Here is a 55,661-nt window from a genome sequence, read left to right on the forward strand (position 1 = left end):
TTCGACTTGGCGCCGTGCTCGGCGAGGACCTTGCGGGCCACCTCGTCCAGGTCCTTGGTGGAGGCACCCGGCACCGCGGCCTCGCGCGTGGCCGCGTGAATGGCGGCTACGACCAGGCCCGCCGCCCGCATCTTCGCGATCTGCTCGGGGGTCTTGATCTGCACCATGGGGGCCTGCGCTCTCCGTCACTCACGTCGGCTGGGTTACGTACACAACAGTACGGCCGCGACGCCCCGGGGGTCCCCCGGACGAGATCCGGGGGACAGGGCACCGCGGCCGAAGGGCCGGGACCTACTTGTCGGCCTTCTCGCGCTTGAGGGCCTCCATGGCCCGCTGCGTGATCTCGTCCACCGGACCCAGGGCGGAGATCGTCACGACCAGGCCCTGCGCCTTGTAGTAGTCGATGATCGGCTCGGTCTGCGTGTGGTAGACCTCCAGCCGCTTGCGGACGGTCTCCTCGGAGTCGTCGTCGCGCTGGTACAGCTCGCCGCCGCAGACGTCGCAGACGCCCTCCTGCTTCGCCGGGCTGTACGTCACGTGGAAGACGTGCGAGGAGTCGTTGCGGCAGATGCGCCGGCCGGCGATCCGCTTCACGACCTCGTCCTCGGGGACCTCCAGGTCCAGGACCGCGTCCAGCGTGATGCCCTCGGTGCGCAGCAGCTCGTCCAGCGCCTCGGCCTGCGAGACGTTGCGCGGGAAGCCGTCCAGCAGGAAGCCGTTCTCCGCGTCCGGCTGCTCCATGCGGTCCTTGGCCATGGCGATGGTCACCTCGTCGGGGACGAGGTTGCCGGCGTCCATGTAGGACTTCGCGAGCTTGCCCAGCTCGGTCTGCTGGCTGATGTTGGCCCGGAAGAGGTCGCCCGTGGAGATGTGCGGGATGGCCAGCTTCTCAGCGAGTCGGACGGCTTGCGTTCCCTTACCGGCACCCGGCGGCCCGACGAGGACGATACGCATCAGCGGAGGAACCCTTCGTAATTGCGCTGCTGGAGCTGGCTCTCGATCTGCTTCACCGTCTCAAGACCGACACCCACGATGATCAGGATGCTGGTCCCGCCGAACGGGAAGTTCCCGCTCGCATCGAAGCCCACCAACGCCATTGTCGGCACGAGAGCGATCAGACCCAGATACAGCGAACCCGGCCAGGTGATCCGGTTGAGCACGTAGCTGAGGTACTCAGCGGTCGGTCGGCCAGCCCGGATGCCCGGGATGAAGCCACCATACTTCTTCATGTTGTCGGCTACTTCCTCGGGGTTGAAGGAGATAGCCACGTAGAAGAACGCGAAGAAAACGATGAGCAAGAAGTACGAAACGATGTAAATCGGGTGGTCGCCCTTGGTGAGGTTCGCCTCGACCCACGACTTCCAGCCCGACTTGCTGCCCGAGAACTGCGCCACGAGCGCGGGAATGTAGAGCAGCGAGGAGGCGAAGATGACAGGGATCACACCTGCCTGGTTCACCTTGAGCGGGATGTACGTGGACGTACCACCGTAGGAACGACGGCCGATCATGCGCTTCGCGTACTGGACCGGGATGCGGCGCTGGGCCTGCTCGACGAAGACGACGAGCGCGACCATGACCAGGCCCACGGCGATGACGGTGCCGAACTCGATCCAGCCGCCGGCCAGGGAGCCCTGCTTCTTGATCGCCCACAGCGCGGACGGGAAGGTCGCGGCGATCGAGATGAACATCAGGATCGACATGCCGTTGCCGATGCCGCGGTCGGTGATCAGCTCACCGAGCCACATGACGACGGCCGTACCCGCGGTCATGCAGATGACCATCGTGATGGTCGTGAAGATCGCCTGGTCCGGGACGATGCTCCCGGCGACCGAGCAGCCACGGAAGAGGGCGCCGTTGCGGGCGGTGGCCACCAGACCGGTGCCCTGCAGGATGGCGAGCGCCACGGTCAGGTAACGCGTGTACTGCGTGATCTTCGCCGTGCCGGCCTGGCCCTCCTTCTTCAGGGCTTCCAGGCGCGGGATGACCACGGTCAGCAGCTGGAGAATGATGCTGGCCGTGATGTACGGCATGATGCCGAGCGCGAAGACCGTGATCTGCAGCAGTGCGCCACCGCTGAACATGTTCACGAGACCGAACAGGCCCTGGTTGCCCGACGCCTCGCTCACACACTTTTGGACGTTCTGGTAATTGACGCCGGGGATCGGGATGTGGGTACCGACCCGGTAGACCACGATGATGGCCAGCGTGAACAGCAGCTTCTTGCGCAGGTCGGGCGTCCTGAACGCCCGGGCGAACGCGGTGAGCACGGTGCCTCCTGCGACCCCCGCGCAACTGCGTCAAGGGTGACGGTCTTGAGGTTCGACGAATACGAAAAAGAACAGTGCAGGCCACCTTACCGGCGACACTGCCCCCCTAGGAACGACCAACCGGGGATACCCCATTGTGAGGTATCCCCGGTCGGGATCGTTTACGTCATCGACGCGTCGCCTGAGGGACTCAGACGAGCTCGGTGACCGTACCGCCGGCGGCGGTGATCTTCTCCTTGGCGGAGCCGGAGACGGCGTCGACCGTCACCTGCAGCGCCACGGAGATCTCGCCCTGGCCGAGGACCTTGACGAGGCTGTTCTTGCGAACGGCACCCTTGGCCACCAGACCCTCGACCGTGACCTCGCCACCCTCGGGGTAGAGCGCGGCCAGCTTGTCGAGGTTCACGACCTGGAACTCGGTCTTGAACGGGTTCTTGAAGCCCTTCAGCTTCGGGAGGCGCATGTGCAGCGGCATCTGGCCACCCTCGAAGCGCTCCGGAACCTGGTAGCGGGCCTTGGTGCCCTTGGTACCACGACCGGCCGTCTTACCCTTCGACGCCTCACCACGACCGACACGGGTCTTGGCGGTCTTGGCGCCCGGGGCGGGACGGAGGTTGTGGATCTTGAGCGGGTTCTGCTCCGCCATGATCAGTCGACCTCCTCGACCGTCACGAGGTGGCGGACGGTGTGCACCATGCCGCGGAACTCGGGGCGGTCCTCCTTGACGACCTGCGTGTTGATGCCCTTGAGGCCAAGGGAACGCAGGGTGTCACGGTGGTTCTGCTTGCTGCCGATGTAGGACTTGACCTGCGTAATCTTCAGCTGCGCCATGATTACGCACCCGCCCCGGCACGCGCACGGAGCAGAGCCGCGGGGGCGACGTCCTCGAGCGGCAGACCACGGCGGGCCGCGATCTCCTCGGGACGCTGCAGGCCCTTCAGGGCCTCCACGGTCGCGTGCACGATGTTGATGGCGTTGTCGGAGCCGAGCGACTTCGACAGCACGTCGTGGATACCGGCGCACTCGAGCACGGCGCGCACCGGACCACCGGCGATAACACCGGTACCCGGGGACGCGGGCTTGAGCAGCACGACGCCGGCAGCCTTCTCACCCTGGATCGGGTGCGGGATGGTGCCCTGGATACGGGGGACCTTGAAGAAGTGCTTCTTGGCCTCCTCAACGCCCTTGGCGATGGCGGCCGGCACCTCCTTGGCCTTGCCGTAACCGACACCCACGGTGCCGTCACCGTCGCCCACCACGACCAGCGCGGTGAAGCTGAAGCGACGACCACCCTTCACAACCTTGGCGACGCGGTTGATCGCGACAACGCGCTCAACGTACGCGGTCTTCTCGGCGGCAGCAGCGCCGCCGTCACGGCCCTTCCGGTCCCGCCGCTCGCCGCCACCGGCACCGCCACCGCGGCGCTGGGGTCCAGCCATTGGATTTACCTCTCTCTTTTCCGCTAGCTACGGCGGCTCAGAACCTGAGCCCGGCCTCGCGGGCGGCGTCCGCCAGGGCAGCGATGCGCCCGGCGTACTGGTTGCCACCACGGTCGAACACGACGGCCTCGACACCGGCGGCCTTGGCACGCTCGGCGACCAGGGCGCCGACCTGCTTGGCCTGCGCGGACTTGTCGGACTCGCCACCGCGGATCGATGCGTCCAGCGTGGACGCCGACGCCAGGGTGTGGCCCTTCAGGTCGTCGATCACCTGCGCCACGATGTGGCGGTTGGAGCGGGTCACGACCAGACGGGGGCGCTCCGCCGTACCGGCGATCCGCTTGCGGATCCGGATGTGACGGCGCTTGATCGCGGCGCGCTTGTAGGCGTCGCCCTTGAGGATCTTCTGCCCGTATGCCATGGCTTACTTACCCGCCTTTCCGACCTTGCGGCGGATGACTTCGCCCTCGTACTTGACGCCCTTGGCCTTGTACGGGTCGGGCTTGCGCAGCTTGCGGATGTTGGCCGCAACCTCGCCGACCTTCTGCTTGTCGATGCCCTCGACCGAGAAACGGGTCGGGGTCTCCACCTTGAAGGTGATGCCCTCGGGGGCCTCGACCAGGATCGGGTGGCTGTAACCGAGAGCGAACTCGAGGTTCGAACCCTTGGCGGTCACGCGGTAACCGACACCGCTGATCTCGAGCTTCTTCACGTAACCCTGGGTCACGCCGGTGATCATGTTCGCCACCAGCGTGCGGGACAGGCCGTGCAGGGCCTTGTTCTGACGCTCGTCGTTGGGGCGGGTCACCTGCAGGGTGCCGTCCTCGCCCTTGGCGATGTCGATCGGCGCCACGACGGTGTGGGTCAGCGAGCCCTTGGGGCCCTTGACCGAAACCGTACGGCCGTCGATGGTGACGTCCACGCCGGCGGGAACCGCGATGGGGAGCTTGCCGATGCGCGACATAGCTGTTTCCTCCGTTCCCTTCTGCTACCAGACGTAGGCGAGGACTTCCCCACCCACGCCCTTCTTGCCGGCCTGCTTGTCGGTGAGGAGCCCGTGCGACGTGGAGATGATCGCCACGCCCAGGCCGCCGAGCACCTTCGGCAGGTTGGTGGACTTCGCGTACACCCGGAGACCGGGCTTGGAGATCCGCTTGATGCCCGCGATGGAGCGCTCACGGTTCGGGCCGAACTTCAGCTCGAGAACGAGGTTCTTACCGACCTCGGCGTCCTCGATCTTCCAGCCCGTGATGAAGCCCTCCTGCTGGAGGATCTCCGCGATGTGCGACTTGATCTTGGACGCCGGCATCGTCACGGAGTCGTGGTACGCCGAGTTCGCGTTCCGCAGACGCGTAAGCATGTCTGCGATCGGATCAGTCATGGTCATGAATTGGCCTGTGGCCTTTCTCGCCGGGGTTTCCTATATGCGCCATCCCTCTCCCCGTACTCAGACGGGACGGGTGCGGCGCGGGGACCTACGGCGTAGTAAGTCGTTCAGGGCGGCAGAGGCCCAACCCTCCTAGCCTAAGCCATGAGGGCGGGAGCCCCTGCCGTCCCGGTTGCTTACCGAGAGGTCCAGGTATCCCTGAAAGCAGGGACTACCAGGAGCTCTTGGTCACGCCCGGCAGCTCGCCACGGTGAGCCATCTCACGAAGGCACACGCGGCAGAGGCCGAACTTGCGGTACACGGAGTGGGGACGGCCGCAGCGCTGGCAGCGCGTGTAGCCACGCACGCCGAACTTGGGCTTGCGAGCAGCCTTCGCGATCAGAGCCTTCTTCGCCATCTCGCTCACGCCTCCTTGAAGGGGAAGCCGAGGTGACGAAGGAGCGCGCGGCCCTCAGCGTCGTTGGTCGCCGTGGTCACCACGGTGATGTCCATACCCCGGACGCGGTCGATCTTGTCCTGGTCGATCTCGTGGAACATGACCTGCTCCGTGAGACCGAAGGTGTAGTTGCCACGGCCGTCGAACTGCTTGGGGGACAGGCCACGGAAGTCGCGGATGCGCGGCAGCGCGAGCGACAGGGTGCGGTCCAGGAACTCCCACATGCGGTCGCCACGGAGCGTGACGTGGGCACCGATCGGCTGACCCTCACGCAGCTTGAACTGCGCGATGGACTTGCGGGCCTTGGTGACGGCCGGCTTCTGACCGGTGATCGTGGTGAGGTCGCGGATGGCGCCCTCGATCAGCTTGGAGTCGCGGGCGGCGTCGCCCACACCCATGTTGACCACGATCTTGACGAGGCCGGGGACCTGCATGACGTTCTCGTACTTGAACTCGTCACGCAGCTTGCCCGCGATCTCCTCGCGGTACTTCTGCTTCAGACGCGGAGTGGTGGTGGTAGCCATCAGATGTCCTCACCCGTCCGCTTGGCAACGCGGATCTTGTTGCCTTCGTCGTCGAAGCGGTAACCGACACGCGTGACGACCTTCTGACCGTCCTTCTCCACGACCAGCTGGACGTTGGAGACGTGGATCGGGGCCTCGGTGGTCACGATGCCGCCGGCCTGCGAACCGCTAGCGGTCGGACCGGCCTTGGTGTGCTTCTTGACCCGGTTGACACCCTCGACCAGGACACGCTCCTCGCGCGGGTAAGCGGCAATGACCTTGCCCTGCTTGCCCTTGTCCTTACCGGTGATGACCTGGACCAGGTCGCCCTTCTTGATCTTCATGCTTACAGCACCTCCGGCGCGAGCGAGATGATCTTCATGAACTTCTTCTCGCGCAGCTCACGGCCGACCGGGCCGAAGATGCGGGTGCCGCGAGGGTCGCCGTCGTTCTTCAGAATGACGGCGGCGTTCTCGTCGAAGCGGATGTACGAGCCGTCCGGACGGCGGCGCTCCTTGACGGTGCGAACGATGACCGCCTTGACGACGTCACCCTTCTTCACGTTGCCACCGGGGATCGCGTCCTTGACGGTGGCGACGATGACGTCACCGATGCCCGCGTAGCGGCGACCGGAGCCACCGAGCACACGGATGCAAAGGATCTCCTTCGCACCAGTGTTGTCGGCGACGCGCAGTCGCGACTCCTGCTGGATCACGTCTATCTCCTGTTTGTCTGCCGGTTCCCGGGGCGGGTGAGTAAGTAAGTAAGTAACCCACTCACCCGCCCCGAGCCTGGCGGAACTGACCTGCGGGGTTAGCCCCGCAGGAAATTACTTGGCCTTCTCGAGGATCTCGACGACGCGCCAGCGCTTCGTCGCGGACAGCGGCCGGGTCTCCATGAGGAGGACGCGGTCGCCGACACCCGCGGCGTTCTGCTCGTCGTGCGCCTTGAGCTTGTTGGTACGGCGGATGACCTTGCCGTACAGCGCGTGCTTGACGCGGTCCTCGACGGCGACGACGACGGTCTTGTCCATCTTGTCGCTGACGACGAGACCCTCACGGGTCTTGCGGAAACCGCGCGCCTCGGTGTTCTCAGTCACGTTCTTCTCGCTCATCAGGCGTTCTCCACCGTCTCGATGCCGAGCTCACGCTCACGCATGAGGGTGTAGATCCGGGCGATGTCCTTGCGGACCGCCTTGAGACGGCCGTGGTTCTCGAGCTGACCCGTCGCCGCCTGGAAGCGGAGGTTGAACAGCTCTTCCTTGGCCTCGCGGAGCTTCGCCAGAAGCTCCTCGTTGCCCAGCTCGCGCAGCTCGGACGCCTTGGTACCGGCCGACATCACGCTTCACCTGCCTCGCGCTTGACGATCCGGCACTTCATCGGCAGCTTGTGGGCCGCACGCGTCAGCGCCTCACGGGCGATCTTCTCGTTGGGGTACGACAGCTCGAACATCACGCGTCCGGGCTTGACGTTCGCGATCCACCACTCCGGGGAACCCTTACCGGAACCCATGCGGGTCTCGGCAGGCTTCTTGGTGAGGGGACGGTCCGGGTAGATGTTGATCCAGACCTTGCCGCCACGCTTGATGTGACGGGTCATCGCGATACGGGCCGCCTCGATCTGGCGGTTCGTGACGTAGGCCGGGGTCAGCGCCTGGATGCCGTACTCGCCGAACGCAACCTGCGTCCCACCCTTGGACATACCGTTGCGCTTCGGGTGGTGCTGCTTGCGGTGCTTGACCCTACGGGGGATCAGCATTTCGGTCAGGCCTCCGTTCCGGTGCTCTCAGCCGGAGCGGACGCGGGAGCCTCGGCCTTGGGGGCCTCGGCGCCGGCAGCCTGCTGCGGCTTGCGACCGCGCCGCTCGCCACCACGGCCACCACGGGCCGGGCGGTCGGCACCGCCACGGGCCGGGCGGTTACCCGCACGGGCCGCAGCGTTCTCGGCGCGGACCTCGGCGATGTTCTTGACGTCGCCCTTGTAGATCCAGACCTTCACGCCGATGCGGCCGAAGGTCGTCTTGGCCTCGAAGAAGCCGTAGTCCACGTTCGCACGGAGCGTGTGCAGGGGCACGCGGCCCTCGCGGTAGAACTCCGAGCGGGACATCTCGGCGCCGCCGAGGCGGCCACCGCACTGGATCTTGATGCCCTTGGCGCCGGCCTTCATCGCCGACTGCATGCTCTTACGCATGGCGCGGCGGAAGGAGACGCGGGAGGAGAGCTGCTCGGCGACGGCCTGGGCAACCAGCTGAGCGTCGGTCTCGGGGTTCTTGACCTCGAGGATGTTCAGCTGGACCTGCTTGCCCGTGAGCTTCTCGAGGTCGCCGCGGATGCGGTCGGCCTCGGCGCCACGGCGGCCGATGACGATGCCCGGACGAGCGGTGTGGATGTCCACACGCACGCGGTCACGGGTGCGCTCGATCTCAACCTTCGAGATGCCGGCGCGCTCCATGCCGGACGTCATCATCCGACGGATGGCGACGTCTTCCTTGACGTAGTCCTTGTACAGCTTGTCGGCGTACCAACGCGACTTGAAGTCGGTCGTGACACCGAGCCGGAACCCGTGCGGGTTTACCTTCTGGCCCATTACCGGGTTCCTTCCTTGCTGCTGACGACCACGGTGATGTGGCTGGTCCGCTTGCGGATCCGGTAGGCACGGCCCTGGGCACGCGGACGGAACCGCTTCAGGGTCGGGCCCTCGTCGACGTAGGCCTCGGAGATGTAGAGGCTGTCGGCGTCGGTGTGGTCGTAGTTGTGCGCGGCGTTGGCGATGGCGCTGTCGAGCACCTTGCCGACCGGCACGGAGGCTGCCTGCGGAGCGAATCGCAGAACAGCCTGGGCCTCCGTGGCATCCATGCCACGGATGAGGTCCACCACACGGCGGGCCTTCATGGGCGTGACGCGGATGTACCGCGCCTGGGCCCTGGCTTCCATGGTTGTCCCTTCAGAGTTACTTACGTGTCTGAATGCGATCCGCTACTAGCGGCGCTTCGACTTCCGGTCTTCCTTGACGTGGCCCCGGAAGGTGCGGGTCGGCGAGAACTCGCCGAGCTTGTGGCCGACCATCGACTCGGTGACGAACACCGGGATGTGGGTCTTGCCGTTGTGCACCGCGAGAGTGTGACCCAGCATGGCCGGGACGATCATCGAGCGGCGGGACCAGGTCTTGATGACGTTCTTGGTGCCGGCTTCGTTCTGGGCGTCCACCTTCTTCATCAGGTGGTCGTCGACGAAGGGCCCCTTCTTCAAGCTACGAGGCATCTCAACCCGTCCTTAGCGCTTCTTGTTCGTCTTGCGGCGGCGGACGATGTACTTGTTCGACGCCTTCTTGGGCGAACGAGTACGGCCTTCCTTCTTGCCCCACGGGGACACAGGGTGGCGACCACCGGAGGTCCGGCCCTCACCACCACCGTGCGGGTGGTCAACCGGGTTCATGACGACACCACGGACGGTCGGGCGAACGCCCAGCCACCGCTTACGGCCGGCCTTACCCCAGTTGATGTTGCTCTGCTCGGCGTTGCCGACCTCACCGATGGTGGCGCGGCAGCGGACGTCGACCAGGCGGACCTCGCCGGACGGCATGCGCAGGTGGGCGTAGGAGCCCTCCTTCGCGAGCAGCTGCACGGAGGCACCGGCGGAGCGGGCGAACTTGGCACCGCCACCGGGACGGAGCTCGATCGCGTGGATCGTGGTACCGACCGGGATGTTGCGGAGGGCCAGGTTGTTGCCCGGCTTGATGTCGGCCCCGGGACCGTTCTCGACGCGGTCACCCTGCTGCAGGTTGCGCGGGGCGAGGATGTAGCGCTTCTCGCCGTCGGCGTAGTGCAGCAGCGCGATGCGCGCGGTGCGGTTGGGGTCGTACTCGATGTGCGCGACCTTCGCCGGCACGCCGTCCTTGTCGTGACGACGGAAGTCGATCACTCGGTAGGCGCGCTTGTGTCCGCCACCCTGGTGGCGAACGGTCACACGACCGGCGTTGTTACGGCCGCCCTTGCTGTGCAGGGGACGGACCAGCGACTTCTCCGGCGTGGACCGCGTGACCTCGACGAAGTCGGCGACGCTGGCGCCACGACGGCCCGGCGTAGTCGGCTTGTACTTGCGGATTCCCATTTCTCAGTCCTCGTCCGATATCGGACGATCCGACCCGCTTACGCGGTCGGACCGCCGAAGATGTCGATACGGTCGCCCTCGGCGAGGGTCACGATCGCGCGCTTGCTGCCGGCACGCTGACCGAAACCGGTCTTGGTGCGCTTGCGCTTGCCCTGGCGGTTGATCGTGTTGACCCCGGTGACCTTGACGTCGAAGACCGCCTGGACGGCCTGCTTGATCTGGGTCTTGTTGGCGTTCGGGTCGACGATGAACGTGTACTTGTTCTCGTCGAGGAGCGCGTAGCTCTTCTCGGAGACGACCGGCTTCAGCAGGACGTCACGGGGGTCCGTGTACGACTTGCTCAGCGGGGTCTCGACCGTGTTCTTGCCCTCGGTGGCGTGGCGACGCGCCTTGGCGACTCGCGCGGCCTTGGCGGCCTTGGCGGCCTTCGAGGCGATAGCGGGGTGACGGATGGCCATCAGACCTCGCTCCCTTCGGTGTCGTTAGTCCGCTCCGCAGAGGGGGCGCCGGCGACGAAGGACTCGAAAGCGGCCTGGGTGAAGACCACGTCGTCCGAGACGAGAACGTCGTACGTGTTCAGCTGGCCCGGCTCCAGGATGTGGACCTGGGGCAGGTTGCGGGCGGACAGCCACGCGGCCTCGTCGGAGCGGTCGACGATCAGGAGCAGGTTCTTGCGCTCGCTGATCTTGCCGAACAGGCTCTTGGCGGCCTTGGTGCTGGGGTTCTCGCCCTCGACCACGCCGGAGACGACGTGGATGCGGTTGTGACGCGCCCGGTCGGTGAGGGCACCGCGCAGGGCGGCGGCCTTCATCTTCTTGGGGGTGCGCTGCGAGTAGTCGCGCGGCACGGGACCGTGCACGACGCCACCACCGGCGAACTGCGGCGCGCGGGTCGAACCCTGACGGGCGCGACCGGTGCCCTTCTGGCGGTAAGGCTTCTTGCCACCACCACGGACTTCACCGCGGGTCTTGGTCTTGTGCGTGCCCTGACGGGCCGCGGCCAGCTGCGCGACGACGACCTGGTGGATCAGCGGAACGCTGACCTTGGCGTCGAAGATCTCCGCGGGGAGCTCGACGGAACCGGCCTTCTCGCCCGCCGGCGAAAGGATGTCAACAGTGCTCATCGGTTACCTCAGGCCCCCTTGGCCGCGGTGCGGACCAGGACGAGGCCGCCGTTCGGACCGGGAACCGCGCCCTTGATGAGCAGCAGACCCTTCTCCGCGTCAACGGCGTGGACGGTCAGGTTCTGGGTGGTGACCCGCTCGTTGCCCATGCGACCCGCCATGCGGAGGCCCTTGAACACACGGCCCGGGGTGGCGCAGCCACCGATGGAACCGGGAGAGCGGTGCTTGCGCTGGGTGCCGTGACCGGCGCCGAGGCCACCGAAGTTGTGGCGCTTCATGACACCGGCGAAGCCCTTGCCCTTGCTCTTGCCGGTGACGTCGACCTTCACGCCGGCCTCGAACACCTCAGCGGTGATCTCCTGGCCGAGCGTGTACTCGGAGGCGTCCGCGGTGCGGATCTCGACGAGGTGACGACGGGGGGTGACGTCGGCCTTGGCGAAGTGGCCCTTGAGGGGCTTGTTCACCTTGCGCGGGTCGATCTCGCCGAAGGCGATCTGAACGGACTCGTAGCCGTCCACGTCATTCGTACGGACCTGGGTGACGACGTTCGGGCCGGCCTTGACGACGGTGACCGGAACAACACGGTTGTTCTCGTCCCACACCTGCGTCATGCCGAGCTTCTCGCCCAGGATGCCCTTGATCTGCTTAGCCATTCTCAGCCCACCAGCCTCAGAGCTTGATCTCGATGTCGACACCGGCCGGGAGGTCGAGTCGCATCAGAGAGTCAACGGTCTTGGGGGTCGGGTCGAGGATGTCGATCAGGCGCTTGTGCGTGCGCATCTCGAAGTGCTCGCGCGAGTCCTTGTACTTGTGCGGCGACTTGATGACGCAGTACACGTTCTTCTCAGTGGGCAGCGGCACCGGGCCCGCGACCGACGCACCAGTGCGGGTCACCGTCTCGACGATCTTCTTCGCCGAGGAGTCGATGACCTCGTGGTCGTAGGCCTTGAGCCGGATGCGGATCTTCTGTCCCGCCATGGCTACTCAGTAGTCCTGTCTCTCTAACGCTCTGGAACCCGGTGGTTCCGTTCCCTTCGTTCTCCGACCCACGCGGTCGGGCGTGTCGCGCTCCCGCTGACATGGATGCCCCTTGTTCGAACATCCCTGCGGGGAATGCACACGGCCCTTCCGGAACCGCAAGCCGGGGGCGGAAGGCCCACCGGGCGCCTGGCCGGTGCCGCGCCCACACTTCCCGGAAGATTCCCGTACGTCCGCCCCAGTGCTGCCCGTGGGCAGTTAGGACGACGAGTACTGTGGGACTCGCTTCCGGTCCTCCCGGCGGGAGGCGCGCAGCATCAACACTCGACCGAGCAACTCCGACAGTCTGCCATATGGGGCAGGTCCTCCGCCAATCGAGCCGAAGAGATTACCCCGAAGGTGACGTAGCTCAAACCGCCCCCACCCCGCACCCCGCCACCCCCACACCCAGCGCCACCGCCCCCTCAGGAGCACCCGAGAGTCCCGACAGCAGCAGGGAAGTAGGCCCGCATGAACTTCTCGATGTCCCGACGCCGTCCGTGATCGACCGGATTGATCTGGGGCAGCCTCACCAGCAAAGTGAAGTGCTTGGCGCTCCTGGGTCCGCAGACCGTTGTCGACAGCGCTCCATCGTTGCCGATGTACGTCTTGTACTTGGATTCGATCCGTCGCGGTTCGGTCACATCCAGAAGCGATCTGCTCTGCATACGGCTCACATCGGGCTCGTCCGAGGTCCAGTAGAAGTTCATTGACAGGACAGCCTTGCGGCCCGAAATGATGCTGCACGGAGCAGACGTCGCCTCGGCGCGGCTCACGCGATTGAACTCGTGCAGGTGACGGGCGGGACCCACGATCCCACGGACTGCCTCGCCACTGACGCGCGTGCCGCAAATCGTCGCCGGAAGGCGCTGCTCGGCATCACCGCACGAAACTGCAGCGACCAACGACGAGGCGAGAAGGAACCCACTGAAGGCCGATCGAAGCGGCATCGTCATTCGGCTTCCTCCCCGGAGACGCCCCTTGCGTGACTCATGCCGCTCTGAGCCGACCGATTGATGAACTCCTGGGTTTCATAGAGATCTCCTCCGCGCCCGCGAACCTTGCCCCACTCACCGGCCAGGGCCATCAACTGGCCGTTCCTCGCCTTGTACGCCTCGGCATTGTCCTGCGCCTGCTTGTCATCGATCCGCTTCTGCTCGTCCTCCAGCCACTTGTCCGTGACGTAGTCGAACCCCTCCTGGACGTCCTCACCCGCCACCGGAATGAGGCTGATCGCCTTGTCGAAGAGTGGCTTCGCTTCGAATTCCGCCGTCTTGGGGGCGCCCTGCGCCTGCACACGTGCCTCCTCCAGGAAGCCGACCGTGCGGCCGGCGCGGAGCAGGGACTCGTTCGAGGACGAGTGGTCGCGGTGGATCCCGGAGACCAAGGCCTGATTGAGGCCCCCGTTCAGGGTTCCGTACGCGTCCTCGTCCCTGGAGATCTGCTTCGTCGCCTCGAAGAGCTGGTCCTGGGGCAGCGGGGAGTGGGCGATGTCGATCTCGCTCATGGACGCGTGGACGGTGGCGCCGTGGTTGACGAGGATGTTGGCCATCGGCTCCCGCAACGACGCCGGAAAGTCGTCGCCCTGCGCCGCCAGATGCCGCAGGGCCGACCGGAGGACCGCTTGGTTCTGCGCACCGTGCGCAACATAGTGGGCCTGGGTGCCGGACGGGTCGATCCCGGTCGCCGCCGCCTGCAGCGCCGCCCCGAACCCCGCCCGGTCGTCCGCGTCGGGTCCCGCGGTGTACCGGGGCGCCTTCGGCCCGTCCTGCTCGTGCAGGGTGACGTTCCAGTCCCTCTCCGTCATCAGGTACCGCATGTGCGCGTCCGAGGAGAGATAGTGCGCCGCCGCCCCCGGGTCGCGGCTCATGAGGCCCAGCGCGCCGTCGACCGGGTCGTTGGCGAACCATCCGTCGCGCCGGCCGGCGTACCCGCCCTTCGTCTGCCAGATCCCGGGATGCCGTTGCTCCGCCGCGATCATGTCGTCGGTAAGGTCCTCCAGCATCGCCGGCGCATACCCGTGTCCCGCCCGCATCAGGGTGACCAGCGACTGGTAGCCCACCGCCCGGTCCAGCCGCTCCCCCTGCGCGGCCGTGGTGTACCGCTCGACACCCGCGTCGCGCATCCCCGCCCGCCACTGCCGGTACCAGTCCGAGTCCGTGTGCCGGGTCGCCGTGGCCAGCGTGTCCGCCAGGCCTGACTCGATCACCGCGTATGACCGCAGGCCGGGTCCGGTCTGCCCGTCCCGCGGGTGGAGGAGGTCGTTCAGCCGGTTCGTGAGCCTGAGGGTGCCCTCCGGGCCGAGGTCGTCGAGCAGGGTGCGCGAGAAGGCCTCGTCGTCGGCGTTGTCACGGAACGCCCTCTCCAGTTCGGCGAGTTGCTTCGCTGACAGGTGACCGCCCCGGCCCAGTTTCTCCAGGGCCCGTTCCGCGGCCACCGCCTCGTACTTCTCGACGTCCCCCAGTGCCCTGCCGTTGAAGCCCCGGCCCCCGGACAGCGGATCGGAGTCGACGGCCACGGCCGACAGCGCGATCCTCACCCCGTCGTCCGCGTCCGTGACGTCCCGGACCGCTTTGTCGATCCGGTTCTGCCAGTCCTGCGCGGCGTGCTCACCGTCGGGCTTCCCGGCCGACACCACACCGCGGTCCGACACCTTCATCCCGGCCGCCAGTGCCTCGTGCCGCACAGCTTTCAGCCGGCCCCGCAGCTCCACGTACTGGGCGTGTGCGTCCCGCAGCAGCGAGGCGATCGCCTTCGCCTCCGTCTGCGCGGAGCCGAACTCCTTCAGCGTGACCGCGAACCGCCCGTGCGCCGCCTCCGCGCTCATCCCCGCCCAGGCGATGGGGAGGGCCGAGACGTCGTGGACGTCACGCCGGTACGCCTTCTCCTGCCGGGCGAACTCCCCCGCCATGCCGTCCCAGCGCTCCGCCGCGGTGGTGAGCGCGCCGAGGTCGGCGGTCATGATCTCGTGGTACGTCGGCATGTCCGGGCCGCCCCTCAGTACCGGTCCAGGGCGGACAGCTTCCGCAGGGCGGCGCCGGTACCGGTGTCCGTGCCGGTCAGGACGGTGTTCGCGGCGCGCAGCGCGTCCTTCTCGGCGCCCAGTCGGTCCAGGAGGTTCTTGACCTGGCCGGACCAGGTCTCATGGGCCGTGCGCAGCGCCCCGGCAGCGGCCCAGCCGTCCCCGTCCCGGGCGCCGAAGGCCTTCACGGCGGCACCGGTCTGGTCGTCCGCCCACGCGCCGGCCCTGCGGGTGCCCGGTTCGATACGGGCCTCCAGCGCCGCGGCCGCCGCTCGCTTGCGTTCCGGGGTGGACACCAGATTCCTCGGCCCGTGGCCGCCCGTCATGCCGCTGCCCATCACCGCTCCTCGCCGTACCGCTATCTCCGACGGAACTTCAACCGGGTGCGGCCGATCTTCGTCACGGTGTGTTCGCGGTCGTCGCGTTGACGCCCGGGCTCGGGGTCCGGTGGGGGAGAAGCCTTTCGAGAAGCCTGAGAGGCCTTGAGAAGCCTTGAGAAGTCGAAGTCTCCCCGGGTCCCGGAAAAGAAGTCTCCCCGACACCCGGAAACACGGAAGAGGCCCGTACGACCGAAGTCGTACGGGCCTCCTCTCAGGTCAGGTGATGACCTTCAAGCAAGCGGAACTTACTTGACGATCTTGGTGACCTGGCCGGCGCCCACGGTACGGCCACCCTCACGGATGGCGAACTTCAGGCCCTCTTCCATGGCGACGGGCTGGATGAGCGCAACGGTCATCTCGGTGTTGTCGCCCGGCATGACCATCTCGGTGCCCTCGGGGAGGGTCACGACGCCGGTCACGTCCGTGGTACGGAAGTAGAACTGCGGACGGTAGTTGTTGAAGAACGGCGTGTGGCGGCCGCCCTCGTCCTTCGAGAGGATGTAGGCCTGGGCCTCGAAGTCGGTGTGCGGGGTCACCGTGTTCGGCTTGATGATGACCTGGCCGCGCTCGACGTCCTCGCGCTTGATACCGCGGAGAAGCAGACCGACGTTCTCACCGGCCTGGCCCTCGTCCAGCAGCTTACGGAACATCTCGATGCCCGTAACCGTGGTCTTGGTCTTCTCTTCCTTGATGCCGATGATCTCGACTTCTTCGTTCACCTTGAGCAGACCACGCTCGATACGGCCGGTGACGACGGTGCCACGACCGGTGATGGTGAAGACGTCCTCGATCGGCATGAGGAACGGCTTGTCGACCTCGCGCTCCGGCTGCGGGATGGCCTCGTCGACAGCGCTCATCAGGCTGAGGACGGAGTCCACCCACTCCTTCTCGCCCTCGAGGGCCTTCAGGGCGGAGACCTTGACGACCGGAACGTCGTCGCCCGGGAACTCGTACTCGGAGAGGAGCTCACGGACCTCGAGCTCGACGAGCTCCAGGATCTCCTCGTCGTCCACCATGTCGGCCTTGTTCAGGGCGACGACGATGTACGGAACGCCGACCTGGCGGGCCAGGAGCACGTGCTCCTTGGTCTGCGGCATCGGGCCGTCGGTGGCGGCGACCACCAGGATCGCGCCGTCCATCTGCGCGGCACCGGTGATCATGTTCTTGATGTAGTCCGCGTGACCCGGGCAGTCGACGTGGGCGTAGTGACGCGCCTCGGTCTGGTACTCGACGTGCGCGATGGAGATGGTGATACCGCGCTGACGCTCCTCAGGAGCCTTGTCGATGTTGTCGAACGGGGTGGCCTCGTTCAGGTCCGGGTACGCGTCGTGCAGCACCTTGGTAATGGCGGCCGTGAGGGTCGTCTTACCGTGGTCGATGTGACCGATGGTGCCGATGTTGACGTGCGGCTTAGTCCGCTCGAACTTCGCCTTCGCCACTGGGGTCCTCCTGTGGAGTGGTTCTGTACGCCTTACTTCATCGGCGCCAGGTGATCTTTGCTGTTAAAGCCCGGAACCGGGGGCAAACAACCGTGTTTGCGGGTGTTTGCCCCACGAGGCTCCGGAGTCAAGCCTAAGGCGTTGAATCGCGGTGCGTTAAACGCGGTGCGTTACTCGCCCTTGGCCTTCGCGATGATCTCCTCGGCGACGTTCCGCGGAACCTCGGCGTAGGAGTCGAACTGCATGGAGTAGCTGGCGCGGCCGGACGTCTTGCTACGCAGGTCGCCGACGTAACCGAACATCTCCGAGAGGGGCACGAGGCCCTTCACGACGCGGGCACCGGCCCGCTCCTCCATGGCCTGGATCTGGCCACGGCGGGAGTTGATGTCGCCGATGACCTCACCCATGTAGTCCTCGGGCGTGGTGACCTCGACGGCCATCATCGGCTCGAGCAGCACGGGGCTGGCCTTGCGCGCGGCCTCCTTGAAGGCCTGCGAACCGGCGATCTTGAAGGCCAGCTCGGAGGAGTCGACCTCGTGGTAGGCACCGTCGTGCAGGATCACGCGGACACCGGTCATCTCGTAACCGGCGAGGATGCCGAACTGCATGGCCTCCTGCGCACCGGCGTCGACCGAAGGGATGTACTCCTTCGGGATACGACCACCGGTCACCTTGTTCACGAACTCGTACGAGGTGTCGCCACCCTCGAGCGGCTCGATGCCGATCTGCACCTTCGCGAACTGACCGGTACCACCGGTCTGCTTCTTGTGGGTGTAGTCGACGCGCTCGACGGCCTTGCGGATCGTCTCGCGGTAGGCCACCTGCGGCTTGCCGACGTTGGCCTCGACCTTGAACTCACGGCGCATACGGTCGACCAGCACCTCGAGGTGCAGCTCGCCCATGCCGCCGATGATGGTCTGGCCGGTCTCCTCGTCCGAGTGGACCTGGAAGGACGGGTCCTCCTCGGCCAGGCGCTGGATCGCGACGCCCAGCTTCTCCTGGTCACCCTTCGACTTGGGCTCGATGGCGACCTGGATGACCGGCGCCGGGAAGTCCATGGACTCCAGGATGACCGGGTTCTTGTCGTCGGACAGCGTCTCACCGGTGGTGGTCTGCTTCAGGCCCATGACGGCGACGATGTCGCCGGCGCCCACCGAGTCGATCTCCTCACGCTTGTTGGCGTGCATGCGGTAGATCTTGCCGATGCGCTCCTTCTTGCCCTTGACGGAGTTCAGCACCGAAGAGCCGGACTCCAGGCGGCCCGAGTAAACCCGGACGAAGGTGAGCTTGCCGAGGTGCGGGTCGCTCATGATCTTGAACGCCAGCGCGGACAGCGGCTCGTCGTCGGACGGCTTGCGCTTGATGACGACCTCGGCGTCCTTGACGTCGTGGCCCTCGATGGCCTCGATGTCGACCGGGGACGGCAGGTAGCGCACGACCGCGTCGAGCAGGGGCTGGACGCCCTTGTTCTTGAACGCGGTACCGCAGAACACCGGGGTCACGGTGGTGCCGGTGCCCTTGCCGGACGCGATGGTGATGCGACGGATCGCGGCGTACAGCTGCTCCTCGGAAGGCTCCTCGCCCTCCAGGTACAGCTCCATGATCTCTTCGTCGTTCTCGGCCACGGCCTCGAGCAGCTTGCCGCGGTACTCCTCGGCAGCCTCGGTGTGGGTGTCCGGGATGTCGACGACGTCGTACATCTCGCCCTTGGTCGCCTCGGCGGACCACACGAGCGCCTTCATGCGGACCAGGTCCACGACGCCCTTGAAGTCGGCCTCGGCGCCGATCGGGAGCTGCATGACGATCGGCTGAGCGCCCAGGCGGTCAGTGATCATGTCGACGCAGCGGTGGAACTCGGCACCGGTCCGGTCGAGCTTGTTGACGAAGCAGATACGCGGAACGCCGTAGCGGTCCGCCTGACGCCACACGGTCTCGGACTGCGGCTCAACGCCGGCGACGCCGTCGAACACCGTCACGGCACCGTCGAGCACGCGCAGGGAGCGCTCCACCTCGACGGTGAAGTCGACGTGACCCGGGGTGTCGATGATGTTGATGGTGTGGTCGACGTCTTCCAGCGGCCAGTGGCAGGTGGTGGCAGCAGAGGTGATCGTGATGCCACGCTCCTGCTCCTGCTCCATCCAGTCCATGGTGGCAGCGCCGTCGTGGACCTCACCGATCTTGTAAGACACACCGGTGTAGAACAGGATCCGCTCGGTGGTGGTCGTCTTGCCCGCGTCGATGTGGGCCATGATGCCGATGTTGCGCACCTTGGCCAGGTCAAGCGAAGTGGTAGCCATAAGGCTTCAGTCTTCTCTCGGTCTCGATGTGGACTGCGACTACCAGCGGTAGTGCGCGAAGGCCTTGTTGGACTCGGCCATCTTGTGCGTGTCCTCGCGCTTCTTCACAGCGGCACCCAGGCCGTTGCTGGCGTCGAGGAGCTCGTTCAGCAGACGCTCGGTCATGGTCTTCTCGCGACGGGCGCGGGAGTAACCGACGAGCCAGCGCAGCGCCAGGGTGTTGGCACGGCCGGGCTTGACCTCGACCGGGACCTGGTAGGTAGCGCCACCGACACGGCGGGACTTGACCTCGATGGTCGGCTTGATGTTCTCGAGAGCGCGCTTCAGCGTGATGACCGGGTCGTTGCCGGTCTTGTCGCGCAGGCCCTCCATGGCGCCGTAGACGATGCGCTCGGCGGTGGAGCGCTTGCCGTTCAGCAGCACCTTGTTGATCAGGGAGGTCACCAGAGGAGAGCCGTAGACCGGGTCGATGATGACCGGGCGCTTCGGGGCGGGGCCCTTACGAGGCATTCTTACTTCTCCTTCTTGGCGCCGTAACGGCTGCGAGCCTGCTTGCGGTTCTTGACACCCTGGGTGTCGAGGGAACCGCGGATGATCTTGTAGCGAACACCCGGCAGGTCCTTCACACGGCCGCCGCGCACGAGCACGATGGAGTGCTCCTGCAGGTTGTGTCCCTCACCCGGAATGTAAGCGGTGACCTCGATGCCGCTGGTCAGACGCACACGCGCGACCTTGCGGAGGGCCGAGTTCGGCTTCTTCGGGGTGGTCGTGAACACACGCGTGCAGACGCCACGACGCTGAGGGGAACCCTCGAGTGCGGGCGTCTTGTTCTTCTCGACCTTGTCCTGCCGGCCCTTGCGGACCAGCTGCTGGATCGTAGGCACTACTTCTCCGGTTTCTGTGTGCCGATGAGTACAGCTAACCTGGAACGTCGCCGACCCACGCGGTCGGGTGTGTCGAATCCGCCGGGCTTCCGCCGCGAGGCGAGAAGGGCGCAGATTACGGTGGCCGTTCACGGCTCGCCATGCGGTTTGAAGGCACGCACAGGAGCCAGGGCACACCCCAGGCACAAGGTCTGAGCGTACCTACCTCACGGACTTCGGTCAAAACAAATGGAGCCCGCACCCAGCCCGCACCCGGCCCGCACCCGGCCCGCACCGACACGCCGGACTTGTCCGGGTTCCCTGCCCCGGCTTCGAGCCGCTTACGTGTGAATCCCAGCCGTTCCGTCAGCGGGCCGCCCGTCACTTCTGTACGTTGAACGGTCGCTGTCCGGCTTGGGGGGACGAGGTTCGATGACGGGGGACATACCGTACGCGTTACCGCGGCGGGCACAGGACGAGGCTCCGGGGGACGACGCGCTCGAGGACCGGGTGCCGTTCCTGGCCCGGCTGGAGAAGGCGGACCGGGCCGCGCTGCTCGCGCTCGGGCACGAGCTGGACTTCGCGCCCCGCGGTGTGCTCCTGCGCCAGCGGGAGCCCTCCTCGCACGTGCTGATCGTCGTCGAGGGCTGGACCAAGGTCACGGCCGCCGCCGCCAACGGCTACGAGGCGCTGCTGGCGCTGCGCGGTCCCGGCGACATCATCGGCGAGTCGGCCGCGCTGACCGGCCGGACCCGGTCGGCCACCGTGACGGCGCTGGAGGAGGTCCGGGCCGTGGCCGTCCAGCGCGAGCGTTTCACGGACTTCCTGGCGGACTCCCCCGCCGTCTCCTTCGCCCTGCTCGGCCTCACCTCGGACCGCACCCGCGCCGCCGACCGGCGCCGCCTGGAGTTCGCCTCGATGACCGTCCGGGAGCGGTTCGCGACCCTGCTCCTCGACCTGGCCCGCACCCACGGCCGGCGCACCCCGGCGGGCGTCGAGCTGTCCGTGCCGCTGAGCAAGCAGGAGCTGGCCGGCTCGGTGGGCGCCTCGCGTGAGGCGGTGCAGCGGCTGCTGAAGGAACTGCGCGAGCGGGACGTGGTCCGTACCGGCCGGCGGGCGCTGGTGATCGTACGGCCGGACGTGCTGCGCAGGATCGCGCGCGCGGAGGCCGGCGGGTGAGCCGGGGAGCGGGCGGCGTGCGGGCCGGTCCCGCCCTCGTGTGCCCCCGGACGCCTGCCGTGGGCCGAGCGGTCTTCTGTGCACACGGTCACAGTCCGAGCGGGTCATCCGTCCTCACGCCCCTGCGGTCCCCCGCGCCACCCTTCTGACGGCGGCGCGGCCCGATTCCCGTACAACCACCGAAAGGTGATCATGAACGAACCCGTGAGCCGGACGATGCTCCTGCTCGACATCGAGAGGTACAGCGACCGGGACGATGTCGAGCAGACATATCTGCGGCGCGTTCTGTACAACATCGCCGACCGGGCCCTGGAGCGGGCCTGCATCGACGAGACGCGGCGGCTGCGGGCCGACCGGGGCGACAGCGTCATGGAGCTGATCGACGCGAACGCCTCCGTCCCCGCCCTGCTGCGGGCCCTGCTCACGGAGGTGCCGGCCGAGCTGCACGGGTACAACCGGCTGGCGTCGAGCACGGCCCAGATCCGGCTCAGGGGCGTGGTCGCCACCGGGTACGTCGCCGTCGACGAGCGCGGCGGCTGGGTCGGCTCCGACCTGAACCACGCCTGCCGGCTGCTCGACGCCCCGCTCCTGCGGGCCGCCCTGCGGGAGCGGGCCGACGGCTTCGCGCTGTGCGTGTCCGAGGGCGTGCACGCCGGGGTCGTACGACACGACCATCACGGCATCCGCGCGGCCGACTTCCACGAGGTCACCCTGACCAGCAAGAACGGCCCGCTGCGCGCCTGGCTCCACGGGCCGGTACCGCACGGCGGCACGAACCACGGTGAGACGGGGGCGGGGGAAGCCCCGGTGCCGGGGACGTCGGGGGACGTCCCGGCACCGGGGACGCCGGCACAGGGAGCGCCGGCGCACGAGGCTCCGGCACAGACGACTCCAGCGCACGAGGCGCCGGCGCACGAGGCTCCGGCACAGGGTGCTCCCGCACACGAGGCGCCGGCACACGAGGCTCCGGCACAGGGTGCTCCCGCACACGAGGCTCCGGCGCAGGGGGCGTCCGCGCCCGGCGCGGGGACCGGCCAGGCGCCCGGCGGCGGGGTCGTGTTCCACTTCGGCGCCGGCACGCCCCGCTTCGGGGGCAGCCTCGTGGCCGGTGACCAGCACGGCGTGTCGGGCGGCCAGGTCACCGGGAACGTGCACCTGGGCGGAACCGTGGGTGATCAGTCGTGACGGCGTCCGCCGCGGCCGCGGCCCGCGCCGAGGGCGGTCCGCCCGGCGCCGCTCCGCCGAAGCAGCCGCCGCCCGGACAGCCGTCCCCGGCACACGCGGCCCCGGGGCAGCCGTCGCCGGGACAGGCTGCCCCGAACCAGGCGTCGGGGCAGCCGGTGTCCGACGAGGACGCCCTGTCCCACGGCGACCTGGAGCCGGAGACGGAGGGTGCCCAGGAGGCCCGGGCGGCCCAGCGCGAGCTGGTCGCGCACGCCCCGGCGTTCTTCCTCGGCGACGACGCCCGCTTCGGCGGCAGCGCGGTCGGCGGCTCCCAGCACGGCGTGTCCGGCGGACAGGTCGGCGGCGACGTCTACATGGGCGGCCGTACCGAGATCCATCACCACGGCACCCCGGGCGCCGCTCCGGACGCCTCCGGCGAGGTACCCCGCCCGTACGTGGAGGAGCTGGCGGCCGTCTACGCCGAGGGCCCCGCCTTCGCCGCCGCGCTGGAACGGCTGCGCGAGGAACGCGTGCTGGTGCTCTCCGGCGCCCACGCCACCGGCCGCAACGCCGCCGCGCTGATGCTGGTCCACCGGCTGGGCGTGCCCGCCGTCCACGCGCTGAGCCCCGAGACCCCGCCCGCCGCCCTGAGCGGCCACCTCACCCGGCCCGCCGGATACGTCCTGCGGGACCTGCCCCTCAGCCGCAACCGGCCGTTGCGCGACACCCACCTCTTCGCGGCCCGCGACCAGCTCGTCAAGACCGGCGGCCACCTCGTCGTCACCGTCGAGAACTCGCCGCACCTGCCGGGCGTCACCCCGTACCCCTGGAGCCCGCCGCCCGCCGAGGACGTCGTACGGGCCCTGCTCGACCGGCACCGGCCCGGTGAGGCCGACGCGCTGCTCGCCCTGGGGCCGGTGCTGGACTTCCTCGCCGGCGCCGGCCGTCATCCGGCCGAGGCCGCCGCGTTCGCCCAGGCGCTGGCGGAGTACGACGGCACCGCGCAGGCACTGGCCCGGCTCGCGGACTTCGGGCAGGCCGCCGTGGAGAAGCAGTGCCGGGACTGGCTCGGCGACCCGGAGACCGGACTGCGCGACAAGGCCTTCCTCCTCGCACTCGCCGTCTTCGACCAGGCGCCCTACGTCCTCGCCGCCGAACTGGCCGACAAGCTGTTCGTACACTTCGAACGGTTGCAGCACCCCGAGAGACCGCCGGTCATCCCGGTGTTCGGACCGGCCGCCGAGGACCGGCTCACCCTGGCCCGGGCCGGCGGCGAGGTCCGGCAGGAACAGACCGACTGGGGGCCGGTTCCGCAGTTCATGGCCGCCTTCCACGACGAACGCACCCCCCGCGTCCTGCTCACCGAAGTGTGGACCAGCCATCCCTCGGCCCGCCCGGCACTGGTCGAGTGGCTCGGACAGCTCGCCCGCGACGGCCGCCCGCTGGTCCGCACCCGCGCCGCCGCGGCGGCCGCGCTGCTCGCCGCCGCCGACCTGCCCTCGACGATGGCGCTGCTCGTCGACCGCTGGGCGACCGCACGCGCCGTCGGCCCCCGCGTCACCGCCGCCAACACGCTGACCCTGGCCCAGCTGCTCGGGGCGCCGGTCGTCCTGCGGCTGCTCACCCAGTGGTGCAACGACGGCCAGTGGGGGCGGCGCTGGACCGCCATCCGGGCCCTCGGGCTGCTCGCCCCGCTCCGTCCCGACCTGGCCGGTCCCGCCCTCGACGCGCTGGCCTCCCGGGCCCGGGCCGACGCCAGCAACCAGGCCGAGCGGGACAACCTCACCGAGTCCGCCGCACTGCTGCTGTCCGCCGGCCAGCGCCGCGGGGAGGTGCTCGCCGAATTCGTCCGGCTGCTGTACCGGGACACCCCGGCCGTCCGCGGGCTCGCCCTCGCCGCCTTCGCCCGCGCCTGCGACAACGCCGGCGAGGGCGCACTCGTCGGCTGGTACGCCGAGACCGGCATGTACCAGCCGGACACGGCCCGCGACATGGCCACCCTGTGGCGCACCGCGCTGGGCGACCACATCCACACCAGGGCGGCGCTGCAGGCCCTGCAGACCTGGGTGCACGTCGCCACCCGCCGCACGGACGCCGCCACAGCCCTGGAACTGCTGCTGCCCGCGCTGATCGTGACCGCGGACGACCGCAAGCGCCTCGACCACGAACTGCGCACCATGCGCGCCGAGGACGGCGGCCCGCGCCCGCCGCTCGCCGAACGCCTGCTCGACGTGCTGCGTCCGGCGCCGGCCGCGCACTGAACCACCGCCTGTACAAGAGGAGTTGAGCGATGGCGGACTTCCGCCGACCCCCGGAGTGGACACAGCACGCGGACCGGCACACCGCGCTGATCGACCCGGTGCTGACCGTGCGCCCGATCTCACGGTTCGACTACACCGCCCGCCGCCAGGTCGGCGCCATCGACCACGCCCTGGTCTTCGTCACCGCGAGCGGCTCGTACGACGTCTACCTGCCGCCGCAGCGACCGAGCCGCACGGAGGCCGCCACCCGTCGGTACACCTCCGTCTACGAGGTGGACATGGGCAGCCACCCGGTCCAACTGGAACTCGAACTGCCCAGCGACGACGACGCGTTCTCCTTCGGCGCGACCGCCGACCTCACCTGGCGGGTCGCCGATCCGAAGGCCTTCGTGCAGAGCGGCGAACGGGACGTGCCGACCCGGCTGACCCGCGAACTGCAGCAGGTGGCCCGCCCGGTCACCCGGCGCTTCGCCATCGAGGACAGCCCGGCAGCCGAACGGGCCGTGCAGCGGGCGGTCGAGGAGGAGGGCGGCTTCGCCGCGGGCACCGGACTGACCGTGACGTGTGTGGTGCGGCTGCGCCTGGACGACGACGCGATCGCCCACCGCCGGCGCAAGCGGACCCTGCGCTACGAGTCGGAGATGCTCGACCCCGAGCACGAGTACCGGATGCGCCAGGCCCAGCTCGAACACCAGCTGGAGGCCCTGCGCCAGCAGCAGTCGCAGGAACTGGTGGCCCAGAAGATCGCCTTCTACTCGTACTGGCTGCAGCACGGTGGCGTGGCGGCCTGGGCCCTGCACCTCGCGGCGCACCCCAGGGACACCCGGATGGTCATCGGCACCCTGCAGAAGGACCAGCTCGGCGCGATCCGCCAGGAGCTGGAACTGATCGCCGGGGACGGCATGGAGGACTTCCAGAAGGCCGAGTCGGCGCGCTCCGTCCTGCGGTCCGTCGACGAACTCATGCGCGAGCAGGCGGCGGCGCCCCAGGCCCTGCCGCCGGGCGTGCCCCCGCAGCAACCGTACGTCCCGCCCCAGCCCTACGCCCCGGGCCCGCCACCGGCACCGTACGCCGCACCGGCCGGCGCCCCGGACCCGTACGCCCCGGCCGCACAGGGGACCGCCGGGCCGTACGGCCGGCCCGAGGGCGGCCGGCCCGGGAACGGGCAGCACGAGCAGTACGGGCAGCACGGGTACGCACAGCCGCCGCAGGGGCATGCGCCACACGGCCACGCCGTACCGGATCAGCCACCCGGCCACGCCGTACCGGATCAGCCCCCGTACGGCCAGGCGGCGCCGGAGCAGTCCCCGTACGGCCGGCCGGCGCCGGAACAGCCCCCGTACAGCGACGCGGTACCGGCCCAGCCCCCGTACGGCCACGCGGTGCCGGAACAGCCCCCGTACAGCCCGCCGCCCGCCGGGCCCGCGCCGGTCGTTCCTCCCCCGCCCGGCGCGCTCCGGGAGCAGCCCGCCGAGGGCGGGCCGGCATGACCTCGCCCGACACCGCCACACGCCCCGGCCCCGCCGCCCGTTCCACCCACCACACCGCGGAACGCCTGCTCACCGAGTTGCGCGAGGAGATCGGGCGGGCCGACACCAAGGCGTCCGTCCTGGTGGCGGCGCTGGGAATGACGGCCGGTGTGTTCACCGGGCTGATAGCCGGGCGGGACTGGTCGCCGGACCGGCTGTCCGCCCCCGGCGCCGTGCTGTGGTGGGCCGGGGCGGCGGCGCTGGCCCTGTCACTGCTCTCGCTGCTGCTCGCCGTGCTGCCCCGCTACCGTTCCGGGTCCTGGGCCGAGGGGCGCCCGCTGTGCTACTTCGGCGACATCCGCCAGGCGGCGCGGGAAGGCCGGCTGGCCGAGGCGCTCGCCGGCACCGACCGGGATCCCGCCGCCGCTCTGCTGGCCGCACTCGCCGAGAACAGCCGGATCGCCGCGTCCAAGCACCGGTGGATCCGTACCGGTCTGATCGCCTTCTGCGTCGGGGCCCTGCTGCTGCCCGCCGCCGCGCTCGCCGGCTGACGTCCCCGTACCCGCAGTACTTGTAAGGAGCCCGCTCATGTCGTTACCGCCGGACCCGTCGGTACCGCCCCGGTACCCGGAACCGTCCTATCCGGAGCCGTCGCATCCGGGGCCGTCCTGTCCGGAAGCGCCCCAGCCGCACGCCGCGGTCCCGCCGCCGCCCAGCTACCCGGAAGCCGCGACCCCGCCACCGTCCGTCTGCCCGACGCCCGGGACCCCCACTCCGCCGCCGTACCCGACGGCCCCCTCCCCTGCCGGCGCCACCCCACCGCCGTACCCGACGCCCGCCTCCCCTGCCGCGGCCCCACCGCCGTACCCCGGCGAGCCGCAGTACCCCGCGGCGGCCCCGCAGTACCCGGCCGGCGGCCCGGTCCACCCCGCGCCGCCGCCGTACCCGGCCGCGGGAGCCGACCGGCCCGGCCCCGGCCCGTCGCCGTACCCGACGCCCCCGTCCCCCATCGCTCCCCCGCCCGCGTACCCGGGCGCACTCCCGCACCCGCAGGCGTCAGCCGCGCCACCGGCGCAGGCGCCGTACGCCCCCGGCGCGCCCGCGCCCGGTCCGGTACCCCCGCACCCACCCGGAGCCGCACCCGGATACGCGCCCGCGCCCGACCCCGCACCCGGATACGCACCCGGGTACGCACCCCCGCACGTGTCAGGGCCCGCGCCCGTGCCGGTTCCGCAGCCCGCTCCGGACGACCTCGACTACCGTCACCGCGGTGCCCGTCTGCACGTGGCCGAGCGCCAGCGGGGGGCCGACGCGACGGCCATCGGGCGGCTCGCCGTGCAGGCGCCGGGCGCGCTGGTGAGCCTCGCGCTGGTCGGTTCCATCGCCGTGGGGGTCTTCGGGAGCGTCGTGGGCACGCTGGTGGTGCTGGCCTGGGTCGCCTCCGGCCTGCTGGTCTTCCACCGGCCGACCGAGCTGGCCTTCGCCCGGTACGTGCTCAAGCTCCGTCTGCCGACGGCTGAGGAGCGGGCCAGGCTGGAGCCGGTCTGGAACGAGGTGACCGCCCGGGCCGGCATCGAGCGGGGCACGTACGAGCTGATGGTCGAGAACAGCGACGAGCTGAACGCGGTGGCGGCGGCCGGCCACGTCGTCGGTGTCACGACCTACTCCCTCAACCGGATCCCGAGCAGCAACCTGGCCGCCGTCCTCGCGCACGAACTGGGGCACCACACCGGCGGTCACGCCTGGGCCGGTCTGCTCGGCTACTGGTACTCGCTGCCCGGCCGGATCGCCTGGGCCGTGACCCGGGGGCTGGCCCGCTTCGCGATCATGGTCGCCAGCGTCTTCTCCATGGCCGCGACCGGTTTCCTGATCCTCTTCATGGGGCTCGTGGCGGTCGCCGCGTTCCTCGCCGCCTGGTACATCACGATCCCGCTCGTGCTCGCCCCCTATCTGCTGGCCTACGCGGGCCGGCGCGGCGAGCTGCGGGCCGATCAGCAGGCCGCCGAGCTGGGCTTCGCCCGTCAGCTTGCCGAGGTCCTGTACCACTTCCAGACCGAGGAGGCCACGGCGAAGGCGGCCCTGGCCGCGCAGGGCCAGAAGCTCGACGAGCCCGGCGCCCTGGCCCGGCTGCTGTCCAGCCACCCGGACCACCAGACCCGCCTGAACGCCCTGCACCCCTACCTGGGCCTGCCCCGCTGACCCCAGCCTGACCCGCCGGGCTCCCGGCACGAGCCCGGACGCGCCGAAGGGCGGCCACCCCCCTGCGGGAGTGGCCGCCCTTCGGTTCAAGCGGCTCGCTTACTGGTTGTACGGACCGTAGTCGTAGTCCTCCAGCGGAACGGCCTGGCCGGAGCCGGTACCGAACGGCGAGTAGTCGATGTCGTCGTAGCCGACGGCCGAGTACATCGCGGCCTTGGCCTCCTCGGTCGGCTCCACCCGGATGTTGCGGTAGCGGGACAGACCCGTACCGGCCGGGATGAGCTTACCGATGATGACGTTCTCCTTGAGGCCGATGAGGCTGTCGGACTTGGCGTTGATCGCCGCGTCCGTCAGGACTCGGGTCGTCTCCTGGAAGGAGGCGGCCGACAGCCAGGATTCCGTCGCCAGCGAGGCCTTGGTGATACCCATCAGCTGCGGACGACCGGAGGCCGGGTGACCGCCCTCCTGGACCACACGACGGTTCTCGGTCTCGAACTTCGAGCGCTCGACCAGCTCGCCGGGCAGCAGCTCGGCGTCGCCGGACTCGATGATCGTCACGCGGCGCAGCATCTGCCGGATGATGATCTCGATGTGCTTGTCGTGGATCGACACACCCTGCGAGTTGTACACCTTCTGGACCTCGCCGACCAGGTGGACCTGGACGGCGCGCTGACCCAGGATGCGCAGCACGTCGTGCGGGTTGGTGGCACCCACGGTGAGCTGCTGGCCCACCTCGACGTGGTCGCCCTCGCGGACCAGGACCTTGGCACGCTTCGAGATCGGGTACGCCGTCTCGTCGCTGCCGTCGTCCGGGGTGACGACGAGCTTCTTGGTCTTCTCGGTCTCCTCGATCCGCACGCGGCCGGAGGCCTCGGAGATCGGGGCGACACCCTTCGGGGTACGGGCCTCGAAGAGCTCGACGACACGGGGCAGACCCTGGGTGATGTCGTCACCGGCCACACCACCGGTGTGGAAGGTACGCATCGTCAGCTGGGTACCGGGCTCACCGATGGACTGGGCGGCGATGATGCCGACCGCCTCACCGATGTCGACCAGCTTGCCGGTGGCCAGCGAGCGGCCGTAGCACATCGCGCAGGTGCCGACGGCGGACTCACAGGTCAGGACCGAGCGGGTCTTGACCTCCTCGACGCCCGCCTTGACCAGCTGGTCGATGAGGACGTCACCGAGGTCGACGCCCGCCGGGGCGAGCACCTTGCCGTCCACGACGATGTCCTCGGCGAGGCAGCGTGCGTACACGGACGTCTCGGCGTTGTCCGCCTTGCGCAGGACGCCGTCGGCGTCGCGCTCGGCGATGGCCAGCTTGAGGCCGCGCTCGGTACCGCAGTCCTCCTCGCGGATGATGACGTCCTGGGAGACGTCGACCAGACGACGGGTGAGGTAACCCGAGTCGGCGGTACGCAGGGCGGTGTCCGCCAGACCCTTACGGGCACCGTGCGTGGAGATGAAGTACTCCAGCACGGACAGACCCTCACGGAACGACGCCTTGATCGGACGCGGGATCGTCTCGTTCTTCGCGTTCGACACCAGACCACGCATACCGGCAATCTGACGCATCTGCATCATGTTGCCTCGTGCACCCGAGTTCACCATCATGAAGATCGGGTTGGTCTTCGGGAAGTTGTCGTTCATCGCCTCGGCGACCTCGTTGGTCGCCTGGGTCCAGATCTGGATGAGCTCCTGCGTGCGCTCTTCCTTGGTGATCAGACCGCGCTCGTACTGCTTCTGGACCTTCTCGTCCTTGGCCTCGTACCCGGCGACGATCTCCTTCTTCGCCTCGGGGACGACGACGTCGGAGATGGCGACGGTGACACCGGAACGGGTGGCCCAGAAGAAGCCGGACGCCTTCAGGTTGTCGAGCGTCGCCGCCACGATGACCTTCGGGTAGCGCTCGGCGAGGTCGTTGACGATCTCGGAGAGCTGCTTCTTGCCGACCTCGTAGTCGACGAACGGGTAGTCCTCGGGCAGCAGCTCGTTGAAGAGCGCGCGGCCCAGGGTGGTGTTCAGGCGGAAGCTGTCACCCTGCTGCCACTCCGGCTCGCCCTCCTCGCGCGCCGGCGGGGTCCAGCCGCGCGGCGGGATGGTGCCCACCGGGAAGCGGATGTCCACGCGCGACTGCAGGGACAGCTCGCCGGCGTCGAACGCCATGATCGCCTCGGCCACGGACGCGAACGAGCGGCCCTCGCCCTTGACGTCACGCATCTCGCCGTCGGTGGTGAGGAAGAACAGACCGAGGACCATGTCCTGGGTCGGCATCGTCACCGGACGGCCGTCGGCCGGCTTGAGGATGTTGTTCGAGGACAGCATCAGGATGCGGGCCTCGGCCTGCGCCTCCGCGGACAGCGGCAGGTGCACGGCCATCTGGTCACCGTCGAAGTCCGCGTTGAACGCGGTGCAGACGAGCGGGTGGATCTGGATGGCCTTGCCCTCGACCAGCTGCGGCTCGAAGGCCTGGATGCCGAGGCGGTGCAGGGTGGGAGCACGGTTCAGCAGAACCGGGTGCTCGGCGATGACCTCTTCGAGGACGTCGTACACGACCGTGCGGCCGCGCTCCACCATGCGCTTGGCGCTCTTGATGTTCTGCGCGTGGTTCAGGTCGACCAGGCGCTTCATCACGAACGGCTTGAACAGCTCCAGCGCCATCGCCTTGGGCAGACCGCACTGGTGCAGCTTCAGCTGCGGGCCGACGACGATGACGGAACGCGCCGAGTAGTCGACTCGCTTGCCGAGCAGGTTCTGACGGAATCGACCCTGCTTACCCTTCAGCATGTCGCTGAGGGACTTCAGCGGGCGGTTACCGGGGCCGGTGACCGGACGGCCGCGGCGGCCGTTGTCGAAGAGGGCGTCGACGGCCTCCTGGAGCATGCGCTTCTCGTTGTTCACGATGATCTCGGGCGCGCCGAGGTCGAGAAGCCGCTTCAGGCGGTTGTTGCGGTTGATCACACGGCGGTACAGGTCGTTCAGGTCGGAGGTCGCGAAGCGGCCACCGTCCAGCTGCACCATCGGACGCAGGTCCGGCGGGATGACCGGGACGCAGTCCAGGACCATGCCCTTGGGGCTGTTGGACGTCTGCAGGAACGCGGAGACGACCTTCAGCCGCTTCAGGGCGCGGGTCTTCTTCTGGCCCTTGCCGGTGCGGATGATCTCGCGGAGCCTCTCGGCCTCCTCCTCGAGGTCGAAGGACTCCAGGCGCTTCTGCAGCGCCGCGGCACCCATCGAGCCGTCGAAGTACGTGCCGAAGCGGTCACGCAGCTCGCGGTAGAGCAGCTCGTCGCCCTCGAGGTCCTGGACCTTGAGGTTCTTGAACCGGTTCCACACCTCGTCGAGGCGGTCGATCTCGCGCTGCGCGCGGTCGCGCAGCTGCTTCATCTCGCGCTCCGCGCCCTCGCGCACCTTGCGGCGCACGTCGGCCTTGGCGCCCTCGGCCTCCAGCTCGGCCAGGTCGGACTCGAGCTTCTTGGCGCGGGCCTCGAGGTCGGAGTCGCGGCGGTTCTCGACCTGCTGGCGCTCGACCGAGACGTGCGCCTCCAGGGAGGGCAGGTCGCGGGTACGGCGCTCCTCGTCCACGTACGTGATCATGTACGCGGCGAAGTAGATGACCTTCTCGAGGTCCTTCGGGGCCAGGTCGAGCAGGTAGCCCAGCCGGCTCGGGACGCCCTTGAAGTACCAGATGTGCGTGACCGGGGCGGCCAGCTCGATGTGGCCCATCCGCTCACGGCGCACCTTGGCGCGCGTGACCTCGACGCCACAGCGCTCACAGATGATGCCCTTGAAGCGGACGCGCTTGTACTTGCCGCAGTAGCACTCCCAGTCCCGGGTCGGACCGAAGATCTTCTCGCAGAAGAGTCCGTCCTTCTCGGGCTTGAGGGTGCGGTAGTTGATGGTCTCGGGCTTCTTGACCTCGCCGTGGCTCCACTGACGGATGTCGTCAGCGGTGGCCAGGCCGATCCGGAGCTCGTCGAAGAAGTTGACGTCGAGCACTATGCGTCAATCCCTCTCAGGGTCGAAAGTCTTTGGTCTGAAACGGGGGCCTGGGGGTCGGCGGGGCCCTGTGGGTGAGGGCCCCGCCGGACTCCCGTCAGACCTCTTCGACGCTGCTCGGCTCGCGCCGGGACAGGTCGATGCCGAGCTCCTCCGCAGCGCGGAAGACGTCCTCGTCGGTGTCACGCATCTCGATGGACATACCGTCGCTGGACAGCACCTCCACGTTCAGGCAGAGCGACTGCATCTCCTTGATGAGCACCTTGAAGGACTCGGGGATGCCGGGCTCGGGGATGTTCTCGCCCTTGACGATGGCCTCGTAGACCTTCACGCGGCCGGTGACGTCGTCGGACTTGATGGTCAGCAGCTCCTGGAGGGCGTACGCGGCGCCGTAGGCCTCGAGGGCCCACACCTCCATCTCACCGAACCGCTGGCCACCGAACTGCGCCTTACCACCCAGCGGCTGCTGGGTGATCATCGAGTACGGACCGGTCGAGCGCGCGTGCAGCTTGTCGTCGACCAGGTGGTGCAGCTTCAGGATGTACATGTAGCCGACCGAGATCGCGTCCGGGAACGGCTCACCGCTACGGCCGTCGAACAGCCGCGCCTTGCCGGACGGGAGCACCATGCGCTCGCCGTCGCGGTTCGGGATGGTGTGCTGCAGCAGACCCGCCAGCTCGTCCTCGCGGGCACCGTCGAAGACCGGGGTCGCGACGTTGGTGCGCGGGGCGACCTGGTCGGCGCCGATGGCCTGCAGGCGCTGGGCCCACTCGTCCGCGAGACCGGAGACGTCCCAGCCGCGGCTGGCGAGCCAGCCGAGGTGGATCTCCAGGACCTGTCCCGGGTTCATTCGGGACGGCACACCCAGCGGGTTGAGGATGATGTCGACCGGGGTGCCGTCCTCCAGGAACGGCATGTCCTCGATCGGCAGGATCTTGGAGATGACACCCTTGTTGCCGTGACGGCCGGCGAGCTTGTCACCGTCGGTGATCTTGCGCTTCTGCGCGACGTACACGCGCACCAGCTGGTTCACACCCGGGGGAAGCTCGTCGCCCTCCTCGCGGTCGAAGACGCGCACGCCGATGACCTTGCCGGTCTCGCCGTGCGGCACCTTCAGCGAGGTGTCACGGACCTCACGGGCCTTCTCACCGAAGATCGCGCGCAGCAGGCGCTCCTCCGGCGTCAGCTCGGTCTCACCCTTCGGGGTCACCTTGCCGACGAGGATGTCGCCGGCGATGACCTCGGCACCGATGCGGATGATGCCGCGCTCGTCGAGGTCGGCGAGGACCTCCTCGGAGACGTTCGGGATGTCCCGGGTGATCTCCTCGGGGCCGAGCTTGGTGTCACGGGCGTCGACCTCGTGCTCCTCGATGTGGATCGAGGAGAGGACGTCGTCCTGCACGAGGCGCTGCGACAGGATGATCGCGTCCTCGTAGTTGTGACCCTCCCACGGCATGAACGCCACGAGCAGGTTCTTGCCGAGGGCCATCTCACCGTTCTCGGTGGCCGGACCGTCGGCGAGGACCTGGCCCTCGATGATCCGGTCGCCCTCGTTGACGACGACCTTCTGGTTGACCGAGGTGCCCTGGTTGGACCGGGCGAACTTGTGCAGGCGGTACGTGATGTACGTGCCGTCGTCGTTGGCGGTGGTGATGTAGTCCGCGGAGACCTCCTGGACCACACCCGCCTTCTCGGCCTTGACCACGTCACCGGCGTCGACGGCGGAGCGGTACTCCATGCCGGTACCGACGAGCGGGGCCTCCGACTTAATCAGCGGAACGGCCTGGCGCATCATGTTCGCGCCCATGAGGGCACGGTTGGCGTCGTCGTGCTCGAGGAACGGGATCATGGCGGTCGCGACCGACACCATCTGGCGCGGCGAGACGTCCATGTAGTCGACGTCCTCGGGGCTGACGTAGTCGACCTCACCGCCACGGCGGCGGACCAGGACACGCGCCTCGGCGAACCGGAGTTCGTCGTTCAGCGTGGCGTTGGCCTGCGCGATGACGAAGCGGTCCTCCTCGTCGGCGGTCAGGTAGTCGACCTCGTCGGTGACCTGGCCGTCGTTCACCTTGCGGTACGGGGTCTCGACGAAACCGAACGCGTTGACCCGGCCGTAGGAGGCGAGCGAGCCGATCAGACCGATGTTCGGGCCTTCAGGGGTCTCGATCGGGCACATGCGGCCGTAGTGCGAGGGGTGCACGTCACGGACCTCGAAGCCGGCCCGCTCACGGGAGAGACCACCCGGGCCAAGAGCCGACAGACGGCGCTTGTGGGTGAGACCCGACAGCGGGTTGTTCTGGTCCATGAACTGGGACAGCTGGCTGGTGCCGAAGAACTCCTTGATGGAGGCGACGACCGGCCGGATGTTGATCAGGGTCTGCGGCGTGATCGCCTCGACGTCCTGGGTGGTCATGCGCTCGCGCACGACGCGCTCCATACGGGCGAGACCCGTACGGACCTGGTTCTGGATCAGCTCGCCGACGCTGCGCAGACGACGGTTGCCGAAGTGGTCGATGTCGTCGGTCTCGACGACGATCGTCTGGCCGTTGTCGGCGGTCGTCTCGGTCTCGCCGGCGTGCAGCTGCACCAGGTACTTGATCGTCGAGATGACGTCCTCGACGGTCAGGACGCCCGCGTCGAGCGGCGCGTCCGCACCCAGCTTCTTGTTGACCTTGTAGCGGCCGACCTTGGCGAGGTCGTAGCGCTTCGGGTTGAAGTAGAGGTTCTCGAGCAGCGTCTGCGCGGCCTCACGCGTGGGGGGCTCGCCCGGACGCAGCTTGCGGTAGATGTCCAGCAGCGCGTCGTCCTGGCCCTGGGTGTGGTCCTTCTCCAGGGTGGCGCGCATCGACTCGTACTCGCCGAACTCCTCGAGGATCTGCTCGGTCGTCCAGCCGAGCGCCTTGAGCAGAACGGTGACCGACTGCTTGCGCTTGCGGTCGATGCGGACGCCGACCATGTCGCGCTTGTCGATCTCCATCTCCAGCCAGGCACCCCGGGACGGGATGATCTTGGCGGAGAAGATGTCCTTGTCGGACGTCTTGTCGATGGAGGAGTCGAAGTAGACACCGGGGGAACGGACCAGCTGCGACACCACGACACGCTCGGTGCCGTTGATGACGAAAGTGCCCTTGTTCGTCATGAGCGGGAAGTCGCCCATGAAGACGGTCTGGGACTTGATCTCGCCGGTCTCGTTGTTGGTGAACTCGGCGGTGACGAAGAGCGGGGCGGCGTACGTGAAGTCGCGCTCCTTGCACTCGTCGATGGAGTTCTTCGGCGGCTCGAAGCGGTGGTCCCGGAACGTCAGGGACATCGACCCGGAGAAGTCCTCGATCGGGGAGATCTCCTCGAAGATCTCCTCCAGACCGGACTTGGTGGGGACGTCCTGACCGTTCTCAAGAGCCTCCTCGACCCGACTCTGCCAAGCGGTGTTGCCGAGCAGCCAGTCGAAGCTCTCGGTCTGCAGCGCGAGCAGGTTGGGAACCTCGAGAGGCTCCTTGATCTTTGCAAAGGAGATGCGCAGCGGGGCGGTGCTGGCGCCGTTGTTCGTATTCGCGGTCGAGGCGTTGCGCGAGGCGGCCAAGAGGGGGTCCTTCCGAGGGCTCGGACTCACTACGCGCGTACCGGTCCCTCCCGGACACAGAGACGGAAACCCCAGGTCAGGGGGGCTTCGGTCGACTGTGCTCGAGTGAGGGCAGACCCCTGGTGACGGGCAGGGGACAGCTAACAGGCAGCGCAAAGGGTCAGTGTAGCCACTTGGCACACTGATGTCCAGTGCGGTTTTTTCGAGACCCTCGTTGTGCTCACCGCTCTTGTCAACGCCCTCGGCATGCTGCCCTCAACGCACGTTGATACTGCCCTCTTCGTCGTCGATCCATGCCTCGGATTCGGATCCTTGTGACGACGCGTCCTGAGAATTGCGCGCTGCGTGCGGTTCGTCAAGGCCCCCCAGCCCGAAGCGAGCCGTGCGGCGACACGACGAAGATCACCATACCCCCCGCCGTCGCAGGTGCAAGGCAACCGCGGTCGGTCCTCCGGATACGCCGAAGAGCGACCACCCGGATGGATGATCGCTCTTCGGTGCGTTCGCGTTACAGCCTCGGGACGACTGGTTCAGCGTCCCGGGAGACCGTGGTCTGCGCGCGTTCGAGTCCTGGGGACCCGAAGGGTGTTACTTGACCTCGACGGAGGCGCCGGCGCCCTTGAGGGCCTCGGCGGCCTTGTCAGCGGCCTCCTTGTTGACCTTCTCGAGGACCGGCTTCGGGGTGCCGTCGACGAGGTCCTTGGCCTCCTTCAGGCCCAGGGAGGTCAGCTCACGCACGACCTTGATGACCTGGATCTTCTTCTCGCCGGCGCCGGTGAGGATGACGTCGAACTCGTCCTTCTCCTCCTCGGCCTCGGCGGTCGGGGCACCCGGGACGCCGGCCATCATGACCGGGGCAGCGGCGGCGGCGGTGACGTCGAACTTCTCCTCGAAGGCCTTCACGAACTCGGAGAGCTCGATGAGGGTCATCTCCTCGAACTGCGCGAGCAGGTCTTCCTGGCTGAGCTTCGCCATGGTGGCGGTCCTTCCACTCAAATCGGCTGGTGCCGGATGTACGGGATAAGGCGGGCGTACGTCGGCCCGCTGCGACCCGCGCCTTCGGTGCGGGTCAGAAAGCGAGCCGAATTACTCGGCACCGCCCTGCTCGGCCTGCTTGGCGCGCAGCGCGTCCACGGTGCGGACGAGCTTCGACGGCAGCGCCTGGAAGACGGAGGCAGCCTGGGACTGCTTCGCCTTGAAGGCACCGGCCAGCTTGCTGAGCAGAACCTCGCGGGACTCGAGGTCCGCAAGCTTCTTGATCTCGTCGGCGCTCAGCGCCTTGCCGTCAAGGACACCGCCCTTGATGACGAGATTGGGGTTTTCCTTGGCGAAGTCACGGAGACCCTTCGCCGACTCCACCGGGTCTCCGGTGACGAAGGCGACGGCCGTCGGACCAGCGAAGAGCTGGTCGTCCAGCGTGATCCCGGCCTCGTTGGCCGCAATCTTGGTCAGCGTGTTCTTCACCACGGCGTACTGGGCGTTCTCACCGAGCGACCGGCGCAGCGTCTTGAGCTGCGCCACGGTGAGACCGCGGTACTCGGTCAGCACGGCGGCGTTGGAACTGCGGAACTTGTCCGTCAGCTCCGCAACCGCGGCAGCCTTGTCGGGCCTCGCCATAGAGCCTCGGCCTCCTTCCGGGTGATTCGGACCGCGCGGACCCGAAGGAGGACTGGGGAAACGAAACGCCCCGGCGCAGGCGCACGGGGCGGACTCGACCGGCCGCACACGCGCTCGGCGCGCGCACTCCGGGAGTTCTTCCACAGTCACCTGCGCGGGTCGTCCACTTTTCAGCGGATCCTTCGGCCACCGCGCCCTCGTTCGAGCGCACGGCAACGACCAGCGGTCTTTGGCTTCTGGAAGAGAATACGGGACCGGGACGCCGTCGAGCAAATCGGCCCGTTTGCGGCCGGTACGACGGCCCGGACGGCCCGGACGGCCCGCACGGTTCACGGCCCGCACGGTTCACGGCCCGCACGGCCCGCACGGTTCACGGCCTGCGCGGTTCACGGCCCGACGGCTGCCCGGGACAGACCCGGGCGGCCTCCGTGACCCGGCTCAGGGCGGCTCGTAATCCCGCTCTGGGCGCCGCGTACGGCCGGTTCACGGCTCGGGCCCCGGGGCGGCGCGGCGGCGCGTTCCCGGGGCCGGTACGGCGCTCGTACCGCCGGTGTCAGGAGGTGGTGCCGGTGCTGCCCGCCACGGTGCCGCCGGACTTCAGCAGGTCCGCGAAGTCCTTGGTGTCACCGGCCGGGGGCGCCTCGGCGGTGACCTTCACGCCGTAGTCGGTGTAGAAGGTCGTGTTCTTCATGGTGCCGTTGGCCATCTCGGCCTTCTCGGTCTTCTTGACCAGCAGGTTCTGGTCGTTGATCCAGATGTCGACGGTGTCGGTGGTGACGCCGGCCTGGCTGAGCTGCTTCTTCAGGGCCGACATCTGCTCGGAGCTGAGGTTGCTGGTCTTGTCGGCCAGCTCGGCGACGTTCACCGTGCCCGAGTAGTGCGTGGTGTGCGCGCCGGAGACGGTCTCCTCGCCGACCTTCTTGACGTCACCGGAGGCCAGCAGCATCTTCACGGACTGGTTCGGCGTGGCGTTCTGGATCTGGTCCTTCATGTACGAGCCGGAGGCGCCGCCCATCTTGGCCAGGTCGTCGTACGAGTACTTGAGCCAGTGCTTGCCGCCCGTCTGCTGGGCGTAGGCGTCACTCATGTGCGCGTAGTAGGCGTCCGGCAGGTAGCGCGCCTCCATCGAGGAGGTGCCGGCCTTCTTCATCATCTCGGCCAGCTGTCCGCCGGTGTAGGTGATGGTGAGGTTGCCCTTGAGGCCGTCGTCCCAGGTGAGGGCGCCGTTCGCGGTCATCGACATCAGGTCGCCGACGGAGGTGGTGGAGCGCACCTTGGCCGACTCCGCCTTGTCGGTGGACTTCTCGGCCGAGCGCAGCGCGGCGACGGGGCTGAGGTGGATCGCGTCTCCGCCGTCCGCCTTTCCGTCCTTGCCGGCGTCCGTGGAGCCGCAGGCGGCCACTCCGGTCAGCGCGGCCACCACCGCTATGGAAAGGGCCACCCGGCGCACGGTCGTGCTCTTCATCTAGTCCCACCCCTCTTGCAAGTCCTGTGCCAGCACCGTAACCCAGGCCGCTGACAGTCGTGCGAAAGGTCGCACAAAGAAAGGACGGGCCCGGAACCTCGAGGGTTCCAGGGCCCGCCCTTCTGTTTACGCGTCCCTGACGCGGCTACCGGGCTGAGCGCAGGGCTCAGACGGCGGCCGGGTCCTCCTCGACGAGGAGGTTACGGGTGCGGTTCGGGTCGACCGGAATGCCGGGGCCCATCGTGGTGGTGATGGCGGCCTTCTTGATGTAGCGACCCTTGGCGGCGGACGGCTTCAGACGGAGGATCTCCTCCAGCGCGGCGCCGTAGTTCTCCACCAGCTTGGCGTCGTCGAAGGACGCCTTGCCGATGATGAAGTGCAGGTTCGAGTGCTTGTCGACGCGGAACTCGATCTTGCCGCCCTTGATCTCGGTGACGGCCTTGGCCACGTCGGGGGTGACGGTGCCGGTCTTCGGGTTCGGCATCAGACCACGCGGGCCGAGGACGCGGCCGAGGCGGCCGACCTTGCCCATGAGGTCCGGGGTGGCGACGACGGCGTCGAAGTCCAGACGGCCCTTCGACACCTCGTCGATCAGCTCGTCGGCGCCGACGATGTCGGCGCCCGCGGCACGCGCGGCCTCGGCACGGTCACCGGTCGCGAAGACCAGGACCCGGGCGGTCTTACCGGTGCCGTGCGGAAGGTTCACGGTGCCACGGACCATCTGGTCGGCCTTGCGCGGGTCGACACCCAGACGGAAGGCGACCTCGACGGTGCCGTCGAACTTGGTCGTGGAGGTCTCCTTGGCGAGACGGACGGCCTCGAGCGGGGCGTACAGCTTCTCCCGGTCGACCTTGGCGTCCGCAGCGCGGAGAGCCTTGCTGCGCTTGCTCACAACTGCTCCTGTGTGTTCTGAAAGGAGTCGTGGTACGGGCCGAGCAGGCCCTGCCACGTGCGACCGGCTACGGCCGCATTGACTGCTGGGGTGGGGTTCAGCCCTCGACCGTGACGCCCATGGAACGCGCGGTGCCGGCGATGATCTTCGCCGCGGCGTCCAGGTCGTTCGCGTTCAGGTCGGGCATCTTGGTCTGGGCGATCTCGCGGACCTGCGCCTCGGTGATCTTGGCGACCTTGGTCTTGTGCGGCTCGCCGGAGCCCTTCTCGATGCCCGCGGCCTTGAGGATCATCTTCGCGGCCGGCGGCGTCTTGGTGACGAAGGTGAAGGAACGGTCCTCGTAGACCGTGATCTCCACCGGGATGACCCAACCGCGCTGCGACTCGGTCGCGGCGTTGTAGGCCTTGCAGAACTCCATGATGTTGACGCCGTGCTGACCCAGCGCCGGGCCGACCGGCGGAGCCGGGTTGGCGGCGCCGGCCTGGATCTGGAGCTTGATGAGCCCCGTGACCTTCTTCTTCTTGGGAGGCATTGCTCTCCGGGTCCTTTCATTCGGGTCCATGCCCGCACAGGGATCGCGACCCTGACGCAGGCATACCGCACAACGATAACGGGTATAGATGCGCGGCTAAAAACCGTGCAGGTCAGGCGGACCGTGACGGCCTGCCTGACCTGCGCGGAAGCATCAAGTCCAGAAAGGACTAGTTCTTCTGGATCTGGTCGAAGGACAGCTCGACCGGCGTCTCGCGACCGAAGATCTCGACCAGGCCCTTGACCTTCTTCGAGTCGGGGTTGATCTCGTTGATGGTCGCCTGGAGCGTGGCGAACGGGCCGTCGGTGACGGTGACCGAGTCGCCGACCTCGAAGTCCAGCACCTGGACCTCGACCTTGCGCTGCGGAGCGGGCTTGCCCTCCGCCTCGGCGGCCTCGCGGGCGGCCTTCTCCTCGGCCTCCGGGGCGAGCATCTTGACGATCTCGTCCAGCGTCAGCGGGTACGGGTCGTAGGCGTTGCCGACGAAGCCGGTGACGCCCGGGGTGTTGCGGACGACGCCCCAGGACTCGTTGGTCAGGTCCATGCGGACCAGGACGTAACCCGGCAGCTTGTTCTGCTTGATCGTCTTGCGGTCGCCGTTCTTGATCTGGACGACCTCTTCCTGCGGCACCTCGGCCTGGAAGATGTAGTCCTCGACGTTCAGCGAGACGGCGCGCTGCTCCAGGTTGGTCTTCACGCGGTTCTCGTAGCCGGCGTACGTGTGGATGACGTACCACTCGCCCGGCAGGGTGCGCAGTTCCTCACGCAGGGCCGCGATGGGGTCGACCGGCTCGGCCGGCTCCTCCTCGGCCTCGGCGGCCTCGTCCTCGTCGGCCTCGGCGACGGCGGCGTCCTCGTCGGCCTCTTCGCCCTCGACGTGCAGAGCGGCCTCTTCGGCCGGCTCGCCCGACTCGGCCTCGGCAGCCTCGAACTCGTCCTGCTCGTCCGCGCCCTCGACGATGTCGAGCTCGTCATCCGCCGTCTCGGCAGCCAGCCCGCGCGGCTCGGTGGCGTCGTCGTTCAGGTTCGGGTCAGACACGATGGCTGCTTCTTCCTGGATACATAGGGGTGGAACATGCGAAAACGGGCGCCGGTACCACGGCGCCCTTCGCTCTTGGCTCAGCCGAAGACGTACTTGGCCGCGTGGTTGAGCCCATAGTCAATCACGGTCACCAGGGCGATCATGATGGCGACGAAGAAGATCACCACGGTGGTGTACGACGTCAGCTGGTTGCGCGACGGCCAGACGACCTTGCGGAGTTCCGCGACGATCTGGCGGTAGAAGGTGGCGAGGCGCTTGAGCGGGCCCTTCTTGGCGCGCTTGCCGCCCTTGCGAGCCTTCTTCTTGGACTCGGGCACCTCGTCCTGAGCATCAGGCGTATCGATGGAGCCCACGGCGTCCGTCATAGTCCTCACCTGATCCCGGGTCGTGGCCGTGCCGCGCCCGGTTTCTGAGCCGCACGGCGGTGCATTGCTGTACGTACATGCGCACACATCCTGGCGGTGTGTGTAGCAGGGCCGGAGGGACTTGAACCCCCAACCGCTGGTTTTGGAGACCAGTGCTCTACCAATTGAGCTACGACCCTTTGTGTGTCCCCCAACGTACCGCATCCGACCGAGTGCTCGTTGTGCACCGGTTGGGGCGGTGGCTGCTGAAGGCCAACGAGGTGAGAGTGTACGTGGTCCGGGGCCCGGCGTCGAACAGAAAGCGCCCGTCGGGGGCCGTCCTGCCAAAGATCGTCCTGGCCGGAGGCCGGATTCGGACCGGTGTTCACGCCTCGACCCCTGGCTGTTCAGTCTGTGAAACCCGTGTGCCGGGGGCATTTCCGGTCTGGAACGATGGGCCGCATGAGCGCTGCAACCCCACCCACCGAGCGCCGGGTCTCCGCCCGAGTCGGCGCGATCTCCGAGTCCGCCACCCTCGCCGTGGACGCCAAGGCCAAGGCCCTGAAGGCCGCCGGGCGTCCGGTGATCGGCTTCGGCGCCGGTGAGCCCGACTTCCCGACCCCGGACTACATCGTCGAGGCGGCCGTCGAGGCCTGCAAGAACCCCAAGTACCACCGCTACACCCCGGCCGGCGGCCTGCCCGAGCTGAAGGCCGCGATCGCCGCGAAGACGCTGCGCGACTCCGGCTGGGAGCCGGACGTCTCGCAGATCCTGGTCACCAACGGCGGCAAGCAGGCCATCTACGAGGCCTTCGCCGCGATCCTGGACCCGGGCGACGAGGTCATCGTCCCGGCGCCGTACTGGACCACGTACCCGGAGTCGATCCGCCTCGCCGGCGGTGTCCCGGTCGAGGTCGTCGCCGACGAGACGACCGGTTACCGGGTCTCCGTCGAGCAGCTGGAGGCGGCCCGCACCGAGAAGACGAAGGTCGTGCTCTTCGTCTCGCCGTCCAACCCGACCGGCGCGGTGTACTCCGAGGCCGAGACCGAGGCGATCGGCCGCTGGGCCGCCGAAAACGGCCTGTGGGTGCTGACCGACGAGATCTACGAGCACCTGGTCTACGGCGACGCGGTGTCCGTGTCGCTGCCGGCGCTCCTGCCCGAACTGCGCGACAAGTGCATCGTGGTCAACGGCGTCGCCAAGACGTACGCGATGACCGGCTGGCGCGTGGGCTGGGTCATCGGCCCGAAGGACGTCGTCAAGGCCGCGACGAACCTCCAGTCGCACGCCACCTCGAACGTCTCCAACGTCGCCCAGGTGGCCGCCCTGGCCGCGGTCTCCGGGGACCTGGCGGCCGTGGCACAGATGCGCGAGGCCTTCGACCGGCGTCGCAAGACCATCGTGCGCATGCTCAACGAGATCGACGGCGTGGTCTGCCCCGAGCCCGAGGGCGCCTTCTACGCCTACCCGTCGGTCAAGGGCCTGCTGGGCAAGGAGATCCGCGGCAAGCGCCCGCAGGACACCGTCGAGCTGGCCGCGCTGATCCTGGAGGAGGCCGAGGTCGCGGTCGTGCCGGGCGAGGCCTTCGGCACGCCGGGCTACCTGCGCCTGTCGTACGCGCTCGGTGACGAGGACCTCGTCGAGGGCGTGAGCCGGATGCAGAAGCTGCTGGCGGAGGCGCGGGACTAGTTCCCCGACGCCACGCGCGCGTGCGGGCCGTTCCCCCGGGGAGCGGCCCGCTTCTGTGTGCGAGCAAGACCACGTACGGGGAAACGGCTACCGGTGTGGCGGGTGTGTACGGCAGGATCCTTGGATGGAGCGTGTACGTGATCTCTCTGAGCTGCCGAAGGCCCATCTGCACCTGCACTTCACCGGCTCGATGCGGCCGGCGACCGTCCTGGAACTGGCCGACAAGTACGGCGTGCGCCTGCCCGACGCCCTGACGGAAGCACTGACCAGCGGGGAACCGCCGAAGCTGCGGGCCACGGACGAGCGGGGCTGGTTCCGTTTCCAGCGGCTGTACGACGCGGCACGCTCCTGCCTGCGTGAACCGGACGACATCCGGCGGCTGGTCCGGGAGGCCGCCGAGGAGGACGTGAAGGACGGCTCGGGCTGGCTGGAGATCCAGGTGGACCCGACGTCGTACGCGCCCCGGCTGGGCGGGCTGATCCCGGCCCTGGAGATCATCCTGGACGCCGTGGAGACGACGTCCCGCGAGACCGGCCTCGGGATGCGCGTGCTGGTGGCCGCGAACCGTATGAAGCACCCGCTGGACGCCCGGACCCTGGCCCGGCTGGCGGTGCGCTACGCGGACCGCGGTGTCGTCGGCTTCGGGCTCTCCAACGACGAGCGGCGGGGCATGGCGCGGGACTTCGACCGGGCGTTCCACATCGCGCGCGAGGGCGGTCTGCTGTCGGCCCCGCACGGCGGCGAGCTGACCGGCCCGGCCTCCGTCCGGGACTGCCTGGACGACCTGCACGCCTCCCGGATCGGGCACGGCGTGCGCGCGGCGGAGGACCCGCGGCTGCTGAAGCGGCTGGCCGACCGGGGCGTGACCTGCGAGGTGTGCCCGGCCTCGAACGTGGCGCTCGGGGTGTACGAGAAGCCGGAGGACGTCCCGCTGCGCACGCTCTTCGACGCGGGCGTCCCGATGGCGCTGGGCGCCGACGACCCCCTGCTGTTCGGCTCCCGCCTGGCCGCCCAGTACGAGATCGCCCGCCATGCGCACGGCTTCTCGGACGCGGAACTCGCGGAGCTGGCCCGGCAGTCGGTACGGGGTTCGGCGGCCCCGGAGGACGTCAAGGCGCGGCTGCTGACCGGCGTGGACGACTGGCTGACCCGCCCGGCCGCCTGAAGCGGACGCACGACGGCTTTCGGCTTCGGCCCGCCTTCGGCCTCCGGTCCCGTATCGGCCTCGGCTCGGCTTCGGCTCGGCTTCGGCTTCGGCTCGGCTTGGCTTCGGCCTCCGGTTCCGCACCGCCTTCGGCCTCCGGTCCCGCATCGGCCTCGGCTCGGCTTCAGCTTCGGCTCGGCTTCAGCTTCGGCTCGGCTTCAGCTTCGGCTCGGCTTCGGCCTCCCGTCCCGCATCGCCTTCGGCTCGGCTTCGGCCTCCAGTCGGCTTCGGCTACAGGCTCACGCCGACCGTCACGGGTTCGTTGACCAGGGTGATGCCGAAGGCCTCGTGGACCCCTGCGACCACCTCGCGGGCCAGGTCCAGCAGGTCCTCCGTGGTGGCGCCGCCCCGGTTGGTGAGGGCGAGGGTGTGCTTGGTGGAGATGCGGGCGGGTCCGCTGCCGTAGCCCTTGGTGAAGCCGGCCTTGTCGATCAGCCAGGCCGCGGAGGTCTTCGTACGGCCCTCCCCCGCCGGGTAGGCCGGCGGCTCGGCGCCGTCGCCCAGCCGTTCGCGCACACGCGCGTGGAACGCGGCGAACTGCTCGTCGGTGAGGATCGGGTTGGTGAAGAAGGAGCCGGCCGACCAGGTGTCGTGGTCCTCGGCGTCCAGCACCATGCCCTTGCCGGCGCGCAGCTTCAGCACGGTCTTCCGGGCGTCGGCCAGCGGCACCCGGTCACCCGGCCCGACGCCGAGCGCGCGGGCCGCCTCGGCGTACTTGACCGGCGCGGACAGCCCGCCCGCGTCCTCCAGCTCGAAGCGCACCCGGAGGACGACGTAGCGCTCGGGGTCGGCCTTGAAGCGGCTGTGCCGGTACGAGAACGCGCAATCCTCGTTCGTCAGCGTGACGGTCTCACCGGCGCGCCGGTCGTACGCGATCACCTCGGTGATCGTCGAGGAGACCTCCTGGCCGTAGGCGCCCACGTTCTGGATCGGCGTGGCGCCCGCGGAGCCGGGGATGCCGGCCAGGCACTCGATCCCGGCGAGCCCGGCCTCCACGGTGCGGGCGACGGCGTCGGTCCACACCTCGCCGGCCGCCAGCTCCAGCGTGGTGCCACGCAGTTCGACACCGCGCGTGGCGATGCACAGTGCCGTGCCGTCGAAGCCCTTGTCGCCGATGACCAGGTTCGATCCGCCGCCGATCACCAGCAGCGGAGTGCCGCTGTCGTCGGCCTCGCGGACGGCGGCGATCACCTCCGCATCGGTCCGGGCTGTCACCAGCCGCGTCGCGGGGCCGCCCAGTCGGAAGGTGGTCAACGGGGCGAGGGGGGCGTCGTGGAGTACCTGCACGGGCCCAAGACTACGAGACGCCTCCGACAGCCCGGCACGCCCAGGAGCGGCGGGGCCCAGAGGTCCGGCGGGCCGGCCGGTGCGGCCCGCGACGCGTCGGGCCCCGAGCACCCGGCCTCGAGGCCCCGAAACCGGCACGCGCGCGTGGATCGACACCATGACCGAACAGCGTCGTTACGACGTCCCCCGGAACGCGCACGCGCGCGTGGATCCACGGGGGATCCACGCGCGCGTACACGCTGCCGGCGTCCGCCGGCTACCTGAGCCGCCGTACGGCCTCGAGCCGCCGTACCGCCTCCTCCCAGCTCACCGGCAGTTCGTCGGCGGTGGCCTGCCAGGCGGTGAACGTGGCGTCGCGCATCTGGGCGGACAGTCCGCGGGACGCGGGCCGGTGGGCACCGGAGCGGGCGAACGCCTTCAGCGCGTCGGCCGACTCCCAGGCGGACAGCGTCCAGAAGGTCCGTCGCAGGGGCTGCGCCCTGAGGGTGGCGCCGTAGGCGCCGGGCGCCCGGCCGGCCTGCCGCCACACGGCGGGCGTACGGGCGAGGAAGCGGAGGGCGCCCCACAGGGTGCGGGTCTCGAAGCGTGAGGCGAAGACGTGCACCTCGGCGCCCTGCGGGGGTGTGTTCGGCACGGTCCAGGGAAGCGTGGGCATCTCGGGCTCCTCAGGCGGACGGGGTCCGGGTCAGCCGGCGGTGGTCTCGAGGACGGCTGCCGGGGTCTGGTCGGGCCGCGGTGCGGGCCGCCCTGCGCCGCGGCGGCCCGGGATCACCAGGGCGGCGACCGCGGCGAGGGCGACCACCGCCGAGCCCGTGACCAGGGCCGGCCGCAGTCCGTCCACGAAGGCCTGCGCGGACTCGTAGCCGCCTTGGGCGGAGAAGATCGACGACATGACGGCTATGCCGAGCGCGCCGCCGACCTCGCGCAGCGCGTTGTTCGCGCCGGAGGCGATGCCCTGCTCCTGCGGGCGGACGCTGGACATGACCAGGTTGGCGGCCGGTGCGAAGAACAGGGCCATGCCGATGCCGCTGATGATCAGGGCGGGCAGCTGGACGGCGTAGGAGGCGTCCGTGGTGGCCACCCAGGCCATGTAGCCGAGGCCGGCGGCCTGCAGGAACAGGCCGGCGGCGACCACCGGCCGGCCGCCGATGCGGTCGGAGAGGATCCCCGCGACGGGTGCGACGAGCATCGGCATGCCGGTCCACGGCAGCATCCTCAGGCCGGCCTCGGTGGGCGAATAGCCGAGCACGCCCTGCATGTACTGGCTGAGCAGGAAGATCGAGCCGAACATGCCGACGAACATCAGCAGGCTGGCCGCGTTGATGCCGGAGAAGGCGCGGGAGCGGAACAGCCGCATGGGGAGCATGGGGCTGGCGGCGCGGGAGCTGTAGAGCACGAAGCCCAGCAGCAGCGCTCCGCCGCCGGTCAGCGCGGTCAGCACGACCGCGTCGGTCCAGCCGTCGGCGGGCCCCCGGACCAGGCCGTACACGATCCCGAAGAGCCCGCCGCTGGCGAGCAGGGTGCCGGGGACGTCGAGCCGGGCGCCGGCGCCGTACGACTCGGCCAGGCGCAGCCGGGCCAGCGGCAGCACGGCCACGCCGAGCGGGACGTTCAGCCAGAAGATCCAGTGCCAGGAGACGTGCTCGGTGAGGCTGCCGCCGATGAGCGGCCCGGAGGCGACGGCGAGCCCGTTGACGGCGCCCCAGATGCCGTAGACCATGCCGCGCCTGGCCGCGGGCACGGCCGCGGTGAGCAGGGTCAGCGTCAGTGGCATCATCACGGCCGCGCCGACGCCCTGGACCGCGCGGGCCGCGATCAGGGAGCCGATGCCGGGTGCCACGGCCGCGGCGGCGGAGGCTGCGGTGAAGACGGTGAGTCCGGCCATGAAGAGCCGACGGCGGCCGAAGCGGTCGCCGAGGGCGGCGCCGAACATCAGCAGGACGGCGAAGGTGAGCGTGTAGGCGCTCACGGTCCATTCCAGGTCGTCCAGGGCGCCGCCGAGATCCTTGCGGATGGAGGGCAGTGCGGTGGTGACGACCAGGTTGTCCAGAGCCGCCATGAATCCGGCGACGCTGGTGATGACGAGGGCCCATACGGCCCCCGCTCGTGATGTGGCGGTGGGTTTCGTCGTCTGCTGTGCCATGGCTCCCCCTGAGGTGACCGTGGTTAGTAATTGATGACTAACTTTTCTGGGCACGGAAAGGCGCCACGGCCCCGCCCCGCCCGCGTTACTTCTCCAGGCGCCCCGTCGTCCGGGCGGACGGATAGAGCCCCTCCCACACCCGGTGCTCCGGCGGGAAGCCCATGGAGACCAGGCAGTTGATCAGCATTCCGTACGCCAGGAAGGTGGTCGTCTCGTTGAGGTCCGCCCCGAGCGGCAGATGCACCGTGTCCCACAGCCGCATCCAGCCGGCCCGGACACTCTCGCCGAACTCGCGGTCGCCCTCCTCCTCGGCGGCCGCCACCGCGACGTACATCTGCATCTGCATCATCATCCGCTCGGGATGTTCCGTGATGACCTTGGTGTACGCGTTCGCCATGGCGTGCAGGGCCTCTTCGCCCCGGAGCCCCGCGGAGGCCTCCTCGAAGGTGCGGATGGTGTCGTCCACACAGCGTTCGGCCGCCGCCAGGAAGATCGCTTTCTTGCCCGGGAAGAGCCGGAAGAGATACGGCTGCGACACTCCGACGCGCTTGGCGATCGCATCGGTGGAGGTGCCGTGGTACCCGCCCCGCGCGAACTCGGCCATCGCCGCGCGGATGACGCTCTCGCGCCGCTCTTCTGCACTCATCCTGGCCATGCGAGTAAGTTAGTACTCAATCACTAACTTGGCAAGGCGCTTGCGTCGCTTGAGATGCACGTAAGGGGCACCCTCCTGGAAGGGCACCCCTTACCTACATGCAGACCTGCGGTCTCGCCCTCAGGCCAGTCGTTCCCGCCCTCAGGCCAGTCGTACGACCGCTCGGGACATGCCCAGCACCTTCTGGCCACCGCTCGTCGCCGTCAGGTCCACGCGGACGGTGTTGTCGTCCAGCTTGGCCGCGACCTTGCCGCTGACCTCGATCAGGGCACCCTGGTCGTCGTTCGGGACGACGACGGGCCGGGTGAAGCGGACGCCGTACTCCACGACCGCACCCGGGTCACCGGTCCAGTCGGTGACCACGCGGATCGCCTCGGCCATGGTGAACATGCCGTGCGCGATGACGTCCGGCAGGCCCACCTCCTTGGCGAACTTCTCGTTCCAGTGGATCGGGTTGAAGTCGCCGGAGGCGCCCGCGTAGCGCACCAGGGTGGCGCGGGTCACGGGGAAGCTCTGCGCCGGCAGCTCGGTGCCGACCTCGGTCTCGTCGTACGTGATCTTCGCCGTCATCGGGTCCTCACGCCTCCTCGGGCCCGCGGGCCACGAGCTTGGTCCAGGCGGTCACGACGTGCTCGCCGGCCTCGTCGTGCACCTCACCGCGGATGTCCAGGATGTCGTTGCCCGCGAGGGATTTGATCGACTCGATGGTCGAGGTGACCGTCAGCCGGTCGCCGGCACGCACCGGGCGCACGTAGACGAACCTCTGGTCGCCGTGCACCACCCGGCTGTAATCCAGCCCCAGCTGCGGGTCCTCGATGACCTGTCCCGCGGCGCGGAAGGTGATGGAGAACACGAAGGTCGGCGGAGCGATCACGTCGGGGTGGCCGAATGCCTTGGCGGCCTCGGGGTCCGAATACACGGGGTTGGTCTCGCCCACTGCCTCGGCGAACTCGCGGATCTTCTCCCGGCCCACTTCATAGGGCTCGGTGGGCGGGTAGGTCCGTCCCACGAAGGACTGGTCGAGCGCCATGGCCCGGCACCTCCTGATGTCTGCTGTGATGGCCCCAAATTAGCCCGAAACCAGCGCAGGAATGTGCGTGGTGCCGGTGCGGCGGCCTGGGTACCGAGCCGGCTGAAACGCCGTGAGGCCGCCCCCTCGGAAGGGGACGGCCTCACGGACGAGCCTGATTATCGCGTCTCGCGGTGCGCGGTGTGCGCGTTGCAACGCGGGCAGTGCTTCTTCATCTCAAGACGGTCCGGGTTGTTACGCCGGTTCTTCTTGGTGATGTAGTTCCGCTCCTTGCACTCCACGCAGGCCAGCGTGATCTTCGGGCGGACGTCGGTGGCAGCCACGTGAGTGCTCCTAAGACGAACGGGTGGACTGGTTCAACGCAAAAAGAGTAGCCGATCGAAGGACCGACCCCACAATCGGCTACTGTCAGTAGCGGTGACCGGACTTGAACCGGTGACACAGCGATTATGAGCCGCTTGCTCTACCGACTGAGCTACACCGCTTTGATGAGATCGGGCCCCGCCTTGCGACGGGGACCTCTCACACCAGAGCCCCAAAACGGAATCGAACCGTTGACCTTCTCCTTACCATGGAGACGCTCTGCCGACTGAGCTATTGGGGCGAGCGATGAAGACATTACACGGTCCGCCGCCGTTCACCCAAATCCGTATCCCGCAGCCCACATGCACCCCGTTCACGGCCCTCTCCACAGCCCCATGAGCACCGGGCGGGCCCGGCTTCCCGCGGCCAAGTGCCGGTCGGCCGCGATGGCCTCGGGCTCCGCCGAACGGCGGCACGCGCGTGTGGGTGCGATGCCGGGCTGTGCGAGGCCGGACTGGGTGAAGCGGAGGTCACTCGCACGCGCGCGTGGGCGCCGCCGTGCCCAGTGGCCGGGCATGTGGGTGGCCGTCGCCATGCGAGGTGTCCGCCACGCGCGCGGGCGATGCGTTTACCGCCTGGGGCGGACCACGCCGGTACGACTATTGCGCTCCTACGCGCCCCACGCGGCTCCCCACCCTAGGCTCGACTCACTCTGCGTGATCTTGGGTCGTTCTCGGCCCTGGATCCTCACGCCGACTTGCCCGATCCCCCCGGTCCCGATCCTGGAGTGCGATGCCCGACAGCCAGCCGCAGCCGCAACCGCCGTCGAACTCGTCGGGGTCCTCGGGACCGTGCGACCCGGCCGCCCTCCTGCTCTGCGGGGCGCGGCTCACCGACGGCCGGACCGTGGACGTACGGCTGGGCGGCGGGCGTATCGAGGCGGTGGGCACGGCCGGCAGCCTCGCCCCGGGTCCGGCACGCACGGGGGCCTCCCGCGTGGACCTGAGCGGCTATCTGCTCCTCCCGGCCCCGGCCGAGCCCCATGCCCATGCGGACACCGCCCTGACCGCGGAGCACCCGGGCCCGGTGTCGTGCGCCCCCGAAGACGTGCAGCGCCGGGCCACGGAGGCGGCTCTGCTGCAGCTAGGGCACGGGGCGACGGCGCTGCGCGCACACGTGCGCGTGGGCGACGTGCAGGGTCTCGGGGCACTGGGGGCGGTCCTGCACGCGCGGCGAGCCCTGCGGGGGCTCGCGGAGCTGACGACGGTGGCGATGCCGCGGGTGCTGACCGGGGTGGCCGGGGCCGACGGGCTGGCGATGCTGCAGGACGCGGTGAAGATGGGCGCCTCGGTCGTGGGCGGCTGCCCGGACCTGGACCCGGATCCCACCGGCTACGTGGAGGCCCTCCTGGAGCTGGCCTCCGAGCACGGCTGTCCGGTGGACCTGCACACGGACGCCGCCGACCCGGCCAGGCTGTCGCGGCTGGCGGCCATGGCGGGGGGCTTGCGTCCCGGCGTGACGATCGGCCCGTGCGCCGGCCTCGCCCGCCTGCCCGACGAGGCCGCCGCCCGCGCCGCCGACCAGCTCGCGGCGGCCGGTGTGGCGGTGGTCTGCCTGCCGCAGGGTGGCTGCGGCGGCACCGACCGGCGGGGCACGGCGCCGGTACGGCTGCTGCGCGCCGCCGGGGTCCGGGTGGCCGCCGGCAGCGGTGCGCTGCGCGACGTCTCGAACCCCGTCGGCCGCGGCGACCCCCTGGAGGCCGCCTACCTGCTCGCCTCCGCGCACGGCCTGCGCCCGGACGACGCCTACGACACGGTGAGCGCCTCGGCCCGTACGGTTCTGGGTCTGCCGGAGGTCCGCGTGGAGGCGGGCTTCCCGGCCGAGCTGCTGGCCGTCCGGGGCGACCACCTGGCCGGCGTGCTCTCCCTGGCGTACAGCAGGATCGTCGTGCACCGTGGCCGGGTGGTGGCCCGTACGAGTGCGGTCCGCGAGTACTGCAACTCGGCGGCGACGGCGGAGCTGGGGCTCCCGAGGCAGGGGCGTGGGGAATTGTCGTGAGCGTGCGATGACCCCGGTGTGCCCCGGTTAACTCGTGCGGCGGATGCGACTCTTCGGGCGTACGGTCGGATTCATGCGCATTGTCATCGCTGGTGGTCATGGTCAGATTGCGCTGCGGCTGGAGCGGCTGCTCTCCGCGCGCGGGGACGAGGTCGCGGGGATCATCCGCAAGTCCGAGCAGGGCGACGATCTGCGGGCGGTCGGCGCCGAACCGGTTCTGCTCGACCTGGAGTCCGCCTCCGTGGAGGGGGTCGCGGCGCACCTGCAGGGCGCCGACGCGGCGGTCTTCGCGGCCGGTGCCGGCCCGGGCAGCGGCAAGGCCCGGAAGGACACCGTGGACAGGGGTGCGGCGGTGCTGTTCACGGACGCGGCGGTACGCGCGCGTGTACGGCGTTTCCTGGTCGTGTCCTCGATGGGCGCGGATCCCGCACACCAGGGTGACGACGTCTTCGACGTCTACCTGCGTGCCAAGGGCGAGGCCGACGCGCACGTCGCCCGGCAGGAGACCCTGGACTGGACGATCCTGCGGCCCGGCACGCTGACGGACGAAGCCGGCACCGGCCACGTCCGTCTGGAGGCGGACACGGGACCTGGTGCGATTCCGCGGGACGACGTGGCGGCCGTACTCGCCGAACTGGTGGACACGCCGGCGACGGCCGGACTCACGCTGGAGCTGATCGGCGGTTCGACGCCGGTGTCGGTCGCCGTGAAGTCGGTGGCCGGGAACTGAGTGGGCGCACCGAACCGTTGACGGGCTGAGGGGCCGGGTCGGATCTGCTGCACCCTGGCCCGCACACGCTTCTGACGAGCCGTCGGGGCGCCGCGCCCGTCCCGCGCCCGTCCCGCGGCCGCCGTCGGGAGCAGGCCTCGGGCGCAGGCGTCAGGGACCGGGCGTCAGGGACCGGGGCCGGGCATCAGGGGCCGGGACCGGGCGTCAGGGACCGGGGCCGGGCATCAGGGGCCAGGCGTCAGGAGTCAGAACAGAGGCAGCTGGCCGGGAAAGTCCGGCACGGCGTACCCGTCCAGGGACGGCTGGACCGCGCCGAGTTGGGCCTGCCGCCGCGACCCGGCGCAGGAGACGAGTTCCGCGTTCTCCCGTACCCCCGGCGGATCGTGGCGCGCGAAGCGGCCCGCGACGACGGCGATTTCGCGGCGGCAGACGGGACAGGTTCTGCGTCGGGACGGCATGCCGTCAGTGTGCCCCGAGGACGGCGCCGCCGCGCCCGCACCCGGCCCGGGCGGCGGCTCCGTCACGTCCTGGTCTCCGCCTCCCACCGGTCGGGCCCCACTCCGCGCCAGTCGATCAGCGGCGAGTCGGCCACGTCCTCGGGTTCGATCTCCAGGCCTGCCCGGCGCAGGAACTCCACCAGGTCCCGCACGTTGTGCGCGAGGCCGAGGATCTCGCCGTCCACCCGGACCCGGCGACCGCCGGTCGGGGACGGCAGGTGCACGACAATAGGACGTTTCCCGGCCATGGCTCCAGCATCATCCGGACCGCCCGGGCCCGCACCCGGGCCGGTCATTCGAGAATTCCCAGCACGGTGTCCGGCCGGCACAGCGGGCACGCGGGGACACCTCCTTCGGTCAGAACACGGACCGCCTGGTCACGGGCGACACCCTTCGCCCGCCCGCCGGCCCCTGGACAGCCGCCGACGTGCACGTACACCGCGCTACGGCCGTTCAGACCGTGCTCGACGGCCCACTCCGGAGCCGCTTGCCGGGCGGCGAGCCGACGCTGCCGTTCGGCCTCCCGGCGCTCCTCGTCCGCAATCCACCGGTCCATCAGGGCAAGCTGTCGGGCAGCCTGATGTTCGACGACACGGCGGGCGAAGCGCAGCATGTCGAGACGCGTCAGCGGACGGTCCTCGTTCACACGTTCGATTCTAGTGAAGCCGTGGGGAAGCGCGACCACCAGGACCGGATTGCCCGTTCAACGCACCTGACCACTTACCGGCTTCACCGGCTGCTGGACTCGAGCAGCGAAGGGAACCGGTCCTGTGCCGCTCGTCAGGGAACCCGTCCTGTACAAGTTCGGCGCCGACACCACGGACGACATCACCCTGCTCGCCCTGCGGCCCTCCCCGCCCGCCTGATCCTCGCGGGGGCCGGGTTCAGGAGCACAGGTTCCGCGGGGGCCGGGTTCAGGAGCACAGGTTCTGCGGGGGCCGGGTTCAGGAGCACAGGTTCACGTGCCGGACGGCCAGGACGTGCCCCGCCGCGTCGATGAGGCGGCTGCGGCTGAGGTGTCCGCCGGCCACCGCGTTGGTGATCGCGGTGGCGATCGAGGACGTCTGGGAGCCGACGTTGCCGCCCAGGTCGAACATGACCATGTCGGCACCGGAGCGCAGGGCCTGAACGGCGGCGGAGGGGACGCTGAACCCGGCGGCGGATATCGCCTTGGCGCTGAGCGAGTCGGTGAGCACCAGGCCCTTGAAGCCCAGCTTGCCGCGCAGTTCGGTGTTGATGGCGGTGGGTGACAGGCTCGCCGGATTGGTGCCCAGGCCCGGCACGATGTTGTTGGAGACCATGATGGCCGGTGCGCCGGCCTTGATGGCCGCGGTGAACGGCGGGATGCCCACCTTCTGCAGCGTCGACCAGGGCAGGGTGCGGGCGGGCCCGAAGTCGGAGTTGTAGCTGGAGCCGCCGAGGCCCGGGAAGTGCTTGACGACGGGTATCACGCCTCCGGCGCGCAAGCCGTTCATGTACGCGACGCCGTCCTTGGAGACCACTGGTGTGCTGCCGCTGAAGGACCGCCACCCGTCGGGGTTCGTCTTGCCGGGGGCCATGTTCCTGCCGTCGACGTCGACCACCGGTGCGAGATCCATGTTCACCTGGGCCGCCGACATCTTCTTGGCGACCTCGGTGACGTTCTGCTGGATCTGTGCCGGAGTCCAGTGCGCGCCCATGTAGGCGGCCCAGGGCAGGGATCCGACGAGGTTCGCCATGCGCTGGATGCCACCACCCTCCTCGTCGGTCATCACCAGCAGACCCCGGTGGCCGGGCACGTGGGACTTCAGGGCGGTCAGCCGGGAGCCGAGGTCGGACGGCGCCTTGTTGCCGAACAGCAGCACACCGCCCGCGCCGGCGCTCACCTCGGAGGTGACGTCGGACACCGAGGTCTCCGACACCGGGACGGCTATGGTCAGCATGGCCAGCCGCCGGTTCGACCACCCGGCCAGCTTCGAACTGTTGGTGCAGGCGCCGGCCGCGGTGCGGTCAGCGGCGAGGGACGCGGGGGTGCCGGACGGTACGGCGGACGGGGCGAG

General features: G+C 69.1%; 61 protein-coding genes and 3 tRNA genes (2 of these 64 cut by a window edge). 10 read left to right on the forward strand and 54 right to left on the reverse strand.

What is annotated here, in order from left to right; translation table 11 throughout:
• From map to rpsL, 31 genes are all read right to left on the reverse strand, one after another.
• On the reverse strand, positions 1–167 hold the 5' end (the start) of the coding sequence (gene map, locus JK359_RS05800; protein WP_201832313.1) for a type I methionyl aminopeptidase. 670 nt of this gene lie to the left of the window's left edge; 167 of the gene's 837 nt are visible here — the first part of the coding sequence; the start codon lies at positions 165–167; the stop codon falls past the left edge of the window.
• 124 nt (positions 168–291) lie between these two features.
• Positions 292–954 carry an adenylate kinase gene (locus JK359_RS05805; RefSeq protein WP_201832314.1) on the reverse strand — a complete coding sequence of 221 codons (663 nt, stop codon included), beginning with the start codon at positions 952–954 and terminating at the stop codon, positions 292–294.
• Positions 954–2,267, reverse strand: a complete 1,314-nt coding sequence (gene secY, locus JK359_RS05810; RefSeq protein ID WP_201832315.1) for a preprotein translocase subunit SecY — start codon at positions 2,265–2,267, stop codon at positions 954–956. Before secY ends, JK359_RS05805 begins: the two co-directional genes overlap by 1 nt.
• A gap of 190 nt (positions 2,268–2,457) precedes the next feature.
• On the reverse strand, positions 2,458–2,913 hold the full coding sequence (rplO, locus tag JK359_RS05815) for a 50S ribosomal protein L15 (protein ID WP_023547373.1): 456 nt from the start codon (positions 2,911–2,913) through the stop codon (positions 2,458–2,460).
• A gap of 2 nt (positions 2,914–2,915) precedes the next feature.
• Complete coding sequence (gene rpmD, locus JK359_RS05820) at positions 2,916–3,098, reverse strand: 50S ribosomal protein L30 (RefSeq protein WP_003974250.1); 183 nt, start codon at positions 3,096–3,098, stop codon at positions 2,916–2,918.
• A gap of 2 nt (positions 3,099–3,100) precedes the next feature.
• Positions 3,101–3,706, reverse strand: coding sequence for a 30S ribosomal protein S5 (gene rpsE / locus JK359_RS05825; RefSeq protein WP_009190144.1), 606 nt, complete (start codon positions 3,704–3,706; stop codon positions 3,101–3,103).
• A gap of 37 nt (positions 3,707–3,743) precedes the next feature.
• Positions 3,744–4,127 carry a 50S ribosomal protein L18 gene (rplR, locus tag JK359_RS05830; RefSeq protein ID WP_201832316.1) on the reverse strand — a complete coding sequence of 128 codons (384 nt, stop codon included), beginning with the start codon at positions 4,125–4,127 and terminating at the stop codon, positions 3,744–3,746.
• A 3-nt stretch (positions 4,128–4,130) separates the two neighbouring features.
• Entirely contained in the window at positions 4,131–4,670 is a 540-nt protein-coding gene (gene rplF / locus JK359_RS05835) for a 50S ribosomal protein L6 (protein ID WP_201832317.1), read from the reverse strand.
• Positions 4,671–4,694: 24 nt separating this feature from the next.
• The gene (gene rpsH / locus JK359_RS05840; protein WP_007494756.1) at positions 4,695–5,093 is read right to left on the reverse strand and encodes a 30S ribosomal protein S8; all 399 of its coding nucleotides are present in this window, start codon (positions 5,091–5,093) and stop codon (positions 4,695–4,697) included.
• 211 nt (positions 5,094–5,304) lie between these two features.
• On the reverse strand, positions 5,305–5,490 hold the full coding sequence (locus JK359_RS05845; RefSeq protein WP_003948630.1) for a type Z 30S ribosomal protein S14: 186 nt from the start codon (positions 5,488–5,490) through the stop codon (positions 5,305–5,307).
• A gap of 5 nt (positions 5,491–5,495) precedes the next feature.
• Positions 5,496–6,053, reverse strand: coding sequence for a 50S ribosomal protein L5 (gene rplE / locus JK359_RS05850; RefSeq protein WP_019753095.1), 558 nt, complete (start codon positions 6,051–6,053; stop codon positions 5,496–5,498).
• Entirely contained in the window at positions 6,053–6,376 is a 324-nt protein-coding gene (rplX, locus tag JK359_RS05855) for a 50S ribosomal protein L24 (RefSeq protein WP_086726220.1), read from the reverse strand. Before rplX ends, rplE begins: the two co-directional genes overlap by 1 nt.
• Before the next feature lie 2 nt (positions 6,377–6,378).
• Positions 6,379–6,747, reverse strand: coding sequence for a 50S ribosomal protein L14 (rplN, locus tag JK359_RS05860; protein WP_003998823.1), 369 nt, complete (start codon positions 6,745–6,747; stop codon positions 6,379–6,381).
• Positions 6,748–6,861: 114 nt separating this feature from the next.
• The gene (gene rpsQ / locus JK359_RS05865; protein ID WP_153539280.1) at positions 6,862–7,146 is read right to left on the reverse strand and encodes a 30S ribosomal protein S17; all 285 of its coding nucleotides are present in this window, start codon (positions 7,144–7,146) and stop codon (positions 6,862–6,864) included.
• Positions 7,146–7,370, reverse strand: a complete 225-nt coding sequence (gene rpmC / locus JK359_RS05870) for a 50S ribosomal protein L29 (protein WP_007494763.1) — start codon at positions 7,368–7,370, stop codon at positions 7,146–7,148. Before rpmC ends, rpsQ begins: the two co-directional genes overlap by 1 nt.
• Positions 7,370–7,789, reverse strand: a complete 420-nt coding sequence (gene rplP / locus JK359_RS05875; protein WP_009190136.1) for a 50S ribosomal protein L16 — start codon at positions 7,787–7,789, stop codon at positions 7,370–7,372. The genes rpmC and rplP overlap by 1 nt, the downstream gene beginning before the upstream one ends.
• Positions 7,790–7,794: 5 nt before the next feature.
• Positions 7,795–8,616 carry a 30S ribosomal protein S3 gene (gene rpsC / locus JK359_RS05880; RefSeq protein ID WP_003998826.1) on the reverse strand — a complete coding sequence of 274 codons (822 nt, stop codon included), beginning with the start codon at positions 8,614–8,616 and terminating at the stop codon, positions 7,795–7,797.
• Positions 8,616–8,963, reverse strand: coding sequence for a 50S ribosomal protein L22 (rplV, locus tag JK359_RS05885; RefSeq protein WP_019329637.1), 348 nt, complete (start codon positions 8,961–8,963; stop codon positions 8,616–8,618). The genes rpsC and rplV overlap by 1 nt, the downstream gene beginning before the upstream one ends.
• 45 nt (positions 8,964–9,008) lie before the next feature.
• On the reverse strand, positions 9,009–9,290 hold the full coding sequence (gene rpsS / locus JK359_RS05890; protein WP_030233885.1) for a 30S ribosomal protein S19: 282 nt from the start codon (positions 9,288–9,290) through the stop codon (positions 9,009–9,011).
• Between the two features lie 12 nt (positions 9,291–9,302).
• Positions 9,303–10,139, reverse strand: coding sequence for a 50S ribosomal protein L2 (rplB, locus tag JK359_RS05895; RefSeq protein ID WP_201832318.1), 837 nt, complete (start codon positions 10,137–10,139; stop codon positions 9,303–9,305).
• A gap of 38 nt (positions 10,140–10,177) precedes the next feature.
• On the reverse strand, positions 10,178–10,597 hold the full coding sequence (rplW, locus tag JK359_RS05900) for a 50S ribosomal protein L23 (protein ID WP_030601206.1): 420 nt from the start codon (positions 10,595–10,597) through the stop codon (positions 10,178–10,180).
• Entirely contained in the window at positions 10,597–11,262 is a 666-nt protein-coding gene (rplD, locus tag JK359_RS05905; protein ID WP_201832319.1) for a 50S ribosomal protein L4, read from the reverse strand. Before rplD ends, rplW begins: the two co-directional genes overlap by 1 nt.
• Positions 11,263–11,270: 8 nt before the next feature.
• Positions 11,271–11,915 carry a 50S ribosomal protein L3 gene (rplC, locus tag JK359_RS05910; RefSeq protein ID WP_103781446.1) on the reverse strand — a complete coding sequence of 215 codons (645 nt, stop codon included), beginning with the start codon at positions 11,913–11,915 and terminating at the stop codon, positions 11,271–11,273.
• 16 nt (positions 11,916–11,931) lie between these two features.
• Entirely contained in the window at positions 11,932–12,240 is a 309-nt protein-coding gene (rpsJ, locus tag JK359_RS05915; protein WP_003948644.1) for a 30S ribosomal protein S10, read from the reverse strand.
• Positions 12,241–12,704: 464 nt separating this feature from the next.
• Entirely contained in the window at positions 12,705–13,235 is a 531-nt protein-coding gene (locus tag JK359_RS05920) for a hypothetical protein (RefSeq protein WP_201832320.1), read from the reverse strand.
• Positions 13,232–15,262, reverse strand: a complete 2,031-nt coding sequence (locus JK359_RS05925; RefSeq protein WP_201832322.1) for a hypothetical protein — start codon at positions 15,260–15,262, stop codon at positions 13,232–13,234. The genes JK359_RS05920 and JK359_RS05925 overlap by 4 nt, the downstream gene beginning before the upstream one ends.
• 14 nt (positions 15,263–15,276) lie before the next feature.
• Positions 15,277–15,639 (reverse strand): hypothetical protein, encoded by a 363-nt coding sequence (locus tag JK359_RS05930; protein ID WP_236677322.1) that lies wholly within the window; start codon positions 15,637–15,639, stop codon positions 15,277–15,279.
• Positions 15,640–15,926: 287 nt separating this feature from the next.
• A complete protein-coding gene (gene tuf / locus JK359_RS05935; protein ID WP_201832324.1) occupies positions 15,927–17,120 on the reverse strand; it encodes an elongation factor Tu in 1,194 nt (397 codons plus the stop codon).
• Positions 17,121–17,290: 170 nt separating this feature from the next.
• Entirely contained in the window at positions 17,291–19,417 is a 2,127-nt protein-coding gene (gene fusA, locus JK359_RS05940) for an elongation factor G (RefSeq protein WP_201832325.1), read from the reverse strand.
• Positions 19,418–19,456: 39 nt separating this feature from the next.
• On the reverse strand, positions 19,457–19,927 hold the full coding sequence (rpsG, locus tag JK359_RS05945; RefSeq protein ID WP_168371942.1) for a 30S ribosomal protein S7: 471 nt from the start codon (positions 19,925–19,927) through the stop codon (positions 19,457–19,459).
• A gap of 2 nt (positions 19,928–19,929) precedes the next feature.
• The gene (rpsL, locus tag JK359_RS05950; RefSeq protein ID WP_003948652.1) at positions 19,930–20,301 is read right to left on the reverse strand and encodes a 30S ribosomal protein S12; all 372 of its coding nucleotides are present in this window, start codon (positions 20,299–20,301) and stop codon (positions 19,930–19,932) included.
• 411 nt (positions 20,302–20,712) lie between these two features.
• On the opposite strand from rpsL, the gene JK359_RS05955 reads away from it, so the two are divergent.
• The 6 genes from JK359_RS05955 (at position 20,713) to JK359_RS05980 (ending at position 28,552) form a co-directional block, all read left to right on the forward strand.
• On the forward strand, positions 20,713–21,459 hold the full coding sequence (locus JK359_RS05955) for a Crp/Fnr family transcriptional regulator (protein ID WP_201832327.1): 747 nt from the start codon (positions 20,713–20,715) through the stop codon (positions 21,457–21,459).
• Between the two features lie 192 nt (positions 21,460–21,651).
• Positions 21,652–22,644: a hypothetical protein gene (locus tag JK359_RS05960; protein ID WP_201832329.1), complete on the forward strand. Its 993-nt coding sequence runs from the start codon at positions 21,652–21,654 to the stop codon at positions 22,642–22,644.
• Positions 22,641–24,884, forward strand: coding sequence for a hypothetical protein (locus JK359_RS05965; RefSeq protein WP_201832330.1), 2,244 nt, complete (start codon positions 22,641–22,643; stop codon positions 24,882–24,884). The genes JK359_RS05960 and JK359_RS05965 overlap by 4 nt, the downstream gene beginning before the upstream one ends.
• Positions 24,885–24,913: 29 nt before the next feature.
• Positions 24,914–26,374, forward strand: a complete 1,461-nt coding sequence (locus tag JK359_RS05970; protein WP_201832331.1) for a PE-PGRS family protein — start codon at positions 24,914–24,916, stop codon at positions 26,372–26,374.
• A complete protein-coding gene (locus JK359_RS05975) occupies positions 26,371–26,904 on the forward strand; it encodes a Pycsar system effector family protein (protein WP_201832332.1) in 534 nt (177 codons plus the stop codon). The genes JK359_RS05970 and JK359_RS05975 overlap by 4 nt, the downstream gene beginning before the upstream one ends.
• Before the next feature lie 670 nt (positions 26,905–27,574).
• A complete protein-coding gene (locus tag JK359_RS05980) occupies positions 27,575–28,552 on the forward strand; it encodes a M48 family metalloprotease (RefSeq protein ID WP_307787983.1) in 978 nt (325 codons plus the stop codon).
• Between the two features lie 99 nt (positions 28,553–28,651).
• On the opposite strand, the gene JK359_RS05985 is transcribed toward JK359_RS05980, so the two are convergent.
• The 10 genes from JK359_RS05985 to JK359_RS06030 all read right to left on the reverse strand — a co-directional run bounded on the left by JK359_RS05985 (position 28,652) and on the right by JK359_RS06030 (position 42,226).
• Positions 28,652–32,551 (reverse strand): DNA-directed RNA polymerase subunit beta', encoded by a 3,900-nt coding sequence (locus tag JK359_RS05985; protein WP_201832337.1) that lies wholly within the window; start codon positions 32,549–32,551, stop codon positions 28,652–28,654.
• A gap of 97 nt (positions 32,552–32,648) precedes the next feature.
• Entirely contained in the window at positions 32,649–36,134 is a 3,486-nt protein-coding gene (gene rpoB / locus JK359_RS05990; protein WP_201832343.1) for a DNA-directed RNA polymerase subunit beta, read from the reverse strand.
• Between the two features lie 588 nt (positions 36,135–36,722).
• Complete coding sequence (gene rplL, locus JK359_RS05995) at positions 36,723–37,109, reverse strand: 50S ribosomal protein L7/L12 (protein WP_201832344.1); 387 nt, start codon at positions 37,107–37,109, stop codon at positions 36,723–36,725.
• A 111-nt stretch (positions 37,110–37,220) separates the two neighbouring features.
• The gene (gene rplJ / locus JK359_RS06000; protein ID WP_167991102.1) at positions 37,221–37,751 is read right to left on the reverse strand and encodes a 50S ribosomal protein L10; all 531 of its coding nucleotides are present in this window, start codon (positions 37,749–37,751) and stop codon (positions 37,221–37,223) included.
• A gap of 553 nt (positions 37,752–38,304) precedes the next feature.
• Positions 38,305–39,216 carry an SCO4651 family lipoprotein gene (locus tag JK359_RS06005; protein ID WP_201832345.1) on the reverse strand — a complete coding sequence of 304 codons (912 nt, stop codon included), beginning with the start codon at positions 39,214–39,216 and terminating at the stop codon, positions 38,305–38,307.
• A 166-nt stretch (positions 39,217–39,382) separates the two neighbouring features.
• Positions 39,383–40,108 (reverse strand): 50S ribosomal protein L1, encoded by a 726-nt coding sequence (rplA, locus tag JK359_RS06010; RefSeq protein WP_201832346.1) that lies wholly within the window; start codon positions 40,106–40,108, stop codon positions 39,383–39,385.
• A gap of 97 nt (positions 40,109–40,205) precedes the next feature.
• Positions 40,206–40,640: a 50S ribosomal protein L11 gene (rplK, locus tag JK359_RS06015; protein ID WP_023547415.1), complete on the reverse strand. Its 435-nt coding sequence runs from the start codon at positions 40,638–40,640 to the stop codon at positions 40,206–40,208.
• 169 nt (positions 40,641–40,809) lie between these two features.
• On the reverse strand, positions 40,810–41,679 hold the full coding sequence (gene nusG, locus JK359_RS06020) for a transcription termination/antitermination protein NusG (RefSeq protein WP_201832347.1): 870 nt from the start codon (positions 41,677–41,679) through the stop codon (positions 40,810–40,812).
• An 80-nt stretch (positions 41,680–41,759) separates the two neighbouring features.
• Entirely contained in the window at positions 41,760–42,047 is a 288-nt protein-coding gene (gene secE / locus JK359_RS06025) for a preprotein translocase subunit SecE (RefSeq protein ID WP_201832349.1), read from the reverse strand.
• A 106-nt stretch (positions 42,048–42,153) separates the two neighbouring features.
• Positions 42,154–42,226 (reverse strand) — tRNA-Trp (locus JK359_RS06030).
• 262 nt (positions 42,227–42,488) lie between these two features.
• Here JK359_RS06030 and JK359_RS06035 point away from each other — a divergent pair.
• Both JK359_RS06035 and JK359_RS06040 read left to right on the forward strand, forming a co-directional pair.
• Positions 42,489–43,715, forward strand: a complete 1,227-nt coding sequence (locus JK359_RS06035) for a pyridoxal phosphate-dependent aminotransferase (protein WP_201832351.1) — start codon at positions 42,489–42,491, stop codon at positions 43,713–43,715.
• A gap of 124 nt (positions 43,716–43,839) precedes the next feature.
• Positions 43,840–44,880, forward strand: a complete 1,041-nt coding sequence (locus tag JK359_RS06040; RefSeq protein ID WP_201832352.1) for an adenosine deaminase — start codon at positions 43,840–43,842, stop codon at positions 44,878–44,880.
• Positions 44,881–45,150: 270 nt separating this feature from the next.
• Here the strand turns inward: JK359_RS06040 and JK359_RS06045 are convergent, their stop codons facing one another.
• The 9 genes from JK359_RS06045 to JK359_RS06085 all read right to left on the reverse strand — a co-directional run bounded on the left by JK359_RS06045 (position 45,151) and on the right by JK359_RS06085 (position 50,638).
• Positions 45,151–46,206, reverse strand: a complete 1,056-nt coding sequence (locus tag JK359_RS06045) for a UDP-N-acetylmuramate dehydrogenase (protein ID WP_201832353.1) — start codon at positions 46,204–46,206, stop codon at positions 45,151–45,153.
• Positions 46,207–46,462: 256 nt separating this feature from the next.
• On the reverse strand, positions 46,463–46,861 hold the full coding sequence (locus JK359_RS06050) for a DUF3291 domain-containing protein (RefSeq protein ID WP_201832354.1): 399 nt from the start codon (positions 46,859–46,861) through the stop codon (positions 46,463–46,465).
• Positions 46,862–46,891: 30 nt separating this feature from the next.
• Positions 46,892–48,349 (reverse strand): DHA2 family efflux MFS transporter permease subunit, encoded by a 1,458-nt coding sequence (locus JK359_RS06055; RefSeq protein ID WP_201832357.1) that lies wholly within the window; start codon positions 48,347–48,349, stop codon positions 46,892–46,894.
• An 85-nt stretch (positions 48,350–48,434) separates the two neighbouring features.
• Positions 48,435–49,004 carry a TetR/AcrR family transcriptional regulator gene (locus tag JK359_RS06060; RefSeq protein WP_201832358.1) on the reverse strand — a complete coding sequence of 190 codons (570 nt, stop codon included), beginning with the start codon at positions 49,002–49,004 and terminating at the stop codon, positions 48,435–48,437.
• A 141-nt stretch (positions 49,005–49,145) separates the two neighbouring features.
• Positions 49,146–49,574: a MaoC family dehydratase gene (locus tag JK359_RS06065; protein ID WP_201832359.1), complete on the reverse strand. Its 429-nt coding sequence runs from the start codon at positions 49,572–49,574 to the stop codon at positions 49,146–49,148.
• Between the two features lie 7 nt (positions 49,575–49,581).
• Positions 49,582–50,034 (reverse strand): MaoC family dehydratase N-terminal domain-containing protein, encoded by a 453-nt coding sequence (locus tag JK359_RS06070; RefSeq protein ID WP_201832360.1) that lies wholly within the window; start codon positions 50,032–50,034, stop codon positions 49,582–49,584.
• A gap of 158 nt (positions 50,035–50,192) precedes the next feature.
• On the reverse strand, positions 50,193–50,357 hold the full coding sequence (gene rpmG / locus JK359_RS06075; protein ID WP_003948671.1) for a 50S ribosomal protein L33: 165 nt from the start codon (positions 50,355–50,357) through the stop codon (positions 50,193–50,195).
• An 89-nt stretch (positions 50,358–50,446) separates the two neighbouring features.
• Positions 50,447–50,519, reverse strand: a tRNA-Met gene (locus tag JK359_RS06080).
• 46 nt (positions 50,520–50,565) lie between these two features.
• Positions 50,566–50,638: transfer RNA gene (locus JK359_RS06085), tRNA-Thr, on the reverse strand.
• 491 nt (positions 50,639–51,129) lie between these two features.
• Between JK359_RS06085 and JK359_RS06090 the strand changes: the two genes are divergently transcribed.
• Both JK359_RS06090 and JK359_RS06095 read left to right on the forward strand, forming a co-directional pair.
• Positions 51,130–52,395 carry an amidohydrolase family protein gene (locus JK359_RS06090; protein WP_201832361.1) on the forward strand — a complete coding sequence of 422 codons (1,266 nt, stop codon included), beginning with the start codon at positions 51,130–51,132 and terminating at the stop codon, positions 52,393–52,395.
• Between the two features lie 73 nt (positions 52,396–52,468).
• On the forward strand, positions 52,469–53,125 hold the full coding sequence (locus JK359_RS06095) for an SDR family oxidoreductase (RefSeq protein ID WP_201832362.1): 657 nt from the start codon (positions 52,469–52,471) through the stop codon (positions 53,123–53,125).
• A gap of 245 nt (positions 53,126–53,370) precedes the next feature.
• Here JK359_RS06095 and JK359_RS06100 read toward each other — a convergent pair whose 3' ends face one another.
• From JK359_RS06100 to JK359_RS06115, 4 genes are all read right to left on the reverse strand, one after another.
• Positions 53,371–53,583 (reverse strand): hypothetical protein, encoded by a 213-nt coding sequence (locus tag JK359_RS06100; protein WP_201832363.1) that lies wholly within the window; start codon positions 53,581–53,583, stop codon positions 53,371–53,373.
• 62 nt (positions 53,584–53,645) lie between these two features.
• Positions 53,646–53,846, reverse strand: a complete 201-nt coding sequence (locus JK359_RS06105) for a hypothetical protein (RefSeq protein WP_372445354.1) — start codon at positions 53,844–53,846, stop codon at positions 53,646–53,648.
• 68 nt (positions 53,847–53,914) lie between these two features.
• The gene (locus JK359_RS06110; protein WP_201832803.1) at positions 53,915–54,268 is read right to left on the reverse strand and encodes a DUF6233 domain-containing protein; all 354 of its coding nucleotides are present in this window, start codon (positions 54,266–54,268) and stop codon (positions 53,915–53,917) included.
• A gap of 298 nt (positions 54,269–54,566) precedes the next feature.
• Positions 54,567–55,661: the 3' portion of a glycoside hydrolase family 3 N-terminal domain-containing protein gene (locus JK359_RS06115; protein WP_236677409.1), read on the reverse strand. The gene runs 66 nt beyond the window's last position; the window shows 1,095 of its 1,161 coding nt (coding positions 67–1,161); its start codon lies beyond the right edge, outside the window; the stop codon is at positions 54,567–54,569.

It is taken from the genome of Streptomyces actinomycinicus (assembly GCF_016741775.1).
In the GTDB taxonomy this organism is placed as follows: Bacteria; Actinomycetota; Actinomycetes; order Streptomycetales; family Streptomycetaceae; genus Streptomyces; species Streptomyces actinomycinicus.

Coding starts and splice junctions, on each gene's coding strand:
- JK359_RS05805 (WP_201832314.1), bottom strand. CDS start 954: ATGCGTATCGTCCTCGTCGGGCCGCCGGGTGCCGGTAAGGGAACGCAA.
- rplO (WP_023547373.1), bottom strand. CDS start 2,913: ATGGCGGAGCAGAACCCGCTCAAGATCCACAACCTCCGTCCCGCCCCG.
- rpmD (WP_003974250.1), bottom strand. CDS start 3,098: ATGGCGCAGCTGAAGATTACGCAGGTCAAGTCCTACATCGGCAGCAAG.
- rpsE (WP_009190144.1), bottom strand. CDS start 3,706: ATGGCTGGACCCCAGCGCCGCGGTGGCGGTGCCGGTGGCGGCGAGCGG.
- rplR (WP_201832316.1), bottom strand. CDS start 4,127: ATGGCATACGGGCAGAAGATCCTCAAGGGCGACGCCTACAAGCGCGCC.
- rplF (WP_201832317.1), bottom strand. CDS start 4,670: ATGTCGCGCATCGGCAAGCTCCCCATCGCGGTTCCCGCCGGCGTGGAC.
- rpsH (WP_007494756.1), bottom strand. CDS start 5,093: ATGACCATGACTGATCCGATCGCAGACATGCTTACGCGTCTGCGGAAC.
- JK359_RS05845 (WP_003948630.1), bottom strand. CDS start 5,490: ATGGCGAAGAAGGCTCTGATCGCGAAGGCTGCTCGCAAGCCCAAGTTC.
- rplE (WP_019753095.1), bottom strand. CDS start 6,053: ATGGCTACCACCACCACTCCGCGTCTGAAGCAGAAGTACCGCGAGGAG.
- rplX (WP_086726220.1), bottom strand. CDS start 6,376: ATGAAGATCAAGAAGGGCGACCTGGTCCAGGTCATCACCGGTAAGGAC.
- rpsQ (WP_153539280.1), bottom strand. CDS start 7,146: ATGAGCGAGAAGAACGTGACTGAGAACACCGAGGCGCGCGGTTTCCGC.
- rpmC (WP_007494763.1), bottom strand. CDS start 7,370: ATGTCGGCCGGTACCAAGGCGTCCGAGCTGCGCGAGCTGGGCAACGAG.
- rplP (WP_009190136.1), bottom strand. CDS start 7,789: ATGCTGATCCCCCGTAGGGTCAAGCACCGCAAGCAGCACCACCCGAAG.
- rpsC (WP_003998826.1), bottom strand. CDS start 8,616: ATGGGCCAGAAGGTAAACCCGCACGGGTTCCGGCTCGGTGTCACGACC.
- rplV (WP_019329637.1), bottom strand. CDS start 8,963: ATGGAAGCCAGGGCCCAGGCGCGGTACATCCGCGTCACGCCCATGAAG.
- rpsS (WP_030233885.1), bottom strand. CDS start 9,290: ATGCCTCGTAGCTTGAAGAAGGGGCCCTTCGTCGACGACCACCTGATG.
- rplB (WP_201832318.1), bottom strand. CDS start 10,139: ATGGGAATCCGCAAGTACAAGCCGACTACGCCGGGCCGTCGTGGCGCC.
- rplW (WP_030601206.1), bottom strand. CDS start 10,597: ATGGCCATCCGTCACCCCGCTATCGCCTCGAAGGCCGCCAAGGCCGCC.
- rplD (WP_201832319.1), bottom strand. CDS start 11,262: ATGAGCACTGTTGACATCCTTTCGCCGGCGGGCGAGAAGGCCGGTTCC.
- rplC (WP_103781446.1), bottom strand. CDS start 11,915: ATGGCTAAGCAGATCAAGGGCATCCTGGGCGAGAAGCTCGGCATGACG.
- rpsJ (WP_003948644.1), bottom strand. CDS start 12,240: ATGGCGGGACAGAAGATCCGCATCCGGCTCAAGGCCTACGACCACGAG.
- JK359_RS05920 (WP_201832320.1), bottom strand. CDS start 13,235: ATGACGATGCCGCTTCGATCGGCCTTCAGTGGGTTCCTTCTCGCCTCG.
- JK359_RS05925 (WP_201832322.1), bottom strand. CDS start 15,262: ATGCCGACGTACCACGAGATCATGACCGCCGACCTCGGCGCGCTCACC.
- JK359_RS05930 (WP_236677322.1), bottom strand. CDS start 15,639: ATGGGCAGCGGCATGACGGGCGGCCACGGGCCGAGGAATCTGGTGTCC.
- fusA (WP_201832325.1), bottom strand. CDS start 19,417: ATGGCTACCACTTCGCTTGACCTGGCCAAGGTGCGCAACATCGGCATC.
- rpsG (WP_168371942.1), bottom strand. CDS start 19,927: ATGCCTCGTAAGGGCCCCGCCCCGAAGCGCCCGGTCATCATCGACCCG.
- JK359_RS05955 (WP_201832327.1), top strand. CDS start 20,713: ATGACGGGGGACATACCGTACGCGTTACCGCGGCGGGCACAGGACGAG.
- JK359_RS05960 (WP_201832329.1), top strand. CDS start 21,652: ATGAACGAACCCGTGAGCCGGACGATGCTCCTGCTCGACATCGAGAGG.
- JK359_RS05970 (WP_201832331.1), top strand. CDS start 24,914: ATGGCGGACTTCCGCCGACCCCCGGAGTGGACACAGCACGCGGACCGG.
- JK359_RS05975 (WP_201832332.1), top strand. CDS start 26,371: ATGACCTCGCCCGACACCGCCACACGCCCCGGCCCCGCCGCCCGTTCC.
- rplL (WP_201832344.1), bottom strand. CDS start 37,109: ATGGCGAAGCTCAGCCAGGAAGACCTGCTCGCGCAGTTCGAGGAGATG.
- rplJ (WP_167991102.1), bottom strand. CDS start 37,751: ATGGCGAGGCCCGACAAGGCTGCCGCGGTTGCGGAGCTGACGGACAAG.
- JK359_RS06005 (WP_201832345.1), bottom strand. CDS start 39,216: ATGAAGAGCACGACCGTGCGCCGGGTGGCCCTTTCCATAGCGGTGGTG.
- rplK (WP_023547415.1), bottom strand. CDS start 40,640: ATGCCTCCCAAGAAGAAGAAGGTCACGGGGCTCATCAAGCTCCAGATC.
- secE (WP_201832349.1), bottom strand. CDS start 42,047: ATGACGGACGCCGTGGGCTCCATCGATACGCCTGATGCTCAGGACGAG.
- JK359_RS06035 (WP_201832351.1), top strand. CDS start 42,489: ATGAGCGCTGCAACCCCACCCACCGAGCGCCGGGTCTCCGCCCGAGTC.
- JK359_RS06040 (WP_201832352.1), top strand. CDS start 43,840: ATGGAGCGTGTACGTGATCTCTCTGAGCTGCCGAAGGCCCATCTGCAC.
- JK359_RS06050 (WP_201832354.1), bottom strand. CDS start 46,861: ATGCCCACGCTTCCCTGGACCGTGCCGAACACACCCCCGCAGGGCGCC.
- JK359_RS06055 (WP_201832357.1), bottom strand. CDS start 48,349: ATGGCACAGCAGACGACGAAACCCACCGCCACATCACGAGCGGGGGCC.
- JK359_RS06060 (WP_201832358.1), bottom strand. CDS start 49,004: ATGGCCAGGATGAGTGCAGAAGAGCGGCGCGAGAGCGTCATCCGCGCG.
- JK359_RS06065 (WP_201832359.1), bottom strand. CDS start 49,574: ATGACGGCGAAGATCACGTACGACGAGACCGAGGTCGGCACCGAGCTG.
- JK359_RS06070 (WP_201832360.1), bottom strand. CDS start 50,034: ATGGCGCTCGACCAGTCCTTCGTGGGACGGACCTACCCGCCCACCGAG.
- JK359_RS06090 (WP_201832361.1), top strand. CDS start 51,130: ATGCCCGACAGCCAGCCGCAGCCGCAACCGCCGTCGAACTCGTCGGGG.
- JK359_RS06095 (WP_201832362.1), top strand. CDS start 52,469: ATGCGCATTGTCATCGCTGGTGGTCATGGTCAGATTGCGCTGCGGCTG.
- JK359_RS06100 (WP_201832363.1), bottom strand. CDS start 53,583: ATGCCGTCCCGACGCAGAACCTGTCCCGTCTGCCGCCGCGAAATCGCC.